At 62.2% G+C, this 53,518-nt stretch carries 66 protein-coding genes and 1 pseudogene (2 of these 67 cut by a window edge); 22 read left to right on the forward strand and 45 right to left on the reverse strand.

The annotated features are described in order from the left end of the window. Positions 1-19: the start of a sigma-54-dependent Fis family transcriptional regulator gene (locus tag FFS12_RS17005; protein ID WP_137888562.1), read on the reverse strand. Its footprint begins 1,907 nt before the window's first position; 19 of the gene's 1,926 nt are visible here — the first part of the coding sequence; the start codon lies at positions 17-19; the stop codon falls past the left edge of the window. Between the two features lie 332 nt (positions 20-351). On the opposite strand from FFS12_RS17005, the gene FFS12_RS17010 reads away from it, so the two are divergent. From FFS12_RS17010 to ispA, 10 genes are all read left to right on the forward strand, one after another. Further along, positions 352-1,872, forward strand: a complete 1,521-nt coding sequence (locus FFS12_RS17010; RefSeq protein ID WP_137888564.1) for an aldehyde dehydrogenase family protein — start codon at positions 352-354, stop codon at positions 1,870-1,872. A 163-nt stretch (positions 1,873-2,035) separates the two neighbouring features. Beyond that, positions 2,036-3,406: an ethanolamine permease gene (gene eat, locus FFS12_RS17015; RefSeq protein ID WP_137888566.1), complete on the forward strand. Its 1,371-nt coding sequence runs from the start codon at positions 2,036-2,038 to the stop codon at positions 3,404-3,406. A gap of 270 nt (positions 3,407-3,676) precedes the next feature. After that, complete coding sequence (locus tag FFS12_RS17020; RefSeq protein WP_137888568.1) at positions 3,677-5,071, forward strand: ethanolamine ammonia-lyase subunit EutB; 1,395 nt, start codon at positions 3,677-3,679, stop codon at positions 5,069-5,071. A gap of 41 nt (positions 5,072-5,112) precedes the next feature. Then, positions 5,113-5,961: an ethanolamine ammonia-lyase subunit EutC gene (gene eutC, locus FFS12_RS17025; RefSeq protein ID WP_256657405.1), complete on the forward strand. Its 849-nt coding sequence runs from the start codon at positions 5,113-5,115 to the stop codon at positions 5,959-5,961. Between the two features lie 202 nt (positions 5,962-6,163). Then, the gene (locus FFS12_RS17030) at positions 6,164-6,619 is read left to right on the forward strand and encodes a GNAT family N-acetyltransferase (RefSeq protein ID WP_137820095.1); all 456 of its coding nucleotides are present in this window, start codon (positions 6,164-6,166) and stop codon (positions 6,617-6,619) included. A 288-nt stretch (positions 6,620-6,907) separates the two neighbouring features. Further along, positions 6,908-7,573, forward strand: a complete 666-nt coding sequence (locus FFS12_RS17035) for a DedA family protein (RefSeq protein WP_137888570.1) — start codon at positions 6,908-6,910, stop codon at positions 7,571-7,573. 13 nt (positions 7,574-7,586) lie between these two features. Next, positions 7,587-8,405 carry a zinc-dependent peptidase gene (locus tag FFS12_RS17040; protein ID WP_137888572.1) on the forward strand — a complete coding sequence of 273 codons (819 nt, stop codon included), beginning with the start codon at positions 7,587-7,589 and terminating at the stop codon, positions 8,403-8,405. Between the two features lie 107 nt (positions 8,406-8,512). After that, positions 8,513-9,040, forward strand: coding sequence for an inorganic diphosphatase (ppa, locus tag FFS12_RS17045; RefSeq protein WP_137820092.1), 528 nt, complete (start codon positions 8,513-8,515; stop codon positions 9,038-9,040). Positions 9,041-9,157: 117 nt separating this feature from the next. Further along, complete coding sequence (locus FFS12_RS17050) at positions 9,158-9,400, forward strand: exodeoxyribonuclease VII small subunit (protein ID WP_137888574.1); 243 nt, start codon at positions 9,158-9,160, stop codon at positions 9,398-9,400. Further along, positions 9,397-10,284, forward strand: a complete 888-nt coding sequence (gene ispA / locus FFS12_RS17055) for a (2E,6E)-farnesyl diphosphate synthase (protein ID WP_137888576.1) — start codon at positions 9,397-9,399, stop codon at positions 10,282-10,284. The genes FFS12_RS17050 and ispA overlap by 4 nt, the downstream gene beginning before the upstream one ends. A gap of 54 nt (positions 10,285-10,338) precedes the next feature. Here ispA and FFS12_RS17060 read toward each other — a convergent pair whose 3' ends face one another. Further along, positions 10,339-11,208, reverse strand: a complete 870-nt coding sequence (locus FFS12_RS17060; protein WP_137888578.1) for a phosphatase PAP2 family protein — start codon at positions 11,206-11,208, stop codon at positions 10,339-10,341. Positions 11,209-11,590: 382 nt separating this feature from the next. Between FFS12_RS17060 and FFS12_RS17065 the strand changes: the two genes are divergently transcribed. The 3 genes from FFS12_RS17065 to dxs all read left to right on the forward strand — a co-directional run bounded on the left by FFS12_RS17065 (position 11,591) and on the right by dxs (position 17,407). Further along, complete coding sequence (locus FFS12_RS17065; RefSeq protein WP_137888580.1) at positions 11,591-12,016, forward strand: globin domain-containing protein; 426 nt, start codon at positions 11,591-11,593, stop codon at positions 12,014-12,016. Between the two features lie 48 nt (positions 12,017-12,064). After that, positions 12,065-15,349 (forward strand): carboxyl transferase domain-containing protein, encoded by a 3,285-nt coding sequence (locus FFS12_RS17070; RefSeq protein ID WP_372239477.1) that lies wholly within the window; start codon positions 12,065-12,067, stop codon positions 15,347-15,349. Between the two features lie 150 nt (positions 15,350-15,499). After that, positions 15,500-17,407 (forward strand): 1-deoxy-D-xylulose-5-phosphate synthase, encoded by a 1,908-nt coding sequence (gene dxs / locus FFS12_RS17075; protein WP_137888584.1) that lies wholly within the window; start codon positions 15,500-15,502, stop codon positions 17,405-17,407. On the opposite strand, the gene FFS12_RS17080 is transcribed toward dxs, so the two are convergent. The 12 genes from FFS12_RS17080 to nrdR all read right to left on the reverse strand — a co-directional run bounded on the left by FFS12_RS17080 (position 17,404) and on the right by nrdR (position 26,175). Next, the gene (locus FFS12_RS17080) at positions 17,404-18,201 is read right to left on the reverse strand and encodes a cobalamin-binding protein (RefSeq protein ID WP_137888586.1); all 798 of its coding nucleotides are present in this window, start codon (positions 18,199-18,201) and stop codon (positions 17,404-17,406) included. The genes dxs and FFS12_RS17080 overlap by 4 nt on opposite strands. Next, entirely contained in the window at positions 18,201-18,617 is a 417-nt protein-coding gene (locus FFS12_RS17085; protein WP_137820086.1) for an MFS transporter, read from the reverse strand. Before FFS12_RS17085 ends, FFS12_RS17080 begins: the two co-directional genes overlap by 1 nt. After that, the gene (gene ribA, locus FFS12_RS17090) at positions 18,614-19,234 is read right to left on the reverse strand and encodes a GTP cyclohydrolase II (protein ID WP_137820085.1); all 621 of its coding nucleotides are present in this window, start codon (positions 19,232-19,234) and stop codon (positions 18,614-18,616) included. Before ribA ends, FFS12_RS17085 begins: the two co-directional genes overlap by 4 nt. A gap of 140 nt (positions 19,235-19,374) precedes the next feature. Then, entirely contained in the window at positions 19,375-20,022 is a 648-nt protein-coding gene (locus FFS12_RS17095) for a TIGR02281 family clan AA aspartic protease (protein ID WP_137888588.1), read from the reverse strand. A gap of 150 nt (positions 20,023-20,172) precedes the next feature. After that, positions 20,173-20,661 carry a phosphatidylglycerophosphatase A gene (locus FFS12_RS17100; protein ID WP_256657406.1) on the reverse strand — a complete coding sequence of 163 codons (489 nt, stop codon included), beginning with the start codon at positions 20,659-20,661 and terminating at the stop codon, positions 20,173-20,175. After that, entirely contained in the window at positions 20,654-21,622 is a 969-nt protein-coding gene (thiL, locus tag FFS12_RS17105; protein WP_137888592.1) for a thiamine-phosphate kinase, read from the reverse strand. The genes FFS12_RS17100 and thiL overlap by 8 nt, the downstream gene beginning before the upstream one ends. Before the next feature lie 19 nt (positions 21,623-21,641). Then, on the reverse strand, positions 21,642-22,139 hold the full coding sequence (gene nusB / locus FFS12_RS17110) for a transcription antitermination factor NusB (RefSeq protein ID WP_137888594.1): 498 nt from the start codon (positions 22,137-22,139) through the stop codon (positions 21,642-21,644). Continuing rightward, positions 22,136-22,612, reverse strand: a complete 477-nt coding sequence (gene ribE, locus FFS12_RS17115; RefSeq protein WP_137888596.1) for a 6,7-dimethyl-8-ribityllumazine synthase — start codon at positions 22,610-22,612, stop codon at positions 22,136-22,138. Before ribE ends, nusB begins: the two co-directional genes overlap by 4 nt. Positions 22,613-22,751: 139 nt before the next feature. Further along, positions 22,752-23,846, reverse strand: coding sequence for a bifunctional 3,4-dihydroxy-2-butanone-4-phosphate synthase/GTP cyclohydrolase II (gene ribBA, locus FFS12_RS17120; protein WP_137888598.1), 1,095 nt, complete (start codon positions 23,844-23,846; stop codon positions 22,752-22,754). Between the two features lie 16 nt (positions 23,847-23,862). Continuing rightward, positions 23,863-24,525 (reverse strand): riboflavin synthase, encoded by a 663-nt coding sequence (locus tag FFS12_RS17125; protein ID WP_137888600.1) that lies wholly within the window; start codon positions 24,523-24,525, stop codon positions 23,863-23,865. Between the two features lie 46 nt (positions 24,526-24,571). Further along, positions 24,572-25,711, reverse strand: a complete 1,140-nt coding sequence (ribD, locus tag FFS12_RS17130) for a bifunctional diaminohydroxyphosphoribosylaminopyrimidine deaminase/5-amino-6-(5-phosphoribosylamino)uracil reductase RibD (protein ID WP_137888602.1) — start codon at positions 25,709-25,711, stop codon at positions 24,572-24,574. Continuing rightward, on the reverse strand, positions 25,711-26,175 hold the full coding sequence (gene nrdR / locus FFS12_RS17135) for a transcriptional regulator NrdR (protein WP_137820077.1): 465 nt from the start codon (positions 26,173-26,175) through the stop codon (positions 25,711-25,713). The genes ribD and nrdR overlap by 1 nt, the downstream gene beginning before the upstream one ends. A 124-nt stretch (positions 26,176-26,299) precedes the next feature. Here nrdR and FFS12_RS17140 point away from each other — a divergent pair, with 124 nt between their 5' ends. The 3 genes and pseudogenes from FFS12_RS17140 (at position 26,300) to trxA (ending at position 28,358) form a co-directional block, all read left to right on the forward strand. Continuing rightward, on the forward strand, positions 26,300-26,731 hold the full coding sequence (locus tag FFS12_RS17140; protein WP_137820076.1) for a hypothetical protein: 432 nt from the start codon (positions 26,300-26,302) through the stop codon (positions 26,729-26,731). Further along, positions 26,728-27,385, forward strand: a pseudogene (locus FFS12_RS17145) (methyltransferase). The gene FFS12_RS17140 and the pseudogene FFS12_RS17145 overlap by 4 nt, the downstream one beginning before the upstream one ends. A 100-nt stretch (positions 27,386-27,485) precedes the next feature. After that, positions 27,486-28,358 carry a thioredoxin gene (trxA, locus tag FFS12_RS17150; protein ID WP_137888604.1) on the forward strand — a complete coding sequence of 291 codons (873 nt, stop codon included), beginning with the start codon at positions 27,486-27,488 and terminating at the stop codon, positions 28,356-28,358. A gap of 54 nt (positions 28,359-28,412) precedes the next feature. On the opposite strand, the gene FFS12_RS17155 is transcribed toward trxA, so the two are convergent. After that, complete coding sequence (locus tag FFS12_RS17155; protein ID WP_137888606.1) at positions 28,413-28,748, reverse strand: hypothetical protein; 336 nt, start codon at positions 28,746-28,748, stop codon at positions 28,413-28,415. 134 nt (positions 28,749-28,882) lie between these two features. On the opposite strand from FFS12_RS17155, the gene FFS12_RS17160 reads away from it, so the two are divergent. From FFS12_RS17160 to FFS12_RS17180, 5 genes are all read left to right on the forward strand, one after another. Further along, on the forward strand, positions 28,883-29,488 hold the full coding sequence (locus tag FFS12_RS17160) for a DUF2796 domain-containing protein (RefSeq protein WP_137888608.1): 606 nt from the start codon (positions 28,883-28,885) through the stop codon (positions 29,486-29,488). A gap of 130 nt (positions 29,489-29,618) precedes the next feature. Beyond that, positions 29,619-30,329, forward strand: a complete 711-nt coding sequence (locus FFS12_RS17165; RefSeq protein WP_137888610.1) for an ABC transporter ATP-binding protein — start codon at positions 29,619-29,621, stop codon at positions 30,327-30,329. A 1-nt stretch (position 30,330) separates the two neighbouring features. Further along, a complete protein-coding gene (locus tag FFS12_RS17170; protein WP_137888612.1) occupies positions 30,331-31,596 on the forward strand; it encodes an ABC transporter permease in 1,266 nt (421 codons plus the stop codon). A gap of 10 nt (positions 31,597-31,606) precedes the next feature. Next, positions 31,607-32,140, forward strand: a complete 534-nt coding sequence (locus FFS12_RS17175; RefSeq protein WP_137888614.1) for a DUF3299 domain-containing protein — start codon at positions 31,607-31,609, stop codon at positions 32,138-32,140. A gap of 132 nt (positions 32,141-32,272) precedes the next feature. Beyond that, complete coding sequence (locus tag FFS12_RS17180; RefSeq protein WP_137888616.1) at positions 32,273-32,941, forward strand: OmpW family protein; 669 nt, start codon at positions 32,273-32,275, stop codon at positions 32,939-32,941. A gap of 57 nt (positions 32,942-32,998) precedes the next feature. On the opposite strand, the gene FFS12_RS17185 is transcribed toward FFS12_RS17180, so the two are convergent. From FFS12_RS17185 to FFS12_RS17200, 4 genes are read right to left on the reverse strand one after another with little or no spacing between them, the layout of a single operon-like run. Next, the gene (locus FFS12_RS17185; protein WP_137888618.1) at positions 32,999-33,934 is read right to left on the reverse strand and encodes an NAD-dependent epimerase/dehydratase family protein; all 936 of its coding nucleotides are present in this window, start codon (positions 33,932-33,934) and stop codon (positions 32,999-33,001) included. Beyond that, the gene (locus FFS12_RS17190) at positions 33,927-34,811 is read right to left on the reverse strand and encodes a sugar nucleotide-binding protein (RefSeq protein ID WP_137820066.1); all 885 of its coding nucleotides are present in this window, start codon (positions 34,809-34,811) and stop codon (positions 33,927-33,929) included. Before FFS12_RS17190 ends, FFS12_RS17185 begins: the two co-directional genes overlap by 8 nt. 22 nt (positions 34,812-34,833) lie before the next feature. Then, a complete protein-coding gene (locus tag FFS12_RS17195; RefSeq protein ID WP_137888620.1) occupies positions 34,834-35,337 on the reverse strand; it encodes a single-stranded DNA-binding protein in 504 nt (167 codons plus the stop codon). A 9-nt stretch (positions 35,338-35,346) separates the two neighbouring features. Beyond that, positions 35,347-36,741: an MFS transporter gene (locus tag FFS12_RS17200; protein WP_137888622.1), complete on the reverse strand. Its 1,395-nt coding sequence runs from the start codon at positions 36,739-36,741 to the stop codon at positions 35,347-35,349. Positions 36,742-36,870: 129 nt separating this feature from the next. Between FFS12_RS17200 and uvrA the strand changes: the two genes are divergently transcribed. Beyond that, on the forward strand, positions 36,871-39,717 hold the full coding sequence (gene uvrA, locus FFS12_RS17205) for an excinuclease ABC subunit UvrA (RefSeq protein WP_137888624.1): 2,847 nt from the start codon (positions 36,871-36,873) through the stop codon (positions 39,715-39,717). A 109-nt stretch (positions 39,718-39,826) separates the two neighbouring features. On the opposite strand, the gene bfr is transcribed toward uvrA, so the two are convergent. From bfr to rplB, 26 genes are all read right to left on the reverse strand, one after another. Next, positions 39,827-40,291 (reverse strand): bacterioferritin, encoded by a 465-nt coding sequence (bfr, locus tag FFS12_RS17210; RefSeq protein ID WP_137888626.1) that lies wholly within the window; start codon positions 40,289-40,291, stop codon positions 39,827-39,829. Positions 40,292-40,440: 149 nt separating this feature from the next. Then, the gene (locus FFS12_RS17215) at positions 40,441-41,889 is read right to left on the reverse strand and encodes a catalase (protein ID WP_137888628.1); all 1,449 of its coding nucleotides are present in this window, start codon (positions 41,887-41,889) and stop codon (positions 40,441-40,443) included. 343 nt (positions 41,890-42,232) lie between these two features. Continuing rightward, complete coding sequence (gene rplQ / locus FFS12_RS17220) at positions 42,233-42,619, reverse strand: 50S ribosomal protein L17 (protein WP_119952538.1); 387 nt, start codon at positions 42,617-42,619, stop codon at positions 42,233-42,235. Positions 42,620-42,661: 42 nt separating this feature from the next. Then, positions 42,662-43,663, reverse strand: coding sequence for a DNA-directed RNA polymerase subunit alpha (gene rpoA / locus FFS12_RS17225; protein WP_119952539.1), 1,002 nt, complete (start codon positions 43,661-43,663; stop codon positions 42,662-42,664). Positions 43,664-43,685: 22 nt separating this feature from the next. After that, positions 43,686-44,306: a 30S ribosomal protein S4 gene (gene rpsD, locus FFS12_RS17230; RefSeq protein ID WP_119952540.1), complete on the reverse strand. Its 621-nt coding sequence runs from the start codon at positions 44,304-44,306 to the stop codon at positions 43,686-43,688. A gap of 17 nt (positions 44,307-44,323) precedes the next feature. Continuing rightward, complete coding sequence (rpsK, locus tag FFS12_RS17235) at positions 44,324-44,713, reverse strand: 30S ribosomal protein S11 (RefSeq protein ID WP_002555466.1); 390 nt, start codon at positions 44,711-44,713, stop codon at positions 44,324-44,326. A 30-nt stretch (positions 44,714-44,743) separates the two neighbouring features. Then, complete coding sequence (gene rpsM / locus FFS12_RS17240; protein WP_108096520.1) at positions 44,744-45,100, reverse strand: 30S ribosomal protein S13; 357 nt, start codon at positions 45,098-45,100, stop codon at positions 44,744-44,746. Between the two features lie 131 nt (positions 45,101-45,231). After that, positions 45,232-45,348, reverse strand: a complete 117-nt coding sequence (rpmJ, locus tag FFS12_RS17245) for a 50S ribosomal protein L36 (protein ID WP_002555468.1) — start codon at positions 45,346-45,348, stop codon at positions 45,232-45,234. A gap of 27 nt (positions 45,349-45,375) precedes the next feature. Continuing rightward, a complete protein-coding gene (gene secY, locus FFS12_RS17250) occupies positions 45,376-46,704 on the reverse strand; it encodes a preprotein translocase subunit SecY (protein ID WP_137888630.1) in 1,329 nt (442 codons plus the stop codon). Continuing rightward, positions 46,705-47,139, reverse strand: a complete 435-nt coding sequence (gene rplO / locus FFS12_RS17255) for a 50S ribosomal protein L15 (protein WP_119952542.1) — start codon at positions 47,137-47,139, stop codon at positions 46,705-46,707. It abuts the gene before it with no gap. Between the two features lie 3 nt (positions 47,140-47,142). Further along, positions 47,143-47,325, reverse strand: a complete 183-nt coding sequence (gene rpmD / locus FFS12_RS17260) for a 50S ribosomal protein L30 (RefSeq protein ID WP_119952543.1) — start codon at positions 47,323-47,325, stop codon at positions 47,143-47,145. Between the two features lie 2 nt (positions 47,326-47,327). Beyond that, on the reverse strand, positions 47,328-47,846 hold the full coding sequence (rpsE, locus tag FFS12_RS17265) for a 30S ribosomal protein S5 (protein ID WP_119952544.1): 519 nt from the start codon (positions 47,844-47,846) through the stop codon (positions 47,328-47,330). A gap of 3 nt (positions 47,847-47,849) precedes the next feature. Next, positions 47,850-48,200, reverse strand: a complete 351-nt coding sequence (rplR, locus tag FFS12_RS17270) for a 50S ribosomal protein L18 (protein WP_119952545.1) — start codon at positions 48,198-48,200, stop codon at positions 47,850-47,852. A gap of 10 nt (positions 48,201-48,210) precedes the next feature. Next, positions 48,211-48,744, reverse strand: a complete 534-nt coding sequence (gene rplF, locus FFS12_RS17275; protein ID WP_137820059.1) for a 50S ribosomal protein L6 — start codon at positions 48,742-48,744, stop codon at positions 48,211-48,213. Positions 48,745-48,756: 12 nt separating this feature from the next. Continuing rightward, positions 48,757-49,149 (reverse strand): 30S ribosomal protein S8, encoded by a 393-nt coding sequence (gene rpsH / locus FFS12_RS17280; RefSeq protein WP_119952547.1) that lies wholly within the window; start codon positions 49,147-49,149, stop codon positions 48,757-48,759. A gap of 214 nt (positions 49,150-49,363) precedes the next feature. Continuing rightward, entirely contained in the window at positions 49,364-49,669 is a 306-nt protein-coding gene (rpsN, locus tag FFS12_RS17285) for a 30S ribosomal protein S14 (RefSeq protein WP_137820057.1), read from the reverse strand. A gap of 13 nt (positions 49,670-49,682) precedes the next feature. After that, positions 49,683-50,222 carry a 50S ribosomal protein L5 gene (gene rplE / locus FFS12_RS17290; RefSeq protein WP_137888632.1) on the reverse strand — a complete coding sequence of 180 codons (540 nt, stop codon included), beginning with the start codon at positions 50,220-50,222 and terminating at the stop codon, positions 49,683-49,685. A gap of 20 nt (positions 50,223-50,242) precedes the next feature. Further along, positions 50,243-50,557, reverse strand: a complete 315-nt coding sequence (gene rplX, locus FFS12_RS17295; RefSeq protein WP_119952550.1) for a 50S ribosomal protein L24 — start codon at positions 50,555-50,557, stop codon at positions 50,243-50,245. Between the two features lie 11 nt (positions 50,558-50,568). Further along, positions 50,569-50,937 (reverse strand): 50S ribosomal protein L14, encoded by a 369-nt coding sequence (gene rplN / locus FFS12_RS17300; RefSeq protein ID WP_003289207.1) that lies wholly within the window; start codon positions 50,935-50,937, stop codon positions 50,569-50,571. 23 nt (positions 50,938-50,960) lie between these two features. Next, positions 50,961-51,227 (reverse strand): 30S ribosomal protein S17, encoded by a 267-nt coding sequence (gene rpsQ, locus FFS12_RS17305; RefSeq protein ID WP_119952551.1) that lies wholly within the window; start codon positions 51,225-51,227, stop codon positions 50,961-50,963. A gap of 2 nt (positions 51,228-51,229) precedes the next feature. Beyond that, on the reverse strand, positions 51,230-51,421 hold the full coding sequence (gene rpmC / locus FFS12_RS17310) for a 50S ribosomal protein L29 (RefSeq protein WP_002555481.1): 192 nt from the start codon (positions 51,419-51,421) through the stop codon (positions 51,230-51,232). Continuing rightward, the gene (gene rplP / locus FFS12_RS17315; protein WP_110618209.1) at positions 51,421-51,834 is read right to left on the reverse strand and encodes a 50S ribosomal protein L16; all 414 of its coding nucleotides are present in this window, start codon (positions 51,832-51,834) and stop codon (positions 51,421-51,423) included. The genes rpmC and rplP overlap by 1 nt, the downstream gene beginning before the upstream one ends. A gap of 12 nt (positions 51,835-51,846) precedes the next feature. Then, positions 51,847-52,533 (reverse strand): 30S ribosomal protein S3, encoded by a 687-nt coding sequence (gene rpsC, locus FFS12_RS17320; protein WP_119952552.1) that lies wholly within the window; start codon positions 52,531-52,533, stop codon positions 51,847-51,849. 13 nt (positions 52,534-52,546) lie between these two features. Beyond that, on the reverse strand, positions 52,547-52,879 hold the full coding sequence (gene rplV / locus FFS12_RS17325; RefSeq protein ID WP_003103908.1) for a 50S ribosomal protein L22: 333 nt from the start codon (positions 52,877-52,879) through the stop codon (positions 52,547-52,549). Between the two features lie 13 nt (positions 52,880-52,892). Further along, entirely contained in the window at positions 52,893-53,168 is a 276-nt protein-coding gene (rpsS, locus tag FFS12_RS17330; RefSeq protein ID WP_010486981.1) for a 30S ribosomal protein S19, read from the reverse strand. 16 nt (positions 53,169-53,184) lie between these two features. Then, positions 53,185-53,518, reverse strand: partial view of a 50S ribosomal protein L2 gene (gene rplB, locus FFS12_RS17335; protein ID WP_137820056.1) — the final stretch only. 491 nt of this gene lie beyond the right edge of the window; the window shows 334 of its 825 coding nt (coding positions 492-825); its start codon lies off the right edge, out of view; the stop codon is at positions 53,185-53,187.

Raw genomic sequence — 53,518 nt, forward strand, 5'->3', positions numbered from 1 at the left:
GGCTCTGGGGGTCCTGCATTGTTATTGTTCTCCGGTGTGGGGAGACGGGCGGCAGTTCCGGATTCTTGAGGCACCCGTAGTCCGGCAGCATCCTCCAGGGTCATGGGCATTGCAACCGCAGGCTGAGCAGCCAGTCATGGGCTGTATCAAGACTGGGACAAAGTGTCACCCGCCGCTGTTCCAGATCCGCCACAAAGCTGCTTATCCACGCCCCCTCGAATATCGATAAACCGCTCTGGTCCGCCCCTTTCCGCAGTCTGGCCCAGCCCTTGCTCTAGGCTTTAACCAGCGCAACAGCGCGTCCTCCCCCTGCATTAATAGAACAAGCACAAAAGCCAGGAGAACCTCACCATGCGTTACGCCCACCCCGGTACCGACGGCGCCATCGTTGCCTTCAAGGCCCGTTACGGCAACTACATCGGCGGCGAATTCGTCGCGCCGGTCAACGGCCAGTACTTCACCAACCTCTCGCCGGTGAACGGCCAGCCGATCGCCGAGTTCCCGCGCTCGAGCGCCGAAGACATCGAGCGCGCGCTGGACGCCGCCCATGCCGCCGCCGAATCCTGGGGCAAGACCTCGGTGCAGGAGCGCTCGGGCATCCTGCTGAAGATCGCCGACCGCATCGAGGCCAACCTCGAACTGCTGGCCGTCACCGAAACCTGGGACAACGGCAAGGCCGTGCGCGAGACCCTGAATGCCGACATCCCGCTCGCCGCCGACCACTTCCGCTACTTCGCCGGCTGCCTGCGCGCCCAGGAAGGCGGCGCCGCCGAGATCGACGGCAACACCGTGGCCTACCACCTCCATGAACCGCTGGGCGTGGTCGGGCAGATCATTCCGTGGAACTTCCCGCTGCTGATGGCCGCCTGGAAGCTGGCCCCGGCCCTGGCCGCCGGCAACTGCGTGGTACTCAAGCCGGCCGAGCAGACGCCGCTGGGCATCAGCGTGCTGCTGGAGCTGATCGGCGACCTGCTGCCGGCCGGCGTGCTCAACGTGGTGCAAGGCTTCGGCAAGGAAGCCGGCGAAGCGCTGGCGACCAGTAAGCGCATCGCCAAGATCGCCTTCACCGGCTCGACCCCGGTCGGCTCGCACATCCTCAAGTGCGCCGCCGAGAACATCATCCCCTCCACCGTCGAGCTGGGCGGCAAGTCGCCGAACATCTTCTTCGAAGACATCATGCAGGCCGAGCCGAGCTTTATCGAGAAGGCCGCCGAAGGCCTGGTGCTGGCGTTCTTCAACCAGGGCGAGGTCTGCACCTGCCCGTCGCGGGCGCTGGTGCAGGAGTCGATCTACCCGGCGTTCATGCAAGAGGTGATGAAGAAGGTCGCGCAGATCAAGCGCGGCGACCCGCTGGACACCGAGACCATGGTCGGTGCCCAGGCCTCCGAGCAGCAGTTCGACAAGATCCTCTCCTACCTGGAGATCGCCAAGACCGAAGGCGCCGAACTGCTCACCGGCGGCGGCGTGGAACAACTGGCCGGCAGCCTGGGCGGCGGTTATTACATCCAGCCGACCTTGCTCAAGGGCCACAACAAGATGCGCGTGTTCCAGGAGGAAATCTTCGGCCCGGTGGTCGGCATCACCACCTTCAAGGACGAAGCCGAAGCCCTGGCGATCGCCAACGACACCGAGTTCGGCCTCGGCGCCGGCCTCTGGACCCGCGACATCAACCGCGCCTACCGCATGGGCCGGGCGATCAAGGCCGGCCGGGTGTGGACCAACTGCTACCACCTGTACCCGGCGCACGCCGCGTTCGGCGGTTACAAGAAGTCCGGCGTCGGCCGCGAAACCCACAAAGTGGCGCTGGAACACTACCAGCAGACCAAGAACCTGTTGGTCAGCTACGACACCAACCCGCTGGGCTTTTTCTAAGACTCGAATTCTCTGCGCACAAGCGGAAAGAGTCTGAAAACGCCTTCCACATAGCTAAAAACGCAACCGTCCGCGCCAGCCGTAACATCTTGTTGCAGCTGGCATGGGCGTTGCGTGCATCCGCAAGTCTCTTGGTCTGTTCAACTCTCAGGGCGGGTACTCAATGACTACGGCAACGCAACTCAAACCTACACTCGGCACCCTGCATCTATGGGGTATCGCCGTCGGCCTGGTGATTTCCGGGGAATACTTCGGCTGGAGCTACGGCTGGGGCACCGCCGGTACGCTGGGCTTTCTCATCACCGCGCTGATGGTGGCGGCGATGTACACCTGCTTTATCTTCAGTTTCACCGAATTGACCACCGCCATTCCCCATGCCGGTGGCCCGTTCGCCTACAGCCGCCGCGCCTTTGGTGAAAAAGGTGGACTGATCGCCGGGATCGCCACGCTGATCGAGTTCGTCTTCGCGCCACCGGCGATTGCCATGGCCATCGGCGCCTATCTGAACGTGCAGTTCCCGGAGCTCGACCCGAAGCACGCGGCGGTCGGCGCCTACTTCGTGTTCATGACCCTGAATATCCTTGGCGTCAGCATTGCCGCCGCCTTCGAGCTGGTGGTCACCGTGTTGGCGGTGGCTGAGCTCTTGGTGTTTATGGGCGTGGTCGCGCCAGGCTTCAGCTTCAGCAACTTCGCGCTGAACGGCTGGGCCGGCTCCGACACCTTCAGCAGCGCGTCGATTTCCGGGATTTTCGCGGCGATTCCCTTCGCCATCTGGTTCTTCCTCGCCATCGAAGGCGCCGCCATGGCCGCCGAAGAAGCCAAAGACCCGAAACGCACCATCCCCAGAGCCTACGTCAGCGGCATTCTGACCCTGGTGTTCCTGGCGCTCGGCGTGATGATCATGGCCGGCGGCGTGGGCGACTGGCGCCAACTGTCGAATATCAACGACCCGCTGCCGCAGGCGATGAAAGCCGTGGTCGGCGACAATTCGACCTGGATGCACATGCTGGTGTGGATCGGCCTGTTCGGCCTGGTGGCGAGCTTCCACGGCATCATCCTCGGCTACTCGCGGCAGTTCTTCGCCCTCGCCCGCGCCGGTTACCTGCCGGCCGGCCTGGCCAAGCTGAACCGCTTCCAGACCCCGCACCGGGCGATCATCGCCGGTGGCGTGATCGGCATCGCGGCCATCTACAGCGATGGCCTGATCAATCTGCAAGGCATGACCCTGACTGCGGCGATGATCACCATGTCGGTGTTCGGCGCCATCGTCATGTACATCATCAGCATGCTCAGCCTGTTCAAACTGCGCCAAACCGAGCCGCATCTGGAACGCAGCTTCCGCGCACCGGGCTACCCGATTGTGCCGGGCATCGCGCTGCTGCTGGCGGTGGTCTGCCTGGTGGCGATGGCCTGGTTCAACACACTGATCGGCCTGATCTTCCTCGGCTTCATGGCTGCGGGCTTCATCTACTTCCAACTGACCGCTCATCAGCGCTCCAGCGCTCCGGTCGACGCCATGCTGACCGGCGCTTAAGAACCTGTTCAAGATCGTTGCGAGCGCAGGTTAGGCAAGGCGAAAACAGGCGAAAAAGCGCAGTTTACACATGGTAAATGAGCATTTTGAGCCTGTTTTCAACGCAGCATGACCCAGCGCAGTAGATATTGAACAGGTTCTAAGCTGCACCTCTGCCGGGCCCTGGCCCGACAGAGGCTCCATTCGGGTGCAGGCAACCGCCCATGCTATAAGCGTCGTGCGGTTTGCCTTTATATAGAGATGACGAGCCGTTTCAGGAGTACCCCGCGTATGGCCCGTTTTTCCCATTCCGTCGGAGTGGAAACCTACCGCTTCGACAGCCTCAAAGAAGTCATGGCCAAGGCCAGCCCCGCCCGCTCCGGCGATTTTCTCGCCGGCGTGGCCGCGAGCAACGATGGCGAGCGTGTCGCCGCGCAGATGGCGCTGGCCAACATCCCGCTCAAACACTTCCTCGACGAGGCGCTGATCCCCTACGAAGAGGACGAAGTCACCCGGCTGATCATCGACAGCCACGATGCCCAGGCGTTTGCCAGCGTCAGCCACCTGACCGTCGGCGGCCTGCGTGACTGGCTGCTCAGCGAGCATGCCGATGAGGCCAGCCTACGCGCCCTCGCTCCCGGCCTGACCCCGGAGATGGCCGCCGCGGTGTCGAAGCTCATGCGCGTGCAGGACTTGGTCCTGGTGGCGCAGAAGATCCGCGTGGTCACCCGCTTTCGCGGCACCCTCGGCCTGCGTGGCCGGCTGTCCACCCGCCTGCAGCCCAACCACCCGACCGACGAACCGGCCGGGATCGCCGCGAGCATTCTCGACGGCCTGCTGTACGGCAACGGCGACGCCATGATCGGCATCAACCCGGCTACCGACAGCATCGCCTCGATCTGCGCCATGCTGGAGATGCTCGACGCGATCATCCAGCGTTATGAGATCCCGACCCAGGCCTGCGTGCTGACCCACGTCACCACCTCGATCGCCGCGATCGAGCGCGGCGTGCCGCTGGACCTGGTGTTCCAGTCGATCGCCGGCACCGAGGCGGCGAATGCCAGCTTCGGCATCAACCTGAAGGTGCTGCAGGAAGGCTACGAAGCCGGGCTGAGTCTCAAGCGCGGCACCCTCGGCAACAACCTGATGTACTTCGAGACCGGCCAGGGCAGCGCGCTGTCGGCCAACGCCCACCATGGCCTCGACCAGCAGACCTGCGAGACCCGCGCCTATGGGGTGGCCCGGCACTTCAAGCCGTTCCTGGTCAACACCGTGGTCGGCTTCATCGGCCCGGAATACCTCTACAACGGCAAGCAGATCATCCGCGCCGGGCTGGAAGATCACTTCTGCGGCAAGCTGCTCGGCGTGCCGATGGGCTGCGACATCTGCTACACCAACCACGCCGAAGCCGATCAGGACGACATGGACATGCTGCTGACGCTGCTCGGCGTGGCCGGCATCAACTTCATCATGGGCATCCCCGGCTCCGACGACATCATGCTCAATTACCAGACCACCTCGTTCCACGACGCGCTCTATGCGCGGCAGACGCTCGGCCTGAAGCCGGCGCCGGAATTCGAGGCCTGGCTGCACAACATGGGCATCTTCACCCAGGCCGATGGCCGTGTACGCTTCGGCGACAAGCTGCCGCCGGCGTTCCGCCAGGCGCTGGCACAGCTGGCCTGACAGCGAACCGCAAAAGCCCCGCGGCTTCGAGGAAACCCCATATGAACAACGACAACCCTATCTCCGGCACCAGCGAAAATCCCTGGCAGGAGCTGCGCCGCCTGACCCCGGCACGGATTGCCCTCGGGCGCGCCGGCACCAGCCTGCCGACCGGCGCGCAGCTGGACTTTCAATATGCCCACGCGCAGGCGCGCGACGCCGTGCACCTGCCGTTCGATCACCCCGGCCTCAGCGCCCAACTGGCCGAGCGCGGCCGTGCCAGCTTGCTGCTGCACAGTGCCGCCGGCGACCGCCACAGCTACCTGCAACGCCCCGATCTGGGCCGCCGCCTGAATGACGCCTCGGCACAGCAGTTGCGCGACTACGCCCAGGCCAATCCCGGCGGCGTCGACCTGGCGATAGTGGTGGCCGACGGTCTCTCGGCGCTCGCCGTACATCGGCATAGCCTGCCGTTTCTCGCGCGCCTGGAAGAGCAGGCGTTGGCCGAAGGCTGGTCGCTATCGCCGGTGCTGCTGGTGGAACAGGGCCGGGTCGCGGTAGCCGATGAAATCGGCGAACTGCTCGGCGCCCGCATGGTGGTGATCCTGATCGGCGAACGCCCCGGCCTGAGTTCGCCGGACAGCCTCGGCCTGTACTTCACCTATGCGCCCAGGGTCGGCCTGACCGACGCCTACCGCAACTGCATCTCCAACGTGCGCCTGGAAGGCTTGAGCTATGGCATGGCCGCGCACCGCCTGCTCTACCTGATGCGCGAGGCCTGTCGGCGCCAGCTGTCCGGGGTCAACCTCAAGGATGAGGCCGAAGTGCAGACCCTGGAGTCCGGAGAAGGCCAGGGCCTAACGGCCAACTTCCTCCTCGCGGAGCCGCAGAGGCCAAAGAACCCGAGCTGATTGCCAACCTAAATACCGTCTCTCGCCTTAGTGCCGCAGGCCGGGCAGGGCGAAACCAGGCAAAAGGCTGTTGATTCATCCGAAAAAATCAAACGCTTGCTTGGATTGCGCTTTCTATAAGCTTTAGGCAGCATCGCTTCGACCGCTGGCATAGCACCTGCCTTGCCTGCCCCGCCCCATTCAATTGCAGCCGAGGCCCACCATGCGCATCGTCCAAGCCACTCTGGAGCATCTGGATCTGCTGGCTCCGTTGTTCGTCAGATACCGCGAGTTCTATGGCGAGCTGCCTTATCCCGACTCGTCGAAAAAATTTCTCGAGAAGCGCCTGCGCCGCAAAGAATCGGTGATCTACCTGGCGCTGGCCGATGACGACGACAAGCTGCTGGGTTTCTGTCAGCTCTACCCGAGCTACTCCTCGCTGTCGCTCAAGCGCGTGTGGATCCTCAACGACATCTACGTCGCCGAAGACGCCCGCCGCCAGTTGGTCGCCGACCGGCTGCTGCAAACCGCCAAGAAGATGGCCAAAGAGACCCAGGCCGTGCGGATGCGCGTCTCCACCAGCAGCAACAACGCAGTGGCGCAGAAGGTCTACGAGTCGATCGGCTTTCGCGAAGACACTCAGTTCAAGAACTACGTGCTACCGATCAACGGCGACTGAGCGGGCAGCCCGAGAGGCTCGCCGTGCCGCACCAACGCATCCATTTGGTGCGGAACGGCGTCAGCTGCACAAACGCTAATCCAGCCGTGAGTACGGCTAACCGGCCGCTTAAGAACTACCGCGCTTGGCGAGCCGTCGCCCGCGCCAGCAGCCCTTCGTCGCAAGCTCGGACAACCGCTGCAACAAACTGAAGCGCCACGACTTGCCCTTGCCCTTATAATGCCGACTTCAGCGCCGGCGCCCTCCAGGCCCGTGCATCGACTCCCCGCGCAGCGAAACAGGCGTTACATGGAATTCAACCCGCTTGACCTTATCCTGCACCTCGACGTCTACCTGGACTTGCTGGTCGCGAATTACGGCGCCTGGATCTACGCCATCCTGTTTCTGGTGATCTTCTGCGAGACCGGCCTGGTGGTGACGCCCTTCCTGCCCGGCGACTCCCTGCTGTTTATCGCCGGCGCCGTCTGCGCTAGCGGCAGCATGGACCCGCTCTTGCTGGCCGGGCTGCTGATGCTGGCGGCGATCAGCGGCGACAGCACCAACTACCTGATCGGCCGCACCGTCGGCGAACGCTTGTTCCGCAACCCGGACTCAAAAATCTTCCGCCGCGACTACCTGCAACGCACCCACGACTTCTACGATCGCCACGGTGGCAAAACCGTGACCCTCGCACGTTTTCTGCCGATAGTACGGACCTTCGCACCCTTCGTCGCCGGCGTTGGCAAGATGCCCTACCCGCGTTTCCTCGCCTTCAGCGCGGCCGGCACCCTGGCCTGGGTCGGCGGCCTGGTCACGCTCGGTTACTTCTTCGGCAATGTGCCCTTTATCAAGCAGCACCTCACGCTGGCGATCATCGCCATCATCGGCCTGTCCCTGCTGCCTATGCTGATCGGCTGGCTGAACCATCGCTTGCACCCGACAGCGTCCAGCAACCACGCCAAGCAACCCAACTGACGAGCCGGCGCCCATGTGGTTTCTCCGCTCCTGGCGCCACCGCCGCATCCTCGCCAAACATCCGCTTGATCCCGCCCTCTGGGCCCGCGTACACCAACGCCTGCCGATTCTCGACGGCCTGAGCGGCGCCGAGGATCAACGCCTGCGCCAGCGTGCCGTGCTGTTTCTGCATGCCAAGCACCTGACCGCGCTGCCCGGCGTCGAGTTGGATGCCGAGGGGCGCCTGCTGCTGGCCGCCCAAGCCCAACTACCCCTGCTGCACTTGGCCGACCTGGACTGGTACCAGGGTTTTCACGAACTGGTGCTCTACCCGGATGACTTCGTCAGCCCGCAGCGCCATCGCGACTCCAGCGGCGTGGTGCATGAGTGGCAGGGCGAGCACAGTGGCGAAGCCTGGCTGCGCGGCCCGGTGATTCTGGCCTGGCCCGGCGTGCTCAACAGCGGCGGCTGGGAGGCATACAACCTGGTGATCCACGAACTGGCGCACAAGCTGGACATGCTCACCGGCGACGCCAATGGCCTGCCGCCGCTGCACAGCGATATGCGCCTCGACGACTGGTCCAGCGCCATGCAGAGCGCCTATGACGACTTGAATGCCCGCCTCGACCGGCATCCGGATGCGCACACGCCGATCGATCCTTACGCCGCGGAAGACCCCGGCGAGTTCTTCGCCGTCACCAGCGAATACTTCTTCAGCGCCCCGGATGTGCTGGCAAGCGCGTACCCCGCGGTGTACGCGCAACTGAAAGCCTTCTACCGGCAAGACCCGCTGGCGCGGCTGCGCCAATTGCAGGCCAGCCGGCCGGGCTACCCGCACGCGACCAAAGGCTAAGCGCCCAAACATGGTAACGGCCGGGGAATATGCCTATAATCGCGCCCACTTTTTGACCTGAGCCACAGAGGTCAAAGCCTGTTTGGCCAACCCAGGGAACATCACCCATGAGCTACAGCAAGATCCCGGCAGGCCTTGATCTGCCGAACGACATCTACGTCGCCATCGAGATTCCGGCCAACCACGCGCCGATCAAGTACGAAATCGACAAGGACAGCGACTGCCTGTTCGTCGACCGCTTCATGGCCACGCCGATGTTCTACCCGGCCAACTACGGCTACATCCCCAACACCCTGGCCGACGATGGCGACGCCCTCGACGTGCTGGTGGTGACCCCGTATCCGGTGGCCCCAGGCTCGGTGATCCGCGCACGCCCGGTCGGCATCCTGCACATGACCGACGAAGCCGGCGGCGACGCCAAGCTGCTCGCCGTACCGCACGACAAGCTGTCCGTGCTGTACAAAGACGTGCAGGAATACACCGACCTGCCGGCCCTGCTGCTGGAGCAGATCAAGCACTTCTTCGAGAACTACAAGGATCTCGAGAAAGGCAAATGGGTCAAGGTCGAAGGCTGGGGCAATGCCGACGCGGCCCGCGCCGAAATTCTTAAGGCGGTTGCGGCTTACCAAAAATAAGCCAAACCCACCCCCGAAAGGCCGGCCACAAGCCGGCTTTTTTATGCCCGCAATTTGCCCGAGCGGCCTTGGCTCTGCTAGTGTCGCGGGCATCCGCATACCCCCGCCGAGTTGCCCATGGCCCGCAAAAAAGCCGCCTTAGATTTCGAACAATCCCTCGCCGACTTGCAAAATCTGGTCGAGCGCTTGGAAAATGGCGAGCTGTCGCTGGAAGACTCGCTGGCCGCCTTCGAGCAAGGCATCCGCTTGACTCGTGACTGCCAAGCGGCGCTCGCCCAAGCCGAGCAGAAGGTGCAGATCCTCCTCGAACGCGATGGCGAGCTGGAGGAAGCCCCCTTCGACGCGGAGCAATCCGCATGATCGCGGCCTACCAGAAAAGCTGCCAGTTGCGCGTCGACGCGGCGCTGGAGGACCTCTTCAAGGCCCCACGTAGCGAACTGGTGCGGCTCTATCAGGCCATGCGCTACAGCGTGATCAACGGCGGCAAGCGCGTGCGTCCGTTACTGGTGTACGCCGCCTGCGAAGCGCTGGAGGGCGACATCGGCCGCGCCGACGCCGCGGCCTGCGCGGTCGAGCTGATCCACGCTTACTCGCTGGTGCATGACGACCTGCCGGCGATGGACGATGACGACTTGCGTCGCGGTCAGCCAACCACCCATAAGGCCTTCGACGAGGCCAGCGCGATCCTCGCCGGTGACGGCCTGCAGAGCCTGGCCTTCGAAGTGCTCGCCGACCCGCAGCGCAACCCGCAGGACGCCGACCTGCGCCTGACGATGATCACCAGCCTGGCCGTTGCCGCCGGCCCCGCCGGGATGGTCGGCGGCCAAGCCATCGACCTCGGCTCGGTGGGCCGCAAGCTCGATCGGCACGCCTTGGAAGTCATGCACCGGCACAAGACCGGCGCGCTGATCGAGGCCAGCGTGCGTCTCGGCGCCCTGGCCAGTGGCCGCGCGGATGAGCGGACGCTGAAAGCCTTGCAGAGCTACGCCCAGGCGGTCGGCCTGGCGTTCCAGGTGCAGGACGATATCCTCGACGTGGAAAGCGATACCGCCACCCTGGGCAAACGCCAAGGCGCCGATATCGCACGCGACAAACCGACCTACCCGGCCCTGCTCGGCCTCGACGCCGCCAAGGCCTATGCCCTGGAGCTGCGCGACCAGGCACTGCACGCTCTGCGCCCCTTCGACGAAGCCGCCGAACCGCTGCGCGAACTGGCGCGCTATATCGTCGAACGGCGCAGCTGAGCCGCAATAAAACAACGCCGGGCACTGCCCGGCGTTGTTTTATTGCCCTATTTCTTAGAGCGTTTCGCGCGCCGGCAACAACCACAGCCTGAGCAACAACCAGGGCATCAACGCCGCCACGAACAACCCCATGGTCAGGCCTCGAATGCCCTGCCAGAACAGCGGTTGCAGCGCCAACTGCGGGCCCAGCCATTTGAGCAGCGCCTGCAAGCCGATAAACGCCAGTGCGCCCAACGCGGCCGCCAACGCCCGCTTCCACCACAGCGTTGCCGTGGCAAAGCCGACCTGCCGGTAACCGAACAACACCCCGACCAACAAGCCCGCGAGCAAGGGCACATAGTTCGGCGCCACACCCTGCCAGGTGAAGGAGCAGAGCAGCGCCACCAGCGTGATCAGCGCCAGATGCCAGAACCCATTGGCCTGCCGCCACCAGCGCCAGTCCTTGACCCGCGCGAACAGCAGCAGGGTCACGCCGCCAAGCAGCGCCCCCACCAGCACGTCCTCAAGGTCATGGGCGCCGAGATAGAGCCGGCTGAAGATAATCCCCGTCACCACCACTCCGCTCAACAGCCAGAACCAAGGGCGGCGCACTTCATAGGCCAGCCACAGCCAGAGCACTACGGCGATCTGCGCATGGCCGCTGGGCATGCCGAAGCTATCGCCTACCTCATGGTCCATGCGCAAGGCCAGATCCGGCCGCGGGTCCTGCCAGAGATCCTTCAGGTAGGCGTTCAACACCGCCGTGATAGCCACCAGCACGAACAAGCGCATAAACACCGACTTGCTCCAGGCCCAGTAGCCCAACGGCAAGAAGAACAGGATGAATTTTTCGTAGCCGAGCAGCGTGAACAGTCGCATCAGCGGCGTTAGCCAGTCGCTGCGCAGGGGCAACACCCAGTCGAGATTGTGCAGCAGGTCGAGCATCGCGGGGCCTTAAGCGGTTGCAACCGCTGGTTAGGGATTATGGGTGGGCAGCGCTCGCCACTTCTAATGCACCGCCGTACCACTTGGCAAGCCGAGCAGGCACAGACGGCATTATCAGCGCGGCCTGTGGCCAAGCATTCGCCCCGAGCAGCAAGCTTCCTCTGCGCGGCGCAGGCTGCCTAAGCTAGGGGAAAGCGCTATACGGAAGAATAAAAAGCCGGCGTTCAGGATGCCCGTCAAGAACCTGCTGAGCTGGTGCAAGGCCCCCTGGCTGCCTGCCGATGACAGCAGTTGCCAGGGTGAAGAAGAACGAATTGGAAGCACTGTTGTAACTGCAGGCTCTCGTCAGAAGCCCAACGCAACCAAGCATCAAGGAGTGAGCATGGCTATCGATAACACGGCAGTTCAGCTGATCAAGCAAACCGCTGGCGCCATCAGGGAAAAGTCTCAGGAAATAAACCAACTGGTCTACGAAAACCTATCCAAGGACCACAAACCTGCCTATGCAATATTGCAGCGAGCAGGGCTGCCGTCCCTGGCGGGCATTGTGGCCAGCTACGCCGCCAGCATCGACAACCTTGAACCCTTCCTCAAGCACGCGCCCAAGATTGCCCGCATGCACCATCGAATAAACCTGCAGGAAGAGCATTTCGAAATGGTTGCCAACGCACTGTTTTCGGCATTTCGGCAGGCACTGGGAACAGAGGCCATTTCTGAAGCCGCCATTCACGCCTGGCGCTGCGCCTATGAGCACCTGGCGAACACATTGATCACCCTGCAGAAAGAAATCCAAACCCCAGCGCTTTAACCCGCACTCCCAAAGTGCTCATCCGCCCTTTATCAAATGAGTCGAGCCATGTTCAAAGCCCTGCTGATTGCCAACCGCGGCGAAATCGCCATCCGTATCGCCCGCGCCGCCGCCGAGTTGGACATCCGCAGCGTGTCGGTCTACGCCGAAGACGACGCGACCTCACTGCACACTCGCAAAACCGACGCGGCGGTTGCGCTGCGCGGTCGCGGGGTCGGCGCTTACCTGGACATGGATCAGCTGATCGCCGCCGCCCTGGCCCAGGGTTGCGACGCGATTCATCCGGGCTATGGCTTTCTCGCCGAAAACGCCGAGTTCGCCCGCCGCTGCCAAGCCGTGGGGCTCTGCTTCGTCGGCCCGACGGCCGCCGTGCTGGAGCAGTTCGGCGACAAGACCCAAGCCCGCGCCCTGGCCCTGCGTTGCGGCGTGCCGCTGGCGGCCGGAACCAACCAACCGACCAGCCTGGCCGAAGCCCAGGCTTTCTTCAGTGACCTCGGCGCCGGCGGCGCGATGATGATCAAGGCGCTGGCCGGTGGCGGCGGGCGCGGCATGCGCGCGGTGTACAACGCCGAAAACGTGGCCGAGGCCTATGCGCGCTGCCAGTCGGAGGCCACCGCGGCTTTCGGTAATGGCGACCTGTATGTCGAACGACTGATCCGCAACGCCCGGCATATCGAAGTGCAGGTGATCGGCGATGGCCACGAGGTCAGCCACCTGTGGGAGCGCGACTGCACCCTGCAACGGCGCAACCAGAAGCTGGTGGAAATCGCCCCCAGCCCGAACCTGCCGGCGGTGCTGCGCGAGGCCATCCTCCAGGCCGCGCTGCACCTGGCCGCGGCCGTTGACTATCAGACGCTGGGCACTTTCGAGTTTCTCGTCGATGAGGACAACGGCGACTTCGTCTTTATGGAAGCCAACCCACGCCTGCAGGTCGAGCACACGGTGACCGAGGCGGTGACTGGAGTTGATCTGGTACAGGCGCAATTGCGCGTCGCCGGCGGCGCCAGCCTGGCCCAGCTGGGATTGCAGCAAGCGCAAATCCCCGCCCCGCGCGGCTTTGCCGTACAACTGCGGATCAACCTGGAAAGCATGGCCGCCGATGGCAGCGTGCAACCGGCCGCCGGCGTGCTCAGCGCCTACGAACCGCCCAGCGGCGCGGGGATTCGGGTCGATGGCTGTGGCTATGCCGGCTATAGCGCCAGCAGCAGCTATGACTCGCTGCTGGCCAAGCTGATCGTCCACGCCGCCAGCGACTTCCCCGGCGTGCTGCGACGGGCCTATCGCGCGCTGTGTGAATTCCGATTGGAAGGGGTGGCGAGCAATATCCACTTCCTGCAAAACCTGCTGCGCCAACCGCAGGTCGCCAGCAACAGCGTCACCACGCGCTTTGTTGAAGAACAGATCGACCTGCTGCTGGCGCCGCAAACGCAAGCCCATCCCCACCTGTTCTTCCCGCAAGCCGCGGCGCCGACAGAGAAAACCCGACAAGCTATGGATGCTCCTGTCGGCTGCCTGGCCCTGGAGGCGCCGACTGCCGGTGTAGTGGTCAGCCTCGACGTGCAGCCAGGGGATAGCGTGGCCGTCGGCCAAAGCATCGCCGTGCTGGAGGCGATGAAGATGGAGTTGGTGGTCAAGGCCCAGCACAGCGGCATCGTCCGCGCGCTGGTAGCCAAGCCCGGCGATAGCCTGTTCGAAGGCCAGCCGCTGCTGTTTATCGAGCCGGCCGAAGTCGGCCACTACGCGGTCGAGCACGAGGAAAGCAGCGACCTCGACTACCTCCGCGCCGACCTTGCCGAAGTGCTCGAACGCCACGCCCTCACCCGCGACGAACGCCGCCCGGACGCGGTGGCGAAACGGCGCAAGACCGGCCAGCGCACCACCCGGGAAAACCTCGATGACCTGCTGGATGACGGCAGCTTTATCGAATACGGCGCCCTGGCCATCGCCGCCCGCCGCCGCCGCAATTCGCTGGCAGAACTGATCCAGCAGAGCCCGGCCGATGGCTTGGTTAGCGGTATCGGCACGGTCAACGCCGCGCAGTTCGGCGCCGAGCACGCGCGCTGCATGGCCATTGCCTACGACTACACGGTGTTCGCCGGCACCCAGGGCGTGATGAACCACAAGAAGACCGACCGTATGCTGCAACTGGCCGAGCAGTGGCGTCTGCCGCTGGTGCTATTTGCCGAGGGCGGCGGCGGCCGGCCCGGCGATAGCGATTTTGTCGGCGTGGCCGGGCTGGATTGCCACACCTTCGTCGGCATGGCCAAGCTGTCCGGCCTGGTGCCACTGGTGGGCGTGGTCTCCGGCCGCTGCTTCGCCGGCAACGCCGCACTGCTTGGCTGCTGCGACGTGATCATCGCCACCGAGAACGCCAGCATCGGCATGGCCGGCCCGGCGATGATCGAAGGCGGCGGCCTCGGCAGCTTCACCCCGGAACAGGTCGGCCCGGTTGCCGTGCAGGGCCCCAATGGGGTGATCGATGTGCTGGTGGCGGACGAAGCCGCCGCCGTGCGCGTGGCGAAGCAGTACCTCGCTTATTTCCAAGGGCCGCTGGCCGAGTGGCAGTGCGCCGACCAACGCGAGCTGCGCCAGTTGATCCCGGAAAACCGTCTGCGCGTCTATGACATCCGCCAGGTGATCGAAACCCTGGCCGACAGCGGCTCGGTGCTGGAACTACGCCGGCAATTCGCGCCGGGGTTGATCACCGCGCTGATCCGCATCGAGGGCAAGCCGTTCGGCCTCTTGGCGAATAACCCGGCGCATCTGGGCGGTGCCATAGACGCTATGGCCGGCGATAAGGCCGCGCGTTTCATGCAGCTGTGCGATGCCTTCGATTTACCGCTGCTGTCGTTGTGCGACACCCCCGGCTTCATGGTCGGCCCAGAGGCGGAAAAACAGGCCACGGTGCGGCACGTGTCGCGCATGTTCGTCGCCGCGGCGAGCTTGAGCGTGCCGTTCTTCACCGTGGTACTGCGCAAGGGCTACGGCCTCGGCGCCCAGGCGATGGCTGCCGGCAGCTTCCACTCGCCGCTGTTCACCATCGCCTGGCCGAGCGGCGAATTCGGCGCCATGGGGCTGGAAGGCGCAGTGCGCCTGGGTTTTGCCAAAGAGCTGGCGGCGCTCGAGGATCTCAGCGAGCGACAACAGCTGTTCGACAAGCTGGTCGCCAAGGCTTACCAGAGCGGTAAGGGCATCAACATGGCCAGCTTCCTCGAAATCGACGCGGTGATCGACCCGCAGGACACCCGCAGCTGGCTGCTGCGTGGCCTCAACGCTGCGCCGCGTCCGGCCAGGCGCGAAGGCAAGAAGCGGGCGTTTGTCGATACTTGGTGAACCGCCAGGCGCGGTGCTCAGGATGGCGGCAAAAGCACCGCCGCATCAGGGCCGCGGGCAACCTCGAATCATGGAGCGACGGTCAACTTGGGTAGCTTGCGGCGATTCGGGTAAACTGCCGCATCTTTTATACCTATAACGATCTGCCTGATGCCCACGACGTTTCACGAGATTCCCCGCGAACGCCCCGTAACGCCCCTGCTCGACAGCGTAGAGACGCCAGCCGGGCTGCGCCGGCTGGGCGAGGCGGAGCTGGAGACGCTCGCCGACGAACTGCGCCAAGAGCTGCTCTACACGGTCGGGCAGACCGGCGGGCATTTCGGTGCCGGCCTCGGCGTGGTCGAGCTGACCATCGCCCTGCACTACGTCTTCGATACCCCGGAAGATCGTCTGGTGTGGGATGTCGGCCATCAGGCCTACCCGCACAAGATCCTCACCGGCCGCCGCCAGCAGATGACCACCCTGCGCCAGAAGGACGGCATCGCCGCCTTCCCCCGGCGCAGCGAGAGCGAGTACGACACCTTCGGCGTCGGCCACTCCAGCACCTCGATCAGCGCCGCCTTAGGCATGGCCATCGCCGCGCAGCTGCAAGGCAGCAAGCGCAAATCGGTGGCCGTCATCGGTGACGGCGCGCTGACCGCGGGCATGGCCTTCGAGGCGCTGAACCATGCCTCGGACGTCAAAGCCAACATGCTGGTGGTGCTCAACGACAACGACATGTCGATCTCGCACAACGTCGGCGGCCTGTCGAATTACCTGGCGAAAATCCTCTCCAGCCGCACCTATGCGAGCATGCGCGAGGGCAGCAAGAAAGTGCTGTCGCGCCTGCCCGGCGCCTGGGAAATCGCCCGCAAGACCGAAGAGCACGCCAAAGGCATGCTGGTGCCCGGCACCCTGTTCGAGGAGCTGGGCTGGAACTACATCGGCCCGATCGACGGCCACGACCTGCCGACCCTGATCACCACGCTGCGCAATATGCGCGACCTGGAAGGCCCGCAGTTCCTCCATGTGATCACCAAGAAGGGCAAAGGCTTCGCCCCGGCCGAGCTGGACCCGATCGGCTATCACGCGATCACCAAGCTGGAGCCGATCAACGCCCCGGCCAGCGCCCCCCTCTCTATTCCCAAGCAGGCCGCCGGGCCGAAATACTCCAGCGTGTTCGGCCAGTGGCTGTGCGACATGGCCGAGACGGACCCGCGCCTGACCGGCATCACCCCGGCGATGAAGGAAGGCTCGGATCTGGTGGCCTTCAGCGAGCGCTTCCCGCAGCGCTACTTCGACGTCGCCATTGCCGAGCAACACGCCGTCACCCTCGCCGCCGGCATGGCCTGCGAAGGCGCAAAACCGGTGGTGGCGATCTATTCGACCTTCCTCCAGCGTGGCTATGACCAACTGATTCACGATGTGGCGGTGCAGCACCTCGACGTGCTGTTCGCCATCGACCGCGCCGGTCTGGTCGGTGAAGACGGCCCGACCCACGCCGGCAGCTTCGACCTCTCCTACCTGCGCTGCATCCCCGGCATTTTGCTGATGACCCCGAGCGACGAGAACGAACTGCGCAAGATGCTCAGCACCGGTTATCTGTTTCAAGGCCCGGCGGCGGTGCGTTACCCGCGCGGCAGTGGCCCGAATGCCGTGATCGAGCCGGGACTCGAACCACTGGAAATCGGCAAGGGCCTGGTTCGTCGCCAAGGCCAGAAAGTCGCCTTGCTGGTGTTCGGCGTACAGTTGGCCGAGGCCCTGGTAGTCGGCGCGAACCTGGATGCAACCGTGGTCGACATGCGTTTCGTCAAACCACTGGACGAGGCGCTGGTTCGCCAATTGGCGGCCAGCCACGACCTGCTGGTGACCATCGAAGAGAACTCGGTGATGGGCGGTGCCGGTGCGGCCGTCAGCGAATTCCTCGCCCGTGAGAACCTGCTGCAGCCGATCCTGCACCTGGGTCTGCCCGACTATTACGTCGAGCACGCCAAACCGGCGGCCATGCTCGCCGAGTGCGGCCTGGATGCCGCCGGCATCGAAGCGTCCGTGCGCGCACGCCTGGCGCTGCTGGCCTAGGGGGCGCGAGCTAGTAGTTGGCAGAGCTTCTCGGTCGCCCCGAGCATCTGCAAACTGGGGCGCTCCAGGCCCTTATCCGGAATCGCCCAGACTTGCCGGCGTTGCACTGCCGTCAGTTGCGGCCAGGCTTGCCAGGCGGCAGCCAAACCCGGCGAGCTGAGCAGAATCACCTGCGGATCACGCGCCAGCACCGCCTCGACGCTGACCTGCGGCGCCGGCAGGGGCAAATCGGCGAACAGGTTCTCGGCGCCGCAGACCCGCAGCGCATCGCCGATGATCTGCCGGTTACCTATGGTATAGAGCGGCGTGTCCCAGATCTGATAGAACACCCGCAGCGGCACTGCGCGCCGATAACGCCGGCGCAGCTCGCTCAGGCGCGCCTGGAAGTCGGCCGCCAACTGCTCGGCGCGCTGGGCACGATCGAGGCGGCGGCCGAGCTCGAGCACTTGCTGGCCGAGCGCCTCCAGGCTGTGCGGTTCGGCTTCATACAACGCAATGCCGAAGCGCTTTAGCTGCTCACGCTGGCTGGCGCTGATGCTGCCTGGCCAGAGCAGCACCAGATCGGGCTTAAGCGCCAGCAGGCTTTCCAATTCCAGCTGGCCATAACGCCCGACCGAAGGCAGATGCGCCAGCGCGGCCGGACGCTCACCGCCATCCAGCACGCCGACCAACAGGCCAGCGGCATCCAGCTCCAGCATGATTTCACTGAGGGACGGCGCCAGGCTGACCACCCGCTCGAACGCCGCCGCCGGCCAAGCCAGCGCCAGCAGCAGACAGACGAGTAGTGGGCGCATCAGCCGAGTTGGCGGGGAATGCGGTAGAGGTACAACAGCACCAGACTGGACAACGCCAGCAGGATCAGCGGGATCGCCTCCAGCCCGGCGAACACCGCGAGCGCCGCGATCCAGGCCGGCAGCCCGGCGCCGAGAAACGCCAGGCGCCGCCGATTCGCCAGTTCCCGCCAGGCATCCGGCTCGGCTGGCGTATCGAGGGCCTTCTCGGTGGCGATCAGCGCGCGCTTGTAGGCGCCGAACAGCGGCAGGCTGACGAACATCGAGGCCAACCCGGCAATGAACAACGGCATCGCCAACACCGAGACCGCCTGGTCGGCACCGAACAACAGGTTGAGAAGCAACAGCGGCGCCAGGGTCAGAGCCAGCTGCCGCCACCAGACCAGAGCCAGACGCCGCCGCACCGCATTGCGGGTCACAGACTGTCCTCGGCCTCGCCTTGGTGCTGGTTGCCCAGCAGATGGCCGAGCTTGCCGGCCTTGGTCGCGAGGTAGTGCTTGTTGTGCGGGTTGTGCTCGATCTGCAGCGGCATACGTTCGGCGACCGGAATGCCCATGTCGGCCAACGCCTTCAGTTTGCGCGGATTATTGGTCATCAACTTTAGCGAGCCGATCCCCAAGTGCTTGAGCATCGGCAGGCAAATGCCGTAGTCGCGCTGATCCGCACCGAACCCCAGACGCTCGTTGGCCTCGACGGTATCGGCGCCGCCATCCTGCAACTCATAGGCGCGGATCTTGTTCAGCAAGCCAATCCCGCGGCCTTCCTGCCGCAGGTAGAGCAGCACACCGCGGCCTTCCTTGGCGATGGCGCGCAGCGCGGCCTCCAGCTGAAAGCCGCAATCGCAGCGCAGGCTGAACAAGGCATCACCGGTCAGGCACTCGGAGTGCAGACGACCGAGTACCGGCGCACCATCCGCCACATCGCCCAGGGTGAGCGCCACATGTTCTCGCCCGGTGGCCTCCTCGCGAAAGCCATGCATGGTGAACACTGCGAAAGGGGTGGGCAGCTGGGAGGCGGCGACGAAGACGACAGGCACCGAATGCTCCTGTAGATAAGAGGGCGGAAAATTCGCAAGGGCGGCATTGTAACAGCAGCATCCGCCAGCGAGTCAGCCTGAATTGCTGGCCATAAAGATCAAAGGCTTTGATCTTTAGATCCGCGCTTGTGGTTTTTAGCTCAGAGCTTGGACTCCAGCACCAGCACGCCCTGCTCCTCGCGCCAGCCGACGCGATTGAGGAAGCTCATGCCGAGCAGCGCCTCGGTCGGCGCAGCGCCTTCCAGCACGACCGCTTCCACCCCGAGCACTTCCAGGCCGCCGACCTTGACCCGCTTGAGCGTGATGCGCCAGGCCTTAGCCGTGCCGCTGGCGGTGCTGACCATCATCGGCTGGCCCTCCACCCGATAATCGATCCCCAGGCGCTTGGCCTGGGCATCGTTCAGCGCGACGGAGGTGGCGCCGGTATCGACGAGAAACTGCACCGGATGACCATCGACCGCGCCGGCAATCCAATAATGCCCACCGACGCCCTTGGCGATGCTCAGCTGCGTCTTAGTCGGCGCGGCAAAGCCTTCGCTGTATTCGCGGCTGAGGCTATAGGCGCGCTCCACGCCATCCACCCGCAATACCGCACCGTGGCTGTCGGCGCTGACCACCAGCACTCCGCCCGGGCCGGTCTGGCCGACTTTCACCAGCTTGCGCAGGCCATCGACATTCAGCACGGCGGCTCCTGGGAACAGGCCGACCACCCGCACCTGAGTAGCAGCCCAGAGGCTCCCAGCAGTCGCCAGCAATACAGCGGCACAGAGCAGATTCAGGCTACGCATCGGGTTCCTCTCGATCCTTAGAAGGGCTAGGGTTGCCGCCAACGGGCGTACAGCCGACGCCGATTAGCGGTGTTTACCAACTGGGCCAGGCGCCGAGCAAACAGCTCTTGAGCGCCGAGCATAGCCAGAAGTCACGCATAAGCCGTTCCCTCAGGCCACGCCCCAGATCACAAACTGCATCGTCAGCCAGGCGAAGACCCCGGCCAGCACGTCATCCAGCATGATGCCGACGCCGCCATGCACATGCCGGTCGATCCAGTGGATCGGCCAGGGCTTGATGATGTCGAAAAAGCGAAACACCAGGAAGCCTAGCAGCAGCCACTGCCAGCCTTCCGGCACCAGCCAGAGGGTGATCCACATGCCGACCATTTCGTCCCAGACGATACCTTCGTGGTCATGCACGCGCAGGTCATCGGCGACCTTGCCGCACAGCCAGAAGCCGAACAGCATGGTTGCCCCGAGCATCAGCCAATAGCCCCAATCCGGCAGCAGTTGCCACAGCGGAATGAATGGCAGCGCCACCAACGAACCCCAGGTCCCCGGCGCTTTCGGCAAGGTGCCGGAGCCGAAGCCAAAGGCGAGGAAATGCCAGGGGTTGCGCCATACCGAAGGCGGCGCCTTGCTGATTGAATCAGTCACCGCCGCTCCCAAAATGTTGATAGCCGCGCGCCGGCGGGGTGATGGCCTGACCGGCCGTATCCACTAATTGCACGCCCTGCCCCACGTCGACCCGGCCAATCACCTGGATCGGCCAGCCGTCCGCCTGCAATGCCGACAGGTGTTCCGCCGGCAAGGTGAAGGCCAGTACGTAGTCATCACCGCCACTGAGCGCACACTGCCAAGCCGCCGCCTCATCGAGCAACGCCCGCACGGCCGAGGACAATGGCAGCTGGTCCCGCTCGACCCGCAACGCGACGCCGGAGGCCGCGGCGATATGCCCGCAGTCCGCCAGCAGGCCGTCGGAAATATCCAGCGCCGCCGAGGCCTTACCGCGCAAGGCCAGCCCCAGGCCCAGCTGCGGCTGCGGTGACCAATAGCGCGCCAGCAACGGCGCGGCGATCTCCGCCGCCGCCTGCTGCCGACCGAGCACCAGCGGCAAAGCCGCCGCGCCATCGCCCAGCGGCCCGCCGACACAGAGCAATTCACCCGGCTGAGCGCCCTTGCGCGTCAGCGCCTGACCGGCCGGCACCCGGCCGAACACGGTGAGGGTCAAACTCAGCGGGCCGCGGGTCGTATCGCCACCCAGCAGCGTCAGGCCGCAGCCTTGCGCCATATGATCGAGACCGCGAGCAAAACCCTCCAGCCAAACGGGTTCGGCGTGCGGCAAGGTCAAGGCCAGGGTGAAGCCGATAGGCGTGGCGCCCATCGCCGCCAGATCACTGGCCGCTACCGCCAACGCGCGCTGGCCCAATAAGAAAGGATCGCAAGGATCAGGGAAATGCACCCCGGCAACCAGGGTGTCGGTGGAAATCGCCAGCTGTTCGCCCGCCGGCACGGCCAACAAGGCACAGTCATCGCCAATGCCCTGCACCACGCCTTCGCCGGCCTGCGCACAGGGCGCCGCGGCGAAGTAGTGGCGGATCAGCTCGAATTCACCCACGCGGCAGGCTGCACACGAGTTAGCGCTTGTTGCTGCGGACTTCAGCTTCGCGCAGGCGCGGCGCCAACTTGTCCAGCACGCCATTGACGAACTTGTGTCCGTCGGTAGCGCCGAAGACCTTGGCCAGCTCGATGCCTTCGTTGATCACCACGCGGTACGGCACATCTACGCGCTTGAGCAGCTCGAAGGTCGACAGGCGCAGAATCGCCAGTTCAACCGGATCGAGCTCTTCCAGCGGACGATCCAGGCAAGGCGCGAAGGCCTCGTCGATCTCGGTCTTATGCGCCGGTACGCCGTGGAGGATCTCCCGGAAGTACGCACCATCCACCGCGGTAAAATCGTTGTCGACGCGAAATTGCGCCTCGATTTCGTTGATCGCCTGACCGGCTAGCTGCCACTGATACAACGCCTGCATGGCCAGGCTGCGAGCCAGTCGGCGCGCCGCGATCTTGCCGGTGGGCGCGTTCGGGCCTTTTTCGGCGGGCGGGTTGAAGGTGTCGTCTTCGTCGTTAATCACTTGGCCTCCAACTGCGCCAGCAGGCTGACCATTTCCAAAGCGGAGAGTGCGGCTTCGGCGCCTTTGTTGCCGGCCTTGGTGCCGGAACGTTCGATGGCTTGTTCGATGGAGTCGACGGTCAAGACGCCGAAGGCCACCGGCACACCGAACTCCATGGACACCTGAGCCAGGCCCTTGGTGCATTCCCCGGCGACGTATTCGAAGTGCGGCGTGCCGCCACGAATGACCGCGCCCAAGGCGATGATCGCGTCATATTCGCTGCGCTGGGCGACTTTCTGGGCGACCAGTGGAATCTCGAAGGCACCCGGCGCGCGGATGATGGTGATGTCGCTTGCGCTCACACCATGACGAACCAGCGCGTCAACGGCGCCGCTCACCAGGCTTTCAACCACGAAGCTGTTGAAGCGGCCGACCACCAGGGCGTAGCGGCCTTTGGGGGCGATGAAAGTACCTTCGATGGTCTTCAGGGTCATGGGCGTTCTCGTCTTAAAAGAGCAAATCTATTAAAGAGCCAGGGCGCGGATCGGCGCCCTGTCGGGGCTGAGCTTGGCGAGAAAGACCCTCACGATCTCTCTCAAAGCCACACCTCTTGGTGTAGCCGTAGCGCAGCCTTTATTCAGAGGGCAGATATTCTACAACTTCCAGGTCGAAACCGGATATCGCGTTGAACTTCATCGGCGAGCTCAGCAGGCGCATCTTGCGCACGCCGAGGTCGCGCAGAATCTGCGAGCCGGCACCGACAGTGCTGTAGGTGGTCGGATTGGTAATCTTCGGTTCGCTACCCAACTGGCGCTCCAGGTGCGCCAACAAGTCCGGGCCGGTCAGCGGATTACCCAACAGCAGCACCACACCGCTACCGGCTTCCGCCACCTTGGCCATGGCCGCACGCAGGCTCCAACGGCCCGGCTGCTTGACCATAAACAGGTCGCGCAGCGGCTCCATGTTGTGCACGCGCACCAGGGTCGGCTCTTCCGGGCAGATCTTGCCCAGGGTCAGCGCCATGTGCACGGCGTCTTCCACCGAGTCACGGTAGGTGACCAGGTTGAAGTGGCCCAGCTCGCTGTCCAGCGGCTGCTCGGCGATGCGCTCGACCGTGCGCTCGTGGATCAGGCGGTAGTGAATCAGGTCGGCGATGGTGCCGATCTTGATCCCGTGCTCGGCGGCGAACGCCTCGAGCTCGGCACGCCGGGACATGGTGCCGTCGTCGTTCATGATTTCGCAGATCACCCCGGACGGCTCGAAACCGCCCATCCGCGCCAGGTCACAGGCCGCCTCGGTATGCCCGGCACGCGCCAGCACGCCACCGGGCTGGGCCATCAGCGGGAAGATATGCCCGGGGCTGACGATGTCTTCGGCTTTCGCGCCGGGTGCCGCCGCCGCCTGCACGGTGCGCGCCCGGTCGGCGGCTGAGATGCCGGTGGTGACCCCTTGCGCCGCCTCGATCGAGACGGTGAACTTGGTGCCGAAACCGGAGCCATTGCGCGGCGCCATCAGCGGCAGCTTGAGCAGCTCGCAGCGCTCGCGGCTCATCGGCATGCAGATCAGGCCGCGGGCATGCTTGGCCATGAAGTTGATGTGCTCGGCTCGCACACACTCGGAGGCGATGATCAGGTCGCCTTCGTTCTCGCGATCCTCGTCATCCATGAGGATGACCATCTTGCTCTGACGGATGTCTTCAAGCAGTTCTTCGATGCTATTGAGAGCCATGGGGCGTCCCTTCAATTCAGTGTTTGAGGTAGCCGTGTTCGGCCAGAAAGCTTTCGGTCAGGCCCGAGGCCTTGGGTTCGGCAGCCTTGTCGCCCAGCAACAAGCGCTCCAGATAACGCGCCAGCAAATCCACTTCGAGGTTGACCTGCCGCCCCGGCCGGTAGTCGGCCATGATGGTCTCGCCTAGGGTGTGCGGCACTATGCACAGCTCGAACTCGGCGCCATTCACCGCGTTCACCGTCAGGCTGGTGCCGTCGACGGTGATCGAGCCCTTGAGGGCAATGTACTTGGCCAGTTCACGCGGGGCACGAATGCGAAACTGCACGGCGCGGGCCTTATCCTCGCGAGACAGCACTTCACCGACGCCATCGACATGGCCACTGACCAGATGACCGCCCAGGCGGCTGCTCGGGGTCAGGGCTTTTTCCAGGTTGACCTTGCTGCCAGCCTTGAGGTCGATAAACGCGCTGCAGGCCAGGGTTTCGCGACTGACGTCGGCCCAGAAGCCATCGCCCGGCAGCTCCACCGCGGTCAGGCACACGCCGTTCACCGCGATGCTGTCACCCAGCTTGACGTCGGCCAGATCCAGCTTGCCGGTCTCGACATAGACGCGCACATCGCCGCCTTTCGGGCTGAGCGCGCGGATGGTGCCGAGGGCTTCGATAATGCCGGTAAACATAAGATCCTCCACGAGCACTTAACCCACGCCGGGCGCGGGCCGGGAATTATACGCTGCCTGCCGCTGTCGGCACGGCAATGATCCGCCAGTCGTCGCCGACCGCACGCATCTCGATGATTTTCAACGGCGTCGCCTCGGCCATCCGCGCCAAGGGCAGATCGAGCAAGGGGCGCGCACTGGAGCCGAGAAACTTGGCCGCGACGAACAACTGATACTCATCCACCAGCCCTTGCCGGGCAAACGCCCCAGCCAAGCGCGGACCGGCTTCCACCAGCACTTCGTTGACCCCGCGCGCAGCCAGCTCGGTGAGCAACTTGCGCAGATCGACATGCCCATCGCTGCCCGGGATTGCCAGCAACTCGTGGCCTTCCTCGAGGAAGCGCTCCCGCGCCGCGGCCGCCGCACAGGTCGCCACCAAGGCCGCACCGGCCTGATAAAACGGTGCCGTCAGCGGCACGCGCAGGCGCCCGTCGACCAGCACCCGCAGCGGCGGGCGGGTCATGGCCAGCGCGGTCAATTCCGCATTCAGACCCAGTTCATCCGGGCGCACGGTCAAGCGCGCCGCATCGGTTAATACCGTATCGGCACCGGTCAGCACCACGCTGGCGCGGGCGCGCAGGCGCTGCACCGCGGCACGCGCGGCGGGCCCGGTAATCCACTGGCTTTCACCGTTGGCCATGGCGGTGCGCCCGTCCAGGCTCATCGCCAGCTTCACCCGCACGAACGGCAGGCCGTGCTCCATCCGCTTGATAAAACCGGCATTCAGCGCCCGCGCTTCGCTTTCCAGCACGCCGCTCTGCACCGCGATGCCGGCCTGCATCAGCCGCAGCAGGCCACGCCCGGCGACCTCCGGATTGGGGTCCTGCATGGCCGCCACCACCCGCGTAACACCGGCCTCCACCAGGGCAGCGGCACAGGGTGGCGTACGCCCGTGATGGCTGCAGGGTTCCAGGGTGACGTAGGCGGTGGCGCCACGGGCTCTAGCACCCGCCTGGCGCAAGGCATGCACTTCCGCATGTGGCTCGCCGGCGCGGGCATGCCAGCCTTCGCCGACGATCTGCCCGTCGAGCACTATCACGCAGCCGACCCGCGGATTCGGATGGGTGGAATACAGGCCCTTGCGGGCCAGTTCGAGGGCGCGGGCCATAAATTGCGGGTCGAGAACGGCCGGATCGGGAGGGCTCATCACTCTTTCGACGGCTCGCGGGACAGCCGGTCGATTTCCTCGCGGAACTCGTTGAGATCCTGAAAGCGCCGATACACCGAGGCGAAGCGGATATAGGCGACTTCATCGAGCTTCTGCAGCTCGCCCATCACCAGCTCACCCAGCACCAGCGACTTGATCTCGCGCTCGCCGGCGGCGCGCAGCTTGTGCTTGATATGGGCGATCGCCGCTTCCAGGCGCTCGATACTGACCGGGCGCTTCTCCAGCGCGCGCTGCATGCCGGCGCGCAACTTGTCTTCGTCGAAGGGCTGGCGGCTGCCGTCCTGCTTGATCAGGCGCGGCATCACCAGCTCGGCGGTTTCGAAGGTGGTGAAGCGCTCTTCGCAGGCCAGGCATTCGCGCCGACGGCGCACTTGCTCGCCCTCGGCGACCAAACGCGAGTCAATAACCTTGGTGTCATTGGCGCCGCAGAAGGGACAGTGCATAGATAGCAGGCAGCAGAAAAAAGGAGGCCCATGGTAGCGCATCCCACTGGCAAGACAAGCCACGTGCTTTGCGGTATATAGGCGCCCGCACCTTAAATTGCTCTTGTCGTAACGGAACCGCCCCATGCTGCTGCGCCCGCTTGCTCTGCTCATCGCCCTTGGCCTGCTCGCCGCCTGCACGAGTAAAGCGCCCGCGCCGCTGCCAGCACCCGCCAAGGCAGCCGCCACGGCGACACCGCTGCCGGCCCACCTGCGCGAACTGAGCGGCAGCCTGCTCGATGTACCGGCCGGCGGCGATGTGGAACTGGCACTGCTGGTGATCGATGAGCGCAACCGCCCACAGCGCCTGCTCGGCAATATCACGCTGAGCGGTAACGGCGCGACGCTGCGCTTCAGCCTGCGCTTCAACCCCGAGTCTTTTCCGCCCGGCGCGCGCGTCGAATTGCGCGGCAGAGTCAGCCGCTCGGCACAACTGATCTTGCGCCTGCCGCCGCTACGCATTCAGTCCGCGACCAGCCAGGCGCTCGGCGAACTGCGCTTCGAGAGCGCACCATGAAGGCGCCCAGCACGCTGCAAGCGGCCCTCGGCGAACTGCTCGGCGATGCCCAGCTAGTCGCCGAAACCTTGCCCGGCACCACCCTGAAACTCTGGCTGATCGACGCCGCCAATATGGATCGTGCCTTCAGCCCCGAGGAAACCCGACGCATCCTCGAAGAGCCGCCGTACTGGTGTTTCTGCTGGGCCAGCGGCCTGGTGCTGGCGCGCTGGCTGGCCGAACGCCCGGAGTGGGTGCGCGGCAAACGCGTGCTGGATTTCGGCGCGGGCTCCGGCGTCGCGGCGATTGCCGCGGCCAAGGCCGGCGCCGCCGAAGTAGTGGCCTGCGATCTGGACCCGCTGGCCATCGCGGCCTGTCGGGCGAATGCCGAACTGAACGGCGTGGAGTTGAGCTACTCGCTGGATTTCTTTGCCGAGGCCGACCGCTTCGACCTGATTCTGGTCGCCGACGTGCTCTACGACCGCGCCAATCTGCCGCTGCTGGATCAGTTCCTCACGCGCGGCAAGCACGCGCTGGTGGCCGACTCGCGAGTGCGCGACTTTCAGCACCCGCGGTATCGGCGCCTGGATATAGTCGAAGCCTGCACCTGGCCGGACCTGGCAAGAGCCCGCCGAATTCCGCCAGGTCAGCCTGTATCACGCTTCGCGCGACTGAAGCGCTGGCTTTCGCGCCACGCAATCCCCACTTATAGTTGCAGCCACTCAGCAGTGAGCGCCCTTGCGCGCCAACCCTTTCCGCGTTTTCGAGAATTCCGATGAGCCAGGACACGCCCTACATCTTCGACGTCAGCACGGCCAGCTTCGACCAACTGGTAATCCAGAACTCCTTTCACAAACCGGTGCTGGTAGATTTCTGGGCGGACTGGTGCGCCCCCTGCAAGGCGCTGATGCCGCTGCTGGCGCAGATCACCGAGGGTTACCGCGGCGAGTTGCTGCTGGCCAAGGTCAATTGCGATCTCGAGCCCGACGTCGTCGCCCGTTTCGGCATCCGCAGCCTGCCGACCGTGGTGCTGTTCAAGGATGGTCAGCCGGTCGATGGCTTCACCGGTGCCCAGCCGGAGTCGGCGATCCGCGCGATCCTCGAGCCGCACGTCCAGGCACCGCCGCCGCCCGCCGCCGATCCGCTGGAAAGCGCCCAGGCGCTATTCGCCGAAGGCCGCATCGGCGACGCCGAAAGCCTGCTGAAACAGCTGCTGAGCGAAGACAGCGAGCAGCCCGCCGCACTGATTCTGTACGCGCACTGCCTGGCCGAACGTGGCGAGTTAAGCGAAGCGCAAAACGTGCTGGACGCAGTGAAAGGCGATGGGCACAAACAAGCCCTGGCCAGCGCCCGTGCGCAACTGACCTTCCTGCGCCAAGCCGCCGATCTGCCGGAAGTCGCCAGCTTGAAAACCCGCCTGGCGCAAAACGCCGAAGATGATGAAGCGGTTTATCAGCTGGCCGTGCAGCAACTGGCCCGCCAGCAATACGAGCCGGCACTCGACGGCTTGCTGCGCCTATTCATCCGCAACCGCGGCTACGCCGAGGGCCTGCCGCACAAGACCTTGCTGCAGGTGTTCGACCTGCTGGGTAACGAGCATCCGCTGGTCGCCCACTACCGGCGCAAGCTGTACCAGGCGTTGTATTGATCGACCCAAGCGAGGCGAGGCCGCGGCACAGAGGCAAAAGCGAACCCGAGTGCCCTACCCCACCCAGCGATACAGCGGCGCATCCGCGCCGTTTTCCAACTGCACCTGCGGGCAATGCCGCAGCCGCACCAGCAGGCGCTTGCTGGCCGCGGCGCTGCCAGTCAGTGCCTGCAACTCCGCCAATAAATCCGGCCCCTCCATTTGCCCGGCGTTGCGCAGCAACTCCTGCGCCGTCGGCCAGAACCCCTCGCCCTGCGGCTCCTGCGCGCCGGGCGGCTCGACGGCTGCAGCCTTGCGCGGTAACTCGGCCAGGCGCGCCCAGTCCTCGTCTCCCAGTTCCAGCGTCAGATCGACCGGCCACTCGCCGATCTGTCCACGAATGCGCAGCATAGAAACACCCTCGAATTCACTGTCGTCATGCTCCCACGCGCATCGCTCGCCGCCAAGCAGGGCTAGTCAGCATATAAAAGTTGTTATAACGTAACAACGTTGCCGTTTCGCCTTGTCCGCCCCGGAGATTGTTCATGCGCCGCCTGCTGCTCGCCCTGCCTTTTGCCCTGCTGCCCCAGGCCAGCGCTCACGCCCATGACGATGAGCACGAACATGCGGAACACGCCAGCCTGGGCGCCCACGAGCATGGCGCCGGCCACCTGAATGTGGCGCTGGATGGCAAGATCCTGGAGCTGGAACTGGAAAACCCCGCAATGAATCTGCTGGGCTTCGAACACGCGGCCGAAAGCCCGGCCGACCTAGCCACAGTCGCCGCTGCCCGTGCCAAGTTGGAACAGCCGCTGACCCTGTTCAGCCTGCCGGCCGCCGCCGGTTGCACAGTGACCAGACAGGAACTGGAAAGCCCGCTGTTCGGCGACCAGCCGGATGCCGAGCATGAGCATGAGCATGACGAGCACGCCAAAGGTGAAGCGGCGGAGCACCAGCACGAAGATCAGCACAGCGAGATTCACGCGCACTATCGGTTCAGCTGCACCGAGCCGGCGGCGCTGAAAACCCTCGATCTGCGCGAAGTCTTCAAACGCTTCCCCGCCACCCACAAGATTCAGGTACAACTGATCGGCCCACAGGGCCAGCAGGGCGTTGAAGCCACGGCAGAACACGCCACCCTGAGTTTTTAAAGGCACTGTCCTTTATTAGACTTAGGCGCTTAAAACAGCCCGAATCAAAAGAACCTGTACTGCGTTTTCTTACTACTCAACGCCTGAAGATCGGCCGGGGCAATCCGGCCACTTATTGATGACCTCAGCCATGACCCCAGCCCTGATAGCGCTTTCCGACCTCGGCTTCGCCTGGCCTGGCCACGCGGAGCTTCTGGATATTCCGGCGTTCCGCCTGGAGCGCGGGGAAACCCTGTTCCTCAAAGGCCCCAGCGGCAGCGGCAAGACCACCCTGCTCGGTCTGCTCGGCGGCGTGCAGAAGCCCAATCGCGGCAGCATCCGCCTGCTCGGGCAGGAGCTGACGGCGCTGTCCGCGGGCGCGCGCGATCACTTTCGCGTCGATCACACCGGCTACATCTTTCAGCAATTCAACCTGCTGCCGTTTCTCTCGGTACGCGAGAACGTCGAGCTGCCCTGCCACTTCTCCAAACTCCGCGCCCGCCGCGCCAAGCAGCGCCACGGCAGTGTCGATCAGGCCGCCGCCACCCTTCTCGCGCACCTGGGCTTGAAGGACCCGAACCTGCTGGCGCGCCGCGCCGACGAACTGTCCATCGGCCAGCAGCAGCGGGTTGCCGCCGCCCGCGCGCTGATCGGCCAGCCGGAACTGGTGATCGCCGACGAACCCACTTCGGCGCTGGATGCCGACGCCCGCGAAGCCTTCCTCCAGCTGCTGTTCGCCGAATGTCGCGAGGCCGGTGCCAGCCTGCTGTTCGTCAGCCACGACCAGAGTCTGGCGCCGCTGTTCGATCGCCACCTGTCGCTGGCCGAACTCAATCGCGCAGCCATGCCAGTGGAGGTCTGAGATGTATCTGTTTCGCCTGGCCATGGCCAGCCTGGCCAATCGGCGTTTTACCGCCTGGCTCACCGTGTTCGCCATCGCCCTGTCGGTCTGCCTGCTGCTGGCCGTCGAGCGGGTGCGCAGCGAGGCGCGTGCCAGCTTCGCCAGCACCATCAGCGGCACCGACCTGATCGTCGGCGCCCGCTCGGGCTCGATCAACCTGTTGCTGTATTCGGTGTTCCGGATCGGCAACGCCACCAACAATATTCGCTGGGACAGTTTCGAGCATTTCGCCCACAGCCCGCGGGTGAAATGGGCCATTCCGCTGTCCCTCGGCGACTCCCATCGCGGCTACCGGGTGATGGGCACCAGCACGGCCTACTTCGAGCACTACCATTACGGCCGCGGGCAAGCCCTGCAGCTGGCGCAGGGCCGGGCCTTCGCGAGCGACCCCTTCGAGGTGGTCCTCGGTGCCGAAGTGGCCGCCGCCCTCAAGTACCGGCTCGGCGAGCAGATCGTGCTGGCCCACGGCGTGGCGACGGTGAGCCTGGTCAAGCATGACGACAAACCCTTCACCGTGGTCGGCATCCTCCAACGCACCGGCACCCCGGTAGACCGCACCCTGCATATCAGCCTGGGCGGCATGCAGGCGCTGCATATCGACTGGAAGGGCGGTGTGCCGGCGCAAGGCGCCGGGCGGCTCAGCGCCGAGCAGGCGCGCACCATGGACCTGACTCCACAAGCCATCACCGCGGTCATGCTGGGGCTGAACAGCAAGATCGCCACCTTCAGCGTGCAGCGCGAGATCAACGAGTTTCGTGGCGAACCGCTGCTGGCGATCCTGCCTGGCGTAGCCCTGCAAGAGCTGTGGAGCCTGATGGGCACCGCAGAGAAGGCGTTGTTCGTGGTCTCGCTGTTCGTGGTGATCACCGGGCTGATTGGCATGCTCACGGCCATTCTGACCAGCCTGAATGAGCGGCGCCGCGAGATGGCGATCCTTCGTTCGGTCGGCGCGCGGCCCTGGCATATCGCTAGCCTGCTGGTGCTGGAAGCGTTTGCCCTGGCCTTCGTTGGCGTGCTGCTCGGTACGCTGCTGCTCTACGTCGGCATCGCCAGCGCCCAAGGCTATGTGCAGGCCAATTACGGCCTTTATCTGCCGCTGGCGCTGCCGAGCCGCTATGAGTGGACGCTGCTCGGCGCTATTCTGGCCACTGCCCTGCTGATGGGCTGTGTGCCGGCCTGGCGCGCCTATCGGCAGTCGCTGGCCGATGGCCTGTCCATACGCATATGAGGATCGCTTGATGTTGCGCCGCTCACTGACCCTTGCGCTGTTACTGGCGACCCCACTGGCCCTGCACGTCGAGGCGGCGCAGGTGCGCGAGCTGACCTGGTCGGAATTGATTCCGGCGGACGCACCGGCGGCCCCCCAAGCGCAAGCGCCGCTCCATGACCTCTCGCAACTGGCCGATGCCTTGGCTGCCGAGTCCGCTCCGGCGGCCACGCAACAGTCGCCTGCCGCACCGGTGGTCAAAGCCCTGGATGGCCAGGACGTGAAACTGCCCGGCTACATAGTGCCCCTGGATGTCACCGAAGAAGGCCGCGTCACCGAGTTTCTCCTGGTGCCCTATTTCGGCGCCTGCATCCACGTGCCGCCACCGCCGTCCAATCAGATCGTCCACGTCACCAGCGAACTGGGCGTGTTGATGGATGCCCTGTATCAACCGTTCTGGATCGAAGGCCCATTGCAAGTGCAAGCCAGCAGCAGCGAACTGGCGGAGGCCGGTTATCAGATGGACGCCAGCAAGATCTATCCCTACGAGATGCCCGACAGCTAACGCTGAGCATTGCCGAAAAGTAAGAGCCCGTTAGCACGCAGATTCGGCAAGCCTTGCTCTGGATCAAGATGGCGCCGCAGGCGCTCCTTAACATTGAACTCAGCCAACCCGTTCAATGTTAAGGACCCCTTAATGCACAAGTCTCTCTTTGCCGCGTCGCTGCTCGCACTGGCCCTCGCCACCCCCATGGCCCAGGCCCATCAAGCGGGCGACCTGATCATCCGCGCCGGCGCCGCCAGCACCGATCCCCATGAGGACAGCTCCAACCTGGCCATCGCCGGCGCCAAGGTCGTCGGCAGCCAGGCCACGCTGGATAGCGACACCCAGCTCGGCCTGACCGCCGCCTATATGCTCAGCGACCATGTTGCGGTCGAACTACTGGCCGCCACACCCTTCCAGCACAGCGTCGGCGTCAAAGGTCTCGGCGCACTGGACGGCAAACTGGCCGACCTCAAACAACTGCCGCCGACCCTTTCCCTGCAGTACTACCCGCTCGCTGCAAAGTCCCAGGTCCAGCCCTACGTCGGCGCCGGCCTGAACTACACGCTGTTCTTCGACGAAGACCTGACCAGCGCACGCAAGTCGCAAGGCTTCAATAACCTGGACCTGGACGACTCGATGGGCTTGGCCCTGCAAGCCGGGCTCGACCTGATGCTGACCGAGCAACTGCTGTTGAACGCCGCGGTCTGGTACGTGGATATCGACACCACGGCCACGGCTTATCTGGGCGACACCCAGGTCAAGGTCAACGTGGATGTCGACCCCTGGGTGTATATGGTTGGCCTCGGTTACAAATTCTGATGTGGATAAAAAAGCCGGCGAATCACGCGCCGGCTTTTTTGCTGCCTGCATTAAGGCTTAGTCACGCCCCAGCAAGCGCGCCAGGCCAACACTCATAGGCGTCGGCTCGAGGAAGCGGTAACGGCTCAACAGGCGCCGATTGTTCGCCCGCGAATGACGAATATCGCCGGCACGGGCCGCCACATGGCTCACTTGCGGCAGGCCACCGAGCACTCCGGCGATCTCGGCCAACAGCTGGTTGAGGCTAGTGGCACGGTTCAAACCGACGTTCACCGCGCCCCCCTCGAGCGTCGGCAACTCCAGCGCCTGCAACAGCAGCCCGACCAGATCGCCGACATAGACGAAGTCGCGAGTCTGCTCACCATCGCCAAACACCGTGATCGGCAGGCCCTGCTGCGCACGCTCGATAAAGATGCTGATCACCCCGGAATAGGGCGAGGACGGATCCTGGCGCGGCCCGAAGATATTGAAGAAGCGAAAGATCGCCGGCTCCAGGCCATGCTGGCGACGATAGAAATCCAGGTACTGCTCACTGCCCAGCTTGTCCACCGCATAAGGCGTCAGCGGGGCCTTGGGCGTGTCTTCATCGATCGCCTGGCCTTCACCATTGTTGCCATACACCGCCGCGCTGGAGGCGAACAGCACCCGCTTGACGCCGTGCTGGCGCATCGCCTCGCACACATTCAGGGTGCCGACGAAATTGCTCTGGTGGGTGCTGACCGGATCGTCCACCGAAGCCTGCACCGAGGCCACCGCCGCCAGATGCACCACCGCCTGGCAGCCGGCGACCGCCCGCAGCACCAGCGCCGCATCGGCGACATCACCGACTATCAGCTCCAGCGCCGGGTTTCCCAGCGGCAGGTTGCCCGACTTGCCCGTCGACAGATCATCCAGCACGCGCACGGCATAACCCTTGGCGAGCAGCGCATCGACCAGATGCGAGCCGATAAAGCCGGCTCCACCAGTGACCAAAATAGGGCCAGAATTAGACATGACGATAATAACGATCCAGAAGGCTCGGCAGCCCAGCCCGCCAAGCACGCGGCTTGATGCCGAAGGTATGCAGAATTTTCTTGCAGGCCAGCACCGCATGTTGCGGCTCATCGGCGGCATCTGGGCGGGCCGCATGGGCCTGCGGGCTGATCTCTTGCACCCGTAAGCTTCGGAAGGCCCGGGCCTCCGCCAGAACGGCCTGGCCCAGCGCCAACGACGTGGTCGCCTCGTAGCCACCGTAGTGGTAAGTGCCCCACAGCGGCGCCAAGCAGTCCAGCTGTTTCAACACGGCGATAATCACCCGCGCGGCATCATCGACCGGAGTCGGATTACCACGCCGGTCGTCCGCTAGAAACAACTCGGCATCCTGCTCGGCGCGGCTGAGAAAGCGCCCGAGCAGACCGTCGACGCTTTCGTCGAGCAACCAGCCAAAGCGCAGTAACACATGCCGCGGACAGGCCGCGCGCACGCTCTGCTCGATCCGCCAGAGCGTTTGCCCACGCAACCCGAGCGGAACCTGCTCTTCCTTCTCGCTGTAGGCGGTGGCGCGCGAGCCGTCGAACACCCGATAGCTGGACGGTTGCAGCAGGCGAATAGCGTGATGCTGACACAGTTCAGCCAAACGCTCGACCGCCCGTTCCTGGGCCACAAAGCGCTCTTCGCTGACCACTTCGGCCTGGAACCAGTCGAAGTAGTAGGCGAGATTGATCAGCGCATCGGGGCGGGTTTCATCGAGCAACTGGGTCAGGCTGGCGGCATCCCAGCCCCCTTCCGGTGGGCGCGGCGCGAGGAAGCCAATGTCTTCCTCGGCGCCCAGGCGAATCAGCGCCTGCCCAAGAGCATTACCACCGCCCAGTAGCATCAGGCGCATACGCATAAGGTCCGGCTAGCTCCGTCGATCAGAACGGAATGTCGTCGTCGAAGCTGTCGTAGTTCGGCGCCGGTTGCGCCGCCGGTTGCTGCTGCGGTGCCGGACGCGACTCCCGTGGGGCCTGCTGTTGCGGCTCGCGCTGCGGTTGCGGGCGCTGCTGACGCGGGGCGGAGTCGCCACTGTTGTCTGGACGGCCGCCAAGCAATTGCATGGTGCCGTTGATGTCGACGACGATTTCGGTGGTGTAACGCTTGATCCCGTCTTTTTCCCACTCGCGGGTCTGCAGCTTGCCCTCGATGTACACTTGGGAACCTTTGCGCAGGTATTCACCGGCAATCTCGGCGACTTTGCCGAACAGCGCAACACGGTGCCATTCGGTTTTCTCGACCTTTTGCCCGCTCTGCTTGTCGGTCCACTGCTCACTGGTAGCCAGGCTCAGGTTGGTGACGGCATTGCCATTTGGCATGTAGCGCGTTTCTGGATCTTGGCCACAGGTTCCGACCAAGATGACTTTGTTAACCCCACGGGCCATAACGTTCTCCTAGGCTTCAGCACGTGCCGGCGCCGCTTCGATCAGGCGCTCAAGGGACGTGCGATCCAATTGTTCGGTATCCAATTTGATATAGATGGCAGCCTCCTCGGCCACCACCACAGCATCCGTTACTCCGGCCACCGCCAGTAAACGCTCGACTAAACCAGCATCACGCACAGCTACAGATGACAATGGCAAGCGCAGGCTAGTGACATACGGAGGCTCGTTCATAGTAACAGCAAAGGCCAGCCAGAGCGCGCAGAGCGCAGCGCAACCCAGGAACACAACCCCCAGCCCGCCATGCTGAAACAACCAGCCACCGAGAATGCCGCCCACCGCCGCGCCGAGGAACTGACTGGTGGAGTACACCCCCATCGCGGTGCCCTTGCCGCCCGCCGGCGACACCTTGCTGATCAGCGAGGGCAGCGAGGCTTCCAGCAGGTTGAACGCGGTGAAAAACACCACGGTGCCCAGCACCAGCGCGCGCAAACTGCCGCCAAACTGCCAGAAGAACAGCTCACACAGCAGCAACACCGTGACCGCCCCCAGCAGGACGCGCTTCATCTGACGCTTCTTCTCGCCATAGATGATGAACGGGATCATCGCGAAAAAGCTGATCAACAGCGCCGTCAGATACACCCACCAGTGCTGCTCCTTGGGCAACCCGGCCTCCTGCACCAACGCCAGCGGCAACGCGACGAAGCTGGCCATCAGAATCGCGTGCAGCACGAAGATGCCGAGATCCAGCCGCAGCAAGTCCGGATGCCGCAGTGTCGCGCCCAGCGCCTCGCGCGCCAGCTCAGACTCGCGATGATGCAAGGGCCCGTCTGAGCGCGGCACCAGCCAGGCGACAATCGCCAACCCCAGCAACGCCATGCCCGCAGTGGCCCAAAACAGCCCGGAGAGGCCGAAGACGCGAGTCAGCAACGGCCCCACCACCATCGCCACCGCAAAGGACAGGCCGATGCTCATGCCGATCATGGCCATGGCCTTGGTCCGGTGTTGCTCGCGCGTGAGGTCGGAGAGCAGCGCCATGACTGCGGCCGAGATCGCCCCGGCGCCTTGCAGCACGCGCCCGGCGATCACCCCCCAGATGGAATCCGCATTCGCCGCCAGCACACTGCCGGCGGCGAAAATCAGCAGGCCGAGATAAATCACCGGGCGCCGGCCGATACGGTCGGAAATCACCCCGAAGGGGATTTGCAGGAACGCCTGGGTCAGGCCGTAGGCGCCGATCGCTAGGCCGATCAGCGCTGGCGTGGCGCCCGCCAGATCCATGCCATAGGTGGCCAGCACCGGCAGCACCATAAACATCCCGAGCATACGGAACGCGAACACCAGCGCCAGCCCGCTTGCCGCGCGGGTCTCGCTACCACTCATGCGTTCGCTGTGCGGATCGTGCATGGAAGAACCTCTTGAAAATGCGCAGCGATTCTACCAGCCCCGTCTCACCCTCGCACAGGCGCGACGCTTTGCCGCTAGGTCGCTGCGAGCCGTATACTCGCGGGTTTCCGCCCGCCATGCGAGGCCGCAGTGGACAAGATCCTGATTCGTGGGGCACGAACCCACAACCTGAAGAACATCGACCTGACCCTGCCGCGCGATAAATTGATCGTGATCACCGGACTGTCTGGCTCCGGCAAGTCATCGCTGGCCTTCGACACCCTCTATGCGGAAGGCCAGCGGCGCTATGTGGAGTCGCTGTCGGCCTATGCCCGGCAGTTCCTCTCGATAATGGAAAAGCCTGACGTCGACACCATCGAGGGCCTGTCGCCAGCGATTTCCATCGAGCAGAAGTCCACCTCGCACAACCCGCGCTCCACCGTCGGCACCATCACCGAAATCTACGACTACCTACGCCTGCTCTATGCCCGCGTCGGTACTCCGCGCTGCCCGGACCACGATCTGCCGCTGGAAGCCCAGACCGTCAGCCAGATGGTCGACCAAGTCCTGGCGCTGCCTGAAGGGCGCAAACTGATGCTGCTAGCGCCGATTGTGCGCGAGCGCAAAGGCGAGCACCTGGCGGTATTCGATGAGCTGCGCGCCCAGGGCTTCGTCCGCGTGCGGATTAACGGCAAGCTTCATGAACTGGACGAGCTGCCCAAGCTGGACAAGCAGAAGAAGCATTCGATCGATGCGGTAGTCGACCGCTTCAAGGCACGCGCCGACTTACAGCAGCGCCTGGCCGAATCCTTCGAGACGGCCCTCAAGCTGGCAGACGGCCTGGCCTTCGTCGCGCCACTCCCTGATGAGGAGCACGGCGAGGAAGGCGACGAAATCATCTTCTCCGCGCGCTTCGCCTGCCCGCTCTGCGGCCACTCGATCAGCGAGCTGGAACCCAAGCTGTTCTCCTTCAACAACCCCGCCGGCGCCTGCCCAACCTGCGACGGCCTGGGCGTGAAGCAGTTCTTCGACATCAAGCGCCTGGTCAACGGCGAGCTGACCCTGGCGGAAGGCGCGATTCGTGGCTGGGACCGGCGCAACGTCTATTACTTCCAGATGCTCGGCTCGCTGGCCACACACTACGGTTTCAGCCTGGAGCTGCCCTTCGACGACCTCAGCGCCGAACAGCAGAAAGTCATTCTCTATGGCAGCGGCAGCGCCAACGTCGAGTTCCGCTACCTGAATGACCGCGGCGATATCGTCAAACGCGCCCACCCCTTCGAAGGCATAGTGCCGAACCTGGAACGTCGTTACCGCGAGACCGAATCGGCCACGGTGCGCGAGGAGTTGGCCAAGTTCCTCGGCACCCAGCCCTGCCCGGATTGCCGCGGCACCCGCCTGCGCCGCGAAGCGCGACATGTCTGGGTGGGGGAAAGGACCCTGCCAGCCGTCACCGGCCTGCCAATTGGCGACGCCACGGAATATTTCGGTAGCCTGAGCCTAACCGGCCGCCGCGGCGAAATCGCCGAGAAGATCCTCAAGGAAATTCGTGAACGCCTGCAGTTTTTGGTCAACGTCGGCCTCGACTACCTGACCCTCGATCGCAGCGCCGACACGCTCTCCGGCGGCGAGGCGCAGCGCATTCGTCTGGCCAGCCAGATCGGGGCAGGGTTAGTGGGCGTCATGTATATCCTCGACGAGCCGTCCATCGGCCTGCACCAGCGCGACAACGAGCGCCTGCTCGGCACCCTACGGCACCTACGCGATATCGGTAACACGGTGATAGTGGTCGAGCACGACGAGGACGCCATTCGCATGGCCGACTATGTGGTCGATATCGGCCCGGGCGCGGGCGTGCATGGCGGCCGAATCGTGGCCGAAGGCACGGCGGCCGAGGTGATGGCGCACCCGGATTCGCTGACCGGCAAATACCTCTCCGGCCGGGTGAAAATCCCGGTGCCAGGCAAGCGCACCGAGCGCGATAAAAAGCGTTCGCTGAAACTCAAGGGCGCGCGCGGCAACAACTTGCGCAACGTCGACCTGGAGATTCCGCTCGGCCTGCTGACCTGTGTGACCGGCGTCTCCGGCTCGGGCAAGTCGACGCTGATCAACAACACCCTCTATCCGCTCAGCGCCACCGCCCTGAACGGCGCCAGCACACTGGAAGCGGCCGCCCACGACAGCTGCGACGGCCTGCAGCACCTCGACAAGGTCGTCGATATCGACCAGAGCCCGATCGGCCGCACGCCGCGCTCGAACCCGGCGACCTACACCGGCTTGTTTACACCGATCCGCGAGCTGTTCGCCGGCGTGCCGGAGTCGCGCTCACGCGGCTATGGCCCCGGGCGCTTCTCCTTCAACGTCAAGGGCGGACGCTGCGAGGCCTGCCAGGGCGACGGTCTGATCAAGGTGGAGATGCACTTCCTGCCGGACATCTACGTGCCCTGTGACGTGTGCAAGAGTAAGCGCTACAACCGCGAAACCCTGGAGATCAAGTACAAGGGCAAGAGCATCCACGAGGTGCTGGAGATGACCATCGAAGAGGCTCGGCCGTTCTTCGACGCGGTGCCGGCCCTGTCGCGCAAGCTGCAGACGCTGGTCGACGTCGGGCTGTCCTATATCAAGCTCGGCCAGTCGGCGACCACGCTGTCCGGCGGTGAAGCCCAACGAGTCAAGCTGTCGCGCGAGCTGTCCAAGCGCGATACCGGCAAGACCCTGTATATCCTCGACGAGCCGACCACCGGTTTGCACTTCGCCGATATCCAGCAACTGCTTGATGTGCTGCACCGCCTGCGCGACCACGGCAACACCGTTGTGGTGATAGAGCACAACCTCGACGTGATCAAGACCGCCGATTGGCTGGTGGACCTCGGCCCCGAAGGCGGCTCCAGAGGTGGGCAGATCATCGCCTGCGGTACGCCGGAAGAAGTGGCCGAGATGCCGCAATCGCACACCGGCTTCTTCCTCAAACCCTTGCTGGAACGCGACCGGGCGTAGGGCGGCCTCGCCGCGAAGCGGCAGCCCGCCATTGCCGAGTCATGCAAACACGCATAAAAAATCCCCGAGCCTTCGGGGATTCTTTTATGTCTCCAGCACGGCTTCGCTTTTAAGCCTGGGACTGCAGGTAGTTCTCCAAACCGATCAGCTTGATCCGGCCGAGCTGCTGTTCGAGCCAGTAGGTGTGGTCCTCTTCGGTGTCGGCCAGCTGTACGCGCAAAATATCGCGACTGATGTAGTCCTGGTGCCGCTCACAGAGCTCAATGCCCTTACACAGCGCGGCCCGCACCTTGTATTCCAGGCGCAGATCGCTGGCCAGCATCTCCGGCACCGTGGCTCCGCGATCCACGTCGTCAGGCCGCATGCGCGGTGTGCCCTCAAGCATCAGGATTCGGCGGATCAACGCATCCGCATGCTGCGCCTCTTCCTCCATCTCATGATTGATGCTCTCATACAGCTTGCTGAAGCCCCAGTCTTCGTACATCCGCGAATGAATGAAGTATTGGTCGCGAGCCGCCAATTCGCCGGTCAGCAATGTGTTGAGATAGTCGATGACTTCCGGGTGCCCTTTCATCCGCCCGTTTCTCCCTGAGCAAAACGCCAAGTTTGACCGAACAACCCTGGCGGATCACGGTTTTAGCCCCGAGCCATTCGCTCGGCAAAAATCTACGCGCATAAAAAACCGCCCTCGAACGCGGGCGGTTTTTTCATACCGGGCCCCAGCTAGCTCAGGGCAATACCCAAGGCCTTGGCGACGCCTTCACCATAGGCCGGATCGGCCTTGAGGAAATGCCCGATCTGGCGCAGTTGAACGTCGTGCGTGACACTTTTCATAGCGCCCGCGATGTTGTTGATCAACAACTCCTTTTGCCCTGCGTCCATCAAGCGGAACAGCGCACCTGCCTGACTGTAGTAATCATCATCGACGCGGTGATCAAAGCGATCCGCCGTACCACTCAGCGCCAACGCCGGCTCGCGGTATTCGGGCGCTTGCTTGGGCGCATCCACATAGCTGTTCGGCTCATAGTTCGGCGTCGCCCCACCATTGCCATCAAAGCGCATCGAGCCATCACGCTGATAGTTGTGATAGGGGCACTTCGGCGCGTTAACCGGCAATTGCTGGTGATTGGTTCCCACGCGATAGCGATGCGCATCGGCGTAAGCAAACACCCGGCCTTGCAGCATTTTGTCCGGCGACAAGCCGATACCCGGGACGATATTGCTCGGGGCAAAAGCCGCCTGTTCAACCTCGGAAAAATAGTTCTGCGGGTTGCGATTGAGCTCCAGCTCACCCACTTCGAGCAGCGGGTACTCTTTCTGCGACCAGGTTTTGGTCACATCAAACGGATTCTCATGATGCGCTGCCGCCTGGGCCTCGGTCATCAGCTGAATGCACACCCGCCATTTCGGGAAGTCGCCACGCTCAATCGCGCCAAACAGGTCACGCTGGGCGTAATCTGGGTCAGTACCGGCCAAACGTGCCGCATCGGCTGGCGCCAGGTTCCTGATGCCCTGCTTGGTTTTGAAGTGCCACTTGACCCAATGCCGCTCACCCTTGGCGTTGACCAGGCTGAAGGTGTGACTGCCAAAGCCGTGCATGAAACGATAACCGTCCGGAATGCCACGATCCGAGAACAGGATAGTGACCTGATGCAGCGACTCCGGCGACAGCGACCAGAAGTCCCACATGGCTTGCGGGCTCTTCAGGTTGCTCTGCGGCAAACGCTTCTGGGTATGAATGAAGTCAGGGAACTTCAACGGGTCACGGATAAAGAACACCGGGGTGTTGTTACCGACCACATCCCAGTTGCCTTCCTCGGTGTAGAACTTCAAGGCAAAACCACGCGGATCACGCTCGGTATCCGCCGAACCGCGCTCACCACCCACAGTGGAGAAGCGCAGGAATACGGGCGTCTGTTTACCCACTGATTCGAACAGCTTGGCATGCGTGTACTGGGTGATATCGCGGCTGACGGTGAAGGTACCGTAAGCACCCGACCCCTTGGCGTGCACACGGCGCTCAGGGATCACCTCACGGTTGAAATGGGCAAGCTTTTCGACCAGATGAAAGTCATCCAGCAGCAACGGACCACGCGGCCCGGCGGAACGAGAATTCTGGTTATCGGCAACCGGGCTACCGCTACTGGTAGTAAGAATAGGCTTCTGGCTCATCCTGGCTCTCCTCATCAGTTATACAACCGGTGCTGTCCGGCAATGGATGAAAGGCTAGAACCCCCTGAGCAACAGAGCCAATTTATTAAGTAAAAGCTCTCGATAGTCTTATTCTTTTACAGAATTAAGATAAGCAAAGCAGAAGACCCCAGCTCATCGCCCAAGACCACCTCCCCACTCACAACCAGCCGCCCCGGCCTCCCGCATGCCTAATGGCAGAAACCACAGACCGCCGCGTCTAAAAACATACCTACCGCAGACAGAAACAAGCACAACTCTCGACGCTTTATTACGCGCATAAAAAAACCGGGCCAATGGCCCGGTTTTTTCTACAACCTACGACTTACTCAGCAGCTTCTACTGCGCCGCCGACCGGACGGTCAACCAGCTCAACATAAGCCATTGGAGCATTGTCGCCAGCGCGGAAACCGCACTTGAGGATACGCAGGTAACCGCCCTGACGGGTGGCGTAGCGCTTGCCCAGGTCGTTGAACAGCTTGCCGACGATGGCTTTCGAACGGGTACGATCGAAAGCTAGGCGACGGTTAGCCAAACTATCTTCTTTAGCCAGGGTGATCAGCGGCTCGGCGACGCGACGCAGTTCCTTGGCCTTAGGCAGGGTAGTTTTGATCAGCTCGTGCTCAAACAGCGACACCGCCATGTTTTGAAACATGGCCTTGCGGTGAGCGCTGGTACGGCTCAGGTGACGACCACTCTTACGATGACGCATGGTTCAATTCCTTACCAAACTCACGTTCGGTGATTACGACGATCAGGCCGTAGCCTTGTCGTCTTTCTTAAGACTTGCCGGCGGCCAGTTGTCGAGGCGCATGCCGAGGGACAGACCACGGGAGGCCAGGACGTCCTTGATCTCAGTCAGGGACTTCTTGCCCAGGTTCGGAGTCTTCAACAACTCTACTTCGGTGCGCTGAATCAGGTCGCCGATGTAGTAGATGTTCTCCGCCTTGAGGCAGTTGGCCGAACGTACGGTCAGTTCCAGGTCGTCAACCGGACGCAGCAGGATCGGATCGATCTCGTCTTCCTGCTCAATCACCACGGGCTCACTGTCACCTTTGAGGTCCACGAACGCGGCCAACTGCTGCTGCAGAATGGTCGCGGCACGGCGGATAGCCTCTTCCGGATCCAGGGTACCGTTGGTTTCCAGGTCAATAACCAGCTTGTCTAGGTTAGTGCGCTGCTCAACACGGGCGTTCTCAACCACGTACGCTACGCGGCGTACCGGGCTGAAAGAAGAGTCCAGCTGCAAGCGACCGATGCTGCGGCTTTCGTCTTCATCACTCTGACGCGAGTCAGCCGGCTCATAGCCGCGACCACGAGCCACAGTGAGTCTCATGTTCAGTGCGCCGTTAGAAGCCAAGTTGGCAATAACGTGATCACCATTGACGATCTCGACATCATGATCCAGCTGAATATCGGCAGCGGTAACTACGCCCGAGCCCTTCTTCGCCAGTGTCAGAGTCACTTCGTCGCGACCGTGCAGCTTAATAGCCAGACCTTTCAGGTTGAGCAGGATTTCAATGACGTCTTCCTGAACACCTTCAATGGCGCTGTACTCATGGAGTACACCGTCAATTTCGGCCTCGACTACTGCACAGCCAGGCATTGAGGACAACAAAATACGACGCAGCGCGTTGCCCAGGGTATGGCCGAAACCACGCTCGAGAGGTTCGAGAGTGATCTTGGCGCGGGTCGGACTGACCACCTGCACATCGATATGGCGGGGGGTCAGGAACTCATTTACCGAAATCTGCATGGATGCACCTATTTTCTAGCCCTTACTTGGAGTAGAGCTCGACAATCAGGCTTTCGTTGATGTCGGCGGAGAGGTCACTGCGAGCCGGTACGTTTTTAAACACACCAGTTTTCTTCTCAGTGTCCACTTCGACCCACTCAACGCGGCCACGCTGGGCACACAGCTCAAGAGCTTGAACAATGCGCAGCTGATTCTTCGATTTCTCGCGAACCGCAACCACGTCACCAGCACGAACCTGGTAGGACGGTACGTTTACGGTTTTACCGTTGATGCTGATCGCTTTGTGCGAAACCAGCTGACGGGATTCGGCACGAGTAGCGCCAAAGCCCATACGGTATACGACGTTATCCAGACGGCACTCGAGCAGTTGCAGCAGGTTCTCACCGGTTGCGCCTTTACGACCGGCAGCTTCCTTGTAGTAACCGCTGAACTGGCGCTCTAGTACGCCGTAGATACGACGAACTTTCTGTTTTTCACGCAGCTGAGTACCGTAATCGGATTGGCGACCACGACGTTGACCGTGGATACCAGGGGCTGCCTCGATGTTGCACTTCGATTCGATAGCGCGAACACCGCTCTTCAGAAAGAGGTCAGTGCCTTCACGACGGGACAGTTTGCATTTGGGACCAATGTAACGAGCCATTTTCTACTGTCTCCTGATTACACGCGACGCTTCTTCGGCGGACGGCACCCGTTATGCGGGATTGGCGTCACGTCGGTGATGCTGGCGATCTTGTAACCGCAGCCGTTCAATGCACGGACAGCGGACTCACGACCCGGACCGGGACCCTTGACGTTAACGTCGAGGTTCTTCAGGCCGTATTCCAGCGCAGCTTGACCAGCACGTTCAGCAGCCACCTGGGCGGCGAACGGGGTGCTCTTGCGTGAACCGCGGAAACCCGAGCCACCAGAGGTAGCCCAGGACAGGGCGTTACCTTGACGATCGGTAATGGTCACAATGGTGTTGTTGAAAGACGCGTGGATATGGGCGATGCCATCAACCACTGTCTTTTTGACTTTTTTACGAGGACGAGCAGCAGGTTTTGCCATGACTAGATTCCTGTCGATTCGCGGGTGCGATTACTTGCGGATCGGCTTACGCGGACCCTTACGGGTACGTGCGTTGGTCTTGGTACGCTGACCACGGACCGGAAGGCCGCGGCGATGACGCAGGCCGCGGTAGCAACCCAGGTCCATCAAGCGCTTGATTTTCATGTTGACTTCACGACGAAGGTCACCTTCGGTGTTTACCTTCGCGACTTCGCCACGCAAGAGTTCAATCTGCTCATCGCTCAGATCTTTAATCTTTGCCGCTGGGTTAACCCCAGTGGTTGCGCAAATTTTCTGCGCAGTAGTGCGACCAACACCGAAGATGTAGGTCAGCGAGATAACAGTATGCTTGTTATCTGGAATGTTGACGCCTGCAATACGGGCCATTCAGTGAGACTCCAATTGACAGCTACCTACGCCCGGGAAGCCAAGAAAAGGGCGCGAGATATTAACGCTGTAATAACAAATAAGCAACCCGGCAGCGCACTAGCTGCCGGGCTTATAGCTTTTGATCACACTCAGCCTTGGCGCTGCTTGTGACGCGGTTCAGCACTACAGATCACTCGCACGACACCTTCACGGCGAATAATTTTGCAGTTACGGCACAGCTTTTTCACCGATGCACGAACTTTCATCACCAACTCCTCGAACCTTATGGGACATCAGCGGAGCATGCCGCTGCCGTAACCCTTCAGGTTGGCTTTCTTCATCAGGGATTCGTACTGGTGTGAAACGAGGTGCGATTGTACTTGCGACATAAAGTCCATCACAACCACTACCACGATCAGCAACGAGGTCCCGCCAAGGTAGAACGGTACGTTGGCAGCCACCACCAGGAACTGGGGCAGCAAACAAACGGCCGTCATGTACAAAGCACCGAACATGGTCAAACGAGTCAACACGCCATCGATATAGCGCGCGGACTGCTCACCCGGACGGATACCCGGAATAAAGGCACCGGACTTCTTCAGGTTTTCCGCTACGTCTTTCGGATTGAACATCAGCGCCGTATAGAAGAAGCAGAAGAAAACAATCCCTGCACTAAACAGCAAAATGTTCAACGGCTGACCAGGAGCGATAGCCTGTGAAATATCCTGGAGCCAGCCCATACCTTCAGACTGACCGAACCAGGCACCCAGCGAAGCCGGGAACAACAGCAGGCTACTGGCGAAAATAGCCGGAATGACACCGGCCATGTTCACCTTCAGCGGCAAGTGGCTAGTCTGCGCCGCGAAGACCTTACGGCCCTGCTGACGCTTGGCGTAATGCACCGCAATGCGACGCTGACCACGCTCAATGAACACCACAAAACCGATGATCGCTACCGCCAGCAAACCAATGGCGACCAGGGCAAAAATATTGATATCGCCCTGACGAGCAGACTCGAAAGACTGCCCGACGGCACTCGGCAGACCGGCCACGATGCCCGCAAAAATCAGCATCGAGATGCCGTTACCGACACCGCGCTCAGTGATCTGCTCGCCCAGCCACATCATGAACATGGCACCCGCCACGAAGGTGGTGACAGCCACGAAATGGAAGCCGAAATCAACCGAGAACGCTACACCTTGACCCGCCAGGCCAACGGACATGCCGGTCGCCTGCACAAAAGCCAAGATCAAGGTGCCGTAGCGGGTGTACTGGCTAATCTTGCGACGGCCAGACTCACCTTCCTTCTTCAACTGCTCCAGCTGCGGGCTGACAGCGGTCATGAGCTGCATGATGATCGACGCCGAAATGTACGGCATGATCCCCAGCGCAAAGATACTCATCCGCTCCAGCGCGCCGCCAGAAAACATGTTGAACAGGCTAAGAATAGTCCCCTCATTCTGTCGGAACAGGTCAGCCAGCCGGTCGGGATTGATCCCCGGCACTGGGATGTGTGCACCTACCCGATAGACGATAATCGCCATAAGGAGGAAGCGCAGTCGAGCCCAGAGCTCGGATAACCCACCATTGCTGAGCGCTGAGAGAGCACCTTGCTTAGCCATTTAGTCCTCGAACTTGCCGCCAGCTGCTTCGATAGCCGCACGCGCACCTTTGGTGGCAGCGATACCTTTAAGGGTGACCGCACGAGTAATCTCACCGGACAGCATGACTTTCACGCGCTGCACGTGTTGATTAATCAGGTTGGCATCCTTCAGGGACTGCAGAGTCACGACATCGCCTTCCACTTTATTCAGCTCCGAGGTACGCACTTCGGCGCGATCCATAGCCTTCAGGGAGACGAAGCCGAACTTCGGCAGACGACGGTGCAGCGGCTGTTGACCGCCTTCAAAGCCCGGAGCAATGGTGCCACCGGAGCGGGAGGTCTGACCTTTGTGGCCGCGGCCACCAGTCTTACCCAAACCGCTACCGATACCACGGCCCGGACGGTGCTTCTCGCGACGGGAACCCGGCGCAGGACTCAAATCGTTCAGGTACATGTGTTAACCCTCGACTCGCAGCATGTAGTAAGCCTTGTTGATCATCCCGCGGTTCTCGGGAGTATCCAGCACTTCTACAGTGTGACCAATGCGACGCAGACCCAGACCCTTCACACAAAGTTTGTGGTTCGGGATACGGCCGCTAACGCTTTTGATCAACGTAACTTTGACAGTTGCATTAGCCATGATTAGAAAATCTCCTTAACGCTCTTGCCGCGCTTAGCCGCAATAGACTCAGGAGATTGCATAGCCTTCAAACCCTTGAATGTGGCGTGAACCACGTTCACCGGGTTAGTCGAGCCATAGCACTTGGCCAATACGTTCTGCACGCCAGCAACTTCGAGAACGGCACGCATAGCGCCGCCCGCGATGATGCCAGTACCTTCAGAAGCAGGCTGCATGTACACCTTGGAGGCGCCATGGGCAGACTTCATCGCGTACTGCAGAGTGGTGCCATTGAGGTCCACCTGAATCATGTTGCGACGAGCAGCTTCCATTGCCTTCTGAATAGCAGCCGGCACTTCGCGAGACTTGCCACGACCGAAACCTACGCGACCCTTACCATCACCCACCACGGTCAACGCGGTGAAAGTGAAAATACGGCCACCTTTTACGGTCTTGGCAACGCGGTTAACTTGAACCAGCTTCTCGATGTAGCCTTCGTCGCGGCCTTCGTCGCGGCTGTCGCGTCTTTGATCATTTGCCATAACTTAGAACTCCAGCCCGCCTTCACGAGCAGCATCAGCCAGTGCCTTAACACGGCCGTGGTACTTGAAGCCAGAACGGTCGAATGCCACCTGAGTGACGCCAGCGGCTTTCGCACGCTCAGCAACCAGCTGACCAACTTTCGTGGCCGCATCGATGTTGCCGGTGGCACCATCACGCAGATCCTTGTCCAAAGTCGAGGCGCTTGCCAGGACTTTGCTGCCGTCGGCCGAGATGACCTGGGCGTAAATGTGCTGCGAAGAGCGATACACGCAGAGACGCACGGCTTCTAGCTCGTGCATTTTCAGGCGTGCTTTGCGAGCGCGACGCAGTCGAGTAACTTTTTTGTCGGTCATTTGCTATGCCCTACTTCTTCTTGGCTTCTTTACGGCGGACGACTTCGTCTGCGTAACGCACACCTTTGCCTTTATAGGGCTCTGGCGGACGGAAGTCGCGGATCTCAGCGGCCACTTGACCAACCAGCTGCTTATCGATGCCCTTGATCAGGATATCGGTCTGGCTGGGGGTTTCGGCGGTGACGCCTTGCGGAAGTTCGTATTCCACCGGATGCGAGAAGCCCAGCGCCAGGGACAGCACTTCGCCTTTTGCCTGTGCTTTGTAACCCACACCAACCAGCTGAAGCTTACGCTCGAAGCCTTGGCTGACGCCGATCACCATGTTGTTAACCAACGCACGGGTGGTACCGGCCATTGCACGAGTTTGCTGATCGCCATTGCGAGCTGCAAAACGCAGTTCACCGGCTTCCTCAACCACTTCAACGGACGAATGAACGTTCAGTTCTAGAGCGCCTTTAGCACCCTTCACCGAAAGCTGTTGGCCGGCGAGTTTGATCTCAACACCAGCTGGCAGCTTAACGGGGTTCTTAGCAACGCGAGACATGCTTATCCCCCCTTAGAACACTGTGCAAAGCACTTCACCGCCGACACCGGCAGCGCGCGCAGCACGATCCGTCATCACACCTTTGTTGGTGGAGACGATGGATACGCCAAGACCGCCACGAACTTTTGGCAGATCATCGACGGACTTGTACTGGCGCAAGCCTGGACGGCTAACGCGCTTCACTTCTTCGATGACCGGACGGCCTTCGAAATATTTCAGCTCGATGGATAGCAACGGCTTGATATCGCTGCTGATCTGAAAACCCGCAATGTAACCTTCGTCCTTGAGGACTTTGGCTACAGCCACCTTCAACGTGGAGGAAGGCATGCTTACGACGGACTTTTCAGCCATCTGGGCATTACGGATACGAGTTAGCATGTCCGCTAACGGGTCCTGCATACTCATGGGCTAGACGCTCCTGATACAAAAAGAATTAGCCTTCCGGCTACTACAGTCGCTAGAAAAATTCCGGGCAAACCAAAACCCAGGCTCAGGCGAGCCGATCATTCTAGAGACTGCTTAAAAATGAATCAAGCCCCAAAAGGGGCTTGATTCAATATCGCTCAACGCAACTGCACGATCTCTGCAGGCCGGGCAGCCGCGAATCCTGACAGACCGCTTACCAGCTAGCTTTCACCAGACCCGGTACGTCACCGCGCATGGCAGCTTCGCGCAGTTTGTTACGGCCGAGGCCGAACTTGCGGTACACGCCATGCGGACGACCGGTGAGGCGGCAGCGGTTACGCAGGCGCGAGGCGCTGGCGTCACGCGGCTGCTTCTGCAGAGCGATCTGCGCTTCCCAACGAGCTTCCGGACTGGTGTTCGGATTCACGATGGTAGCTTTCAGCTCGGCACGCTTCTTAGCGAACTTTGCTACCGTTTGCTGACGCTTCAGCTCGCGGTTTTTCATGCTTTGCTTGGCCATGTTCCTACTCCAATCAGTTGCGGAACGGGAATTTGAAAGCGCGCAGCAGAGCGCGACCTTCATCATCGTTCTTAGCAGTGGTGGTCAGGGTAATGTCCAGACCGCGCAGAGCATCGATCTTGTCGTAATCGATTTCCGGGAAAATGATCTGCTCTTTGACGCCCATGCTGTAGTTGCCACGACCATCGAAGGACTTGGCATTCAGGCCGCGGAAGTCACGCACGCGCGGCAGGGAGATCGAAAGCAGACGATCCAGGAATTCATACATACGATCGCGACGCAGAGTAACCTTAACGCCGATCGGCCAACCTTCACGGACTTTAAAGCCAGCGATGGATTTCCGAGCGTAAGTCACAATGACTTTTTGACCGGTGATTTTTTCCAAATCCGCTACCGCGTGCTCGATGATTTTCTTATCACCGATCGCCTCGCCAAGACCCATATTCAGGGTGATTTTGGTAACGCGCGGAACTTCCATCACGTTCGACAGCTTAAGTTCTTCCTTAAGCTTCGGAGCGATTTCTTTCCGATAAATCTCTTTTAGTCGTGCCATGGTCTTCTACCTAGCAGTGTTCAAGCATCAACCGCTTTTTGGGTCGACTTGAAGACACGAATTTTTTTGCCGTCTTCTACTTTGAAACCAACGCGGTCAGCCTTGCTGGTTTCACCGTTGAAAATGGCGACGTTAGAGGCGTGCAGCGGCGCCTCTTTCTCGACGATACCGCCTTGAACGCCCGACATCGGGTTCGGCTTGGTATGGCGCTTTACCAGGTTGATCCCACCAACGACCAGACGGTCGTCAGCGAGAACCTTGAGCACCTTGCCACGCTTACCTTTGTCTTTGCCGGCGATCACGATGATCTCGTCGTCACGACGAATCTTTTGCATGTCGGATCTCCTTACAGCACTTCAGGGGCGAGCGAGACGATCTTCATGAACTTCTCAGAGCGAAGTTCACGGGTCACGGGCCCAAAGATACGGGTGCCGATCGGCTCTTGCTTGTTGTTCAGCAGAACAGCAGCGTTGCCATCAAAGCGAATGATGGAGCCGTCTGGACGACGAACACCGTGGCGAGTGCGGACTACGACAGCAGTCATCACTTGGCCTTTTTTCACTTTACCGCGCGGAATCGCTTCCTTGACGGTGACTTTGATGATGTCGCCGATGCCAGCGTAACGGCGATGCGAACCGCCCAACACCTTGATGCACATAACACGGCGTGCACCGCTGTTGTCGGCCACATCGAGCATGGATTGAGTCTGAATCATATAATTTCTCCGACCCCTAGTCCTTAGACTTCCACTGCGCGTTCAACGACTTCAACCAGTGCCCAAGTTTTGGTCTTGGCCAGCGGACGAGTTTCACGAATAGTGACCTTGTCGCCGATATGGCACTGATTGGTTTCGTCGTGGGCGTGCAGCTTGGTCGAACGCTTCACGTATTTACCGTAGATCGGGTGCTTAACGCGACGCTCGATCAGGACGGTGATGGTCTTGTCCATCTTGTCGCTGACGACACGGCCAGTCAGCGTACGGACGGTTTTTTCGGCTTCAGCCATGATTACTTACCTGCCTGCTGGTTGAGCACAGTCTTCACGCGAGCGATGTCACGCTTAACTTGCGAGAGCAGGTGAGACTGCCCCAACTGGCCAGTTGCCTTCTGCATACGCAGATTGAACTGGTCGCGCAGCAGGCCGAGCAGTTGCTCGTTCAGCTGCTGTGCTGATTTTTCACGAAGTTCATTCGCTTTCATCACATCACCGTCCGCTTAACAAAGGAGGTGGCGAGCGGCAGCTTTGCAGCAGCCAGGGCGAAAGCCTCACGCGCCAGCTCTTCGGAAACACCCTCGATTTCATACAGGACTTTGCCTGGCTGAATCTGGGCAACCCAATACTCGACGCTACCCTTACCTTTACCCATCCGCACTTCGAGAGGCTTCTTGGTGACCGGCTTATCAGGGAACACACGAATCCAGATTTTCCCGCCACGCTTAACGTGACGAGTCAGAGCACGACGAGCGGACTCGATCTGACGGGCGGTGAGACGACCACGAGCAACAGACTTCAGCGCGAACTCGCCGAAGCTGACTTTGCTACCGCGCTGAGCCAAGCCACGGTTGTGGCCAGTCATCTGCTTGCGGAACTTCGTACGCTTTGGTTGCAACATTTGGCGTACCCCTTACTTAGCAGCTTTTTTACGAGGCGCAGGTGCTTGCGGCTTCAGTTCTTCCTGGCGACCACCAATTACTTCGCCCTTGAAGATCCAAACCTTGACACCGATCACACCATAAGTGGTGTGCGCTTCGTACGTGGCATAGTCGATATCGGCACGCAGGGTGTGCAACGGCACACGACCTTCGCGATACCACTCGGTACGGGCAATTTCTGCGCCGCCCAAACGACCGCTCACTTGGATTTTGATGCCTTTGGCACCAATGCGCATGGCGTTCTGTACAGCGCGCTTCATGGCGCGACGGAACATCACACGACGCTCCAGCTGCTGAGCTACGCTCTGCGCAACCAGCATACCGTCGAGCTCCGGCTTGCGGATCTCTTCGATATTGATGTGCACAGGCACACCCATTTGCTTGGTCAGGTCCTGACGCAGCTTCTCAACATCCTCACCTTTCTTGCCGATCACGATGCCGGGACGAGCGGTGTGGATGGTGATACGTGCTGTTTGAGCCGGACGATGGATATCGATACGGCTGACGGACGCGCTTTTTAATTTGTCTTGGAGATACTCACGCACCTTCAGATCAGCGAACAAATAGTCCGCATAAGTCCGACCGCTGGCGTACCAGACGGAGGTGTGCTCCTTGACGATACCCAGGCGAATGCCAATGGGATGTACTTTCTGACCCATCTCTTCGACTCCGTTACTTGTCAGCAACCTTGACAGTGATATGGCAAGACCGCTTGACGATGCGATCAGCACGGCCTTTGGCACGCGGCATGATGCGCTTCAGCGAACGCCCTTCGTTGACGAAAACGGTGGAAACCTTAAGGTCATCCACGTCTGCGCCTTCGTTGTGCTCGGCGTTGGCTACAGCCGACTCCAGCACTTTTTTCATGATCTCGGCGGCTTTCTTACTGCTGAAAGCCAACAGGTTGAGCGCTTCGCCCACCTTCTTCCCGCGGATCTGGTCGGCGACCAAGCGGGCTTTCTGGGCGGAGATTCGAGCGCCCGACAACTTAGCGGCTACTTCCATCGTTCCTTACCCCTTAACGCTTGGCTTTCTTGTCAGCCACGTGCCCACGATAAGTGCGGGTACCGGCAAACTCGCCCAGTTTGTGACCGACCATGTCTTCGTTCACAAGAACTGGGACATGTTGACGACCGTTATGCACAGCAATGGTCAGACCAACCATTTGCGGCAGGATCATGGAACGGCGCGACCAGGTTTTCACCGGCTTGCGATCGTTCTTTTCCACCGCCACTTCGATCTTCTTCAGTAGGTGAAGATCAATAAAAGGACCTTTTTTCAGAGAACGTGGCACTGTCGTATCCCTCTATTTACTTGCGACGACGGACGATCATTTTATCGGTGCGCTTGTTACCACGAGTCTTCGCGCCCTTAGTCGGGAAGCCCCATGGAGACACCGGATGACGACCACCAGAGGTACGACCTTCACCACCACCATGCGGGTGGTCGACTGGGTTCATGGCAACACCACGAACGGTCGGGCGAACGCCACGCCAGCGCTTGGCGCCAGCTTTACCCAGCGAACGCAGGCTGTGCTCGGAGTTCGAGACCTCGCCCAGGGTCGCACGGCACTCAGCCAGCACTTTACGCATTTCACCGGAACGCAGACGCAGGGTCACGTAAGCACCTTCACGAGCGATCAGC

The sequence above is a fragment of the Pseudomonas sp. 2FE genome, from assembly GCF_005503735.1.
In the GTDB taxonomy this organism is placed as follows: Bacteria; Pseudomonadota; Gammaproteobacteria; order Pseudomonadales; family Pseudomonadaceae; genus Aquipseudomonas.

What these genes read in the sequence shown, in the direction of transcription:
- dxs (WP_137888584.1), top strand. Translation starts at nt 15,500, where the DNA reads ATGCCCACGACGTTTCACGAGATTCCCCGCGAACGCCCCGTAACGCCC.
- rplP (WP_110618209.1), bottom strand. Translation starts at nt 51,834, where the DNA reads ATGTTGCAACCAAAGCGTACGAAGTTCCGCAAGCAGATGACTGGCCAC.
- eat (WP_137888566.1), top strand. Translation starts at nt 2,036, where the DNA reads ATGACTACGGCAACGCAACTCAAACCTACACTCGGCACCCTGCATCTA.
- FFS12_RS17175 (WP_137888614.1), top strand. Translation starts at nt 31,607, where the DNA reads ATGTTGCGCCGCTCACTGACCCTTGCGCTGTTACTGGCGACCCCACTG.
- FFS12_RS17020 (WP_137888568.1), top strand. Translation starts at nt 3,677, where the DNA reads ATGGCCCGTTTTTCCCATTCCGTCGGAGTGGAAACCTACCGCTTCGAC.
- rplO (WP_119952542.1), bottom strand. Translation starts at nt 47,139, where the DNA reads ATGTACCTGAACGATTTGAGTCCTGCGCCGGGTTCCCGTCGCGAGAAG.
- rpmC (WP_002555481.1), bottom strand. Translation starts at nt 51,421, where the DNA reads ATGAAAGCGAATGAACTTCGTGAAAAATCAGCACAGCAGCTGAACGAG.
- FFS12_RS17160 (WP_137888608.1), top strand. Translation starts at nt 28,883, where the DNA reads ATGCGCCGCCTGCTGCTCGCCCTGCCTTTTGCCCTGCTGCCCCAGGCC.
- rpsK (WP_002555466.1), bottom strand. Translation starts at nt 44,713, where the DNA reads ATGGCAAAACCTGCTGCTCGTCCTCGTAAAAAAGTCAAAAAGACAGTG.
- FFS12_RS17165 (WP_137888610.1), top strand. Translation starts at nt 29,619, where the DNA reads ATGACCCCAGCCCTGATAGCGCTTTCCGACCTCGGCTTCGCCTGGCCT.
- FFS12_RS17185 (WP_137888618.1), bottom strand. Translation starts at nt 33,934, where the DNA reads ATGTCTAATTCTGGCCCTATTTTGGTCACTGGTGGAGCCGGCTTTATC.
- ispA (WP_137888576.1), top strand. Translation starts at nt 9,397, where the DNA reads ATGATCGCGGCCTACCAGAAAAGCTGCCAGTTGCGCGTCGACGCGGCG.
- FFS12_RS17095 (WP_137888588.1), bottom strand. Translation starts at nt 20,022, where the DNA reads ATGCGTAGCCTGAATCTGCTCTGTGCCGCTGTATTGCTGGCGACTGCT.
- rpmJ (WP_002555468.1), bottom strand. Translation starts at nt 45,348, where the DNA reads ATGAAAGTTCGTGCATCGGTGAAAAAGCTGTGCCGTAACTGCAAAATT.
- FFS12_RS17070 (WP_372239477.1), top strand. Translation starts at nt 12,065, where the DNA reads ATGTTCAAAGCCCTGCTGATTGCCAACCGCGGCGAAATCGCCATCCGT.
- rplX (WP_119952550.1), bottom strand. Translation starts at nt 50,557, where the DNA reads ATGCAAAAGATTCGTCGTGACGACGAGATCATCGTGATCGCCGGCAAA.
- FFS12_RS17200 (WP_137888622.1), bottom strand. Translation starts at nt 36,741, where the DNA reads ATGCACGATCCGCACAGCGAACGCATGAGTGGTAGCGAGACCCGCGCG.
- FFS12_RS17050 (WP_137888574.1), top strand. Translation starts at nt 9,158, where the DNA reads ATGGCCCGCAAAAAAGCCGCCTTAGATTTCGAACAATCCCTCGCCGAC.
- rpoA (WP_119952539.1), bottom strand. Translation starts at nt 43,663, where the DNA reads ATGCAGATTTCGGTAAATGAGTTCCTGACCCCCCGCCATATCGATGTG.
- rplQ (WP_119952538.1), bottom strand. Translation starts at nt 42,619, where the DNA reads ATGCGTCATCGTAAGAGTGGTCGTCACCTGAGCCGTACCAGCGCTCAC.
- ribE (WP_137888596.1), bottom strand. Translation starts at nt 22,612, where the DNA reads ATGACCCTGAAGACCATCGAAGGTACTTTCATCGCCCCCAAAGGCCGC.
- rpsD (WP_119952540.1), bottom strand. Translation starts at nt 44,306, where the DNA reads ATGGCTCGTTACATTGGTCCCAAATGCAAACTGTCCCGTCGTGAAGGC.
- ribBA (WP_137888598.1), bottom strand. Translation starts at nt 23,846, where the DNA reads ATGGCTCTCAATAGCATCGAAGAACTGCTTGAAGACATCCGTCAGAGC.
- FFS12_RS17215 (WP_137888628.1), bottom strand. Translation starts at nt 41,889, where the DNA reads ATGAGCCAGAAGCCTATTCTTACTACCAGTAGCGGTAGCCCGGTTGCC.
- nrdR (WP_137820077.1), bottom strand. Translation starts at nt 26,175, where the DNA reads ATGCACTGTCCCTTCTGCGGCGCCAATGACACCAAGGTTATTGACTCG.
- FFS12_RS17125 (WP_137888600.1), bottom strand. Translation starts at nt 24,525, where the DNA reads ATGTTTACCGGCATTATCGAAGCCCTCGGCACCATCCGCGCGCTCAGC.
- rpsM (WP_108096520.1), bottom strand. Translation starts at nt 45,100, where the DNA reads ATGGCCCGTATTGCAGGCGTCAACATTCCAGATAACAAGCATACTGTT.
- FFS12_RS17065 (WP_137888580.1), top strand. Translation starts at nt 11,591, where the DNA reads ATGGCTATCGATAACACGGCAGTTCAGCTGATCAAGCAAACCGCTGGC.
- FFS12_RS17060 (WP_137888578.1), bottom strand. Translation starts at nt 11,208, where the DNA reads ATGCTCGACCTGCTGCACAATCTCGACTGGGTGTTGCCCCTGCGCAGC.
- FFS12_RS17180 (WP_137888616.1), top strand. Translation starts at nt 32,273, where the DNA reads ATGCACAAGTCTCTCTTTGCCGCGTCGCTGCTCGCACTGGCCCTCGCC.
- FFS12_RS17030 (WP_137820095.1), top strand. Translation starts at nt 6,164, where the DNA reads ATGCGCATCGTCCAAGCCACTCTGGAGCATCTGGATCTGCTGGCTCCG.
- rplR (WP_119952545.1), bottom strand. Translation starts at nt 48,200, where the DNA reads ATGACCGACAAAAAAGTTACTCGACTGCGTCGCGCTCGCAAAGCACGC.
- rplF (WP_137820059.1), bottom strand. Translation starts at nt 48,744, where the DNA reads ATGTCTCGCGTTGCTAAGAACCCCGTTAAGCTGCCAGCTGGTGTTGAG.
- FFS12_RS17190 (WP_137820066.1), bottom strand. Translation starts at nt 34,811, where the DNA reads ATGCGTATGCGCCTGATGCTACTGGGCGGTGGTAATGCTCTTGGGCAG.
- FFS12_RS17080 (WP_137888586.1), bottom strand. Translation starts at nt 18,201, where the DNA reads ATGCGCCCACTACTCGTCTGTCTGCTGCTGGCGCTGGCTTGGCCGGCG.
- FFS12_RS17195 (WP_137888620.1), bottom strand. Translation starts at nt 35,337, where the DNA reads ATGGCCCGTGGGGTTAACAAAGTCATCTTGGTCGGAACCTGTGGCCAA.
- eutC (WP_256657405.1), top strand. Translation starts at nt 5,113, where the DNA reads ATGAACAACGACAACCCTATCTCCGGCACCAGCGAAAATCCCTGGCAG.
- FFS12_RS17040 (WP_137888572.1), top strand. Translation starts at nt 7,587, where the DNA reads ATGTGGTTTCTCCGCTCCTGGCGCCACCGCCGCATCCTCGCCAAACAT.
- ppa (WP_137820092.1), top strand. Translation starts at nt 8,513, where the DNA reads ATGAGCTACAGCAAGATCCCGGCAGGCCTTGATCTGCCGAACGACATC.
- rpsC (WP_119952552.1), bottom strand. Translation starts at nt 52,533, where the DNA reads ATGGGTCAGAAAGTACATCCCATTGGCATTCGCCTGGGTATCGTCAAG.
- secY (WP_137888630.1), bottom strand. Translation starts at nt 46,704, where the DNA reads ATGGCTAAGCAAGGTGCTCTCTCAGCGCTCAGCAATGGTGGGTTATCC.
- rplV (WP_003103908.1), bottom strand. Translation starts at nt 52,879, where the DNA reads ATGGAAGTAGCCGCTAAGTTGTCGGGCGCTCGAATCTCCGCCCAGAAA.
- FFS12_RS17140 (WP_137820076.1), top strand. Translation starts at nt 26,300, where the DNA reads ATGCTGCTGCGCCCGCTTGCTCTGCTCATCGCCCTTGGCCTGCTCGCC.
- ribD (WP_137888602.1), bottom strand. Translation starts at nt 25,711, where the DNA reads ATGAGCCCTCCCGATCCGGCCGTTCTCGACCCGCAATTTATGGCCCGC.
- FFS12_RS17010 (WP_137888564.1), top strand. Translation starts at nt 352, where the DNA reads ATGCGTTACGCCCACCCCGGTACCGACGGCGCCATCGTTGCCTTCAAG.
- rpmD (WP_119952543.1), bottom strand. Translation starts at nt 47,325, where the DNA reads ATGGCTAATGCAACTGTCAAAGTTACGTTGATCAAAAGCGTTAGCGGC.
- rpsN (WP_137820057.1), bottom strand. Translation starts at nt 49,669, where the DNA reads ATGGCCAAGCAAAGCATGAAAAACCGCGAGCTGAAGCGTCAGCAAACG.
- rpsQ (WP_119952551.1), bottom strand. Translation starts at nt 51,227, where the DNA reads ATGGCTGAAGCCGAAAAAACCGTCCGTACGCTGACTGGCCGTGTCGTC.
- trxA (WP_137888604.1), top strand. Translation starts at nt 27,486, where the DNA reads ATGAGCCAGGACACGCCCTACATCTTCGACGTCAGCACGGCCAGCTTC.
- rpsH (WP_119952547.1), bottom strand. Translation starts at nt 49,149, where the DNA reads ATGAGTATGCAGGACCCGTTAGCGGACATGCTAACTCGTATCCGTAAT.
- rpsE (WP_119952544.1), bottom strand. Translation starts at nt 47,846, where the DNA reads ATGGCAAATGATCAAAGACGCGACAGCCGCGACGAAGGCCGCGACGAA.
- FFS12_RS17035 (WP_137888570.1), top strand. Translation starts at nt 6,908, where the DNA reads ATGGAATTCAACCCGCTTGACCTTATCCTGCACCTCGACGTCTACCTG.
- rplN (WP_003289207.1), bottom strand. Translation starts at nt 50,937, where the DNA reads ATGATTCAGACTCAATCCATGCTCGATGTGGCCGACAACAGCGGTGCA.
- FFS12_RS17155 (WP_137888606.1), bottom strand. Translation starts at nt 28,748, where the DNA reads ATGCTGCGCATTCGTGGACAGATCGGCGAGTGGCCGGTCGATCTGACG.
- rplE (WP_137888632.1), bottom strand. Translation starts at nt 50,222, where the DNA reads ATGGCACGACTAAAAGAGATTTATCGGAAAGAAATCGCTCCGAAGCTT.
- FFS12_RS17170 (WP_137888612.1), top strand. Translation starts at nt 30,331, where the DNA reads ATGTATCTGTTTCGCCTGGCCATGGCCAGCCTGGCCAATCGGCGTTTT.
- bfr (WP_137888626.1), bottom strand. Translation starts at nt 40,291, where the DNA reads ATGAAAGGGCACCCGGAAGTCATCGACTATCTCAACACATTGCTGACC.